At 47.1% G+C, this 57,671-nt stretch carries 54 protein-coding genes (1 of these 54 cut by a window edge); 37 read left to right on the forward strand and 17 right to left on the reverse strand.

Annotated elements, in window-relative coordinates:
* Positions 1-375 precede the first annotated feature (375 nt).
* The 13 genes from BUC30_RS08365 to BUC30_RS08425 all read left to right on the forward strand — a co-directional run bounded on the left by BUC30_RS08365 (position 376) and on the right by BUC30_RS08425 (position 14,964).
* On the forward strand, positions 376-1,821 hold the full coding sequence (locus BUC30_RS08365) for an anthranilate synthase component I family protein (protein ID WP_073424412.1): 1,446 nt from the start codon (positions 376-378) through the stop codon (positions 1,819-1,821).
* Positions 1,822-1,886: 65 nt separating this feature from the next.
* On the forward strand, positions 1,887-3,482 hold the full coding sequence (locus tag BUC30_RS08370; protein ID WP_073424413.1) for a bifunctional anthranilate synthase component II/anthranilate phosphoribosyltransferase: 1,596 nt from the start codon (positions 1,887-1,889) through the stop codon (positions 3,480-3,482).
* Between the two features lie 241 nt (positions 3,483-3,723).
* The gene (locus BUC30_RS08375) at positions 3,724-4,584 is read left to right on the forward strand and encodes a 4Fe-4S binding protein (RefSeq protein WP_012819987.1); all 861 of its coding nucleotides are present in this window, start codon (positions 3,724-3,726) and stop codon (positions 4,582-4,584) included.
* A gap of 42 nt (positions 4,585-4,626) precedes the next feature.
* Positions 4,627-6,390: an adenylyl-sulfate reductase subunit alpha gene (locus BUC30_RS08380; RefSeq protein WP_073424414.1), complete on the forward strand. Its 1,764-nt coding sequence runs from the start codon at positions 4,627-4,629 to the stop codon at positions 6,388-6,390.
* A complete protein-coding gene (locus BUC30_RS08385) occupies positions 6,374-6,688 on the forward strand; it encodes a 4Fe-4S dicluster domain-containing protein (RefSeq protein ID WP_073424415.1) in 315 nt (104 codons plus the stop codon). The genes BUC30_RS08380 and BUC30_RS08385 overlap by 17 nt, the downstream gene beginning before the upstream one ends.
* Positions 6,689-6,698: 10 nt before the next feature.
* Positions 6,699-7,598: a sulfate adenylyltransferase subunit CysD gene (cysD, locus tag BUC30_RS08390; protein ID WP_073424416.1), complete on the forward strand. Its 900-nt coding sequence runs from the start codon at positions 6,699-6,701 to the stop codon at positions 7,596-7,598.
* Complete coding sequence (locus tag BUC30_RS08395; protein WP_073424417.1) at positions 7,598-9,283, forward strand: sulfate adenylyltransferase subunit 1; 1,686 nt, start codon at positions 7,598-7,600, stop codon at positions 9,281-9,283. The genes cysD and BUC30_RS08395 overlap by 1 nt, the downstream gene beginning before the upstream one ends.
* A gap of 224 nt (positions 9,284-9,507) precedes the next feature.
* Positions 9,508-10,527, forward strand: coding sequence for a hypothetical protein (locus BUC30_RS08400; RefSeq protein ID WP_073424418.1), 1,020 nt, complete (start codon positions 9,508-9,510; stop codon positions 10,525-10,527).
* 115 nt (positions 10,528-10,642) lie between these two features.
* A complete protein-coding gene (locus tag BUC30_RS08405; RefSeq protein ID WP_073424419.1) occupies positions 10,643-11,662 on the forward strand; it encodes a sulfate ABC transporter substrate-binding protein in 1,020 nt (339 codons plus the stop codon).
* A 155-nt stretch (positions 11,663-11,817) separates the two neighbouring features.
* On the forward strand, positions 11,818-12,651 hold the full coding sequence (gene cysT / locus BUC30_RS08410) for a sulfate ABC transporter permease subunit CysT (RefSeq protein ID WP_073424420.1): 834 nt from the start codon (positions 11,818-11,820) through the stop codon (positions 12,649-12,651).
* Entirely contained in the window at positions 12,651-13,472 is an 822-nt protein-coding gene (cysW, locus tag BUC30_RS08415) for a sulfate ABC transporter permease subunit CysW (protein ID WP_073424421.1), read from the forward strand. The genes cysT and cysW overlap by 1 nt, the downstream gene beginning before the upstream one ends.
* A gap of 11 nt (positions 13,473-13,483) precedes the next feature.
* Positions 13,484-14,542 carry an ABC transporter ATP-binding protein gene (locus BUC30_RS08420; protein WP_073424422.1) on the forward strand — a complete coding sequence of 353 codons (1,059 nt, stop codon included), beginning with the start codon at positions 13,484-13,486 and terminating at the stop codon, positions 14,540-14,542.
* Positions 14,543-14,688: 146 nt separating this feature from the next.
* Positions 14,689-14,964 (forward strand): hypothetical protein, encoded by a 276-nt coding sequence (locus BUC30_RS08425; RefSeq protein ID WP_073424423.1) that lies wholly within the window; start codon positions 14,689-14,691, stop codon positions 14,962-14,964.
* 15 nt (positions 14,965-14,979) lie between these two features.
* On the opposite strand, the gene BUC30_RS08430 is transcribed toward BUC30_RS08425, so the two are convergent.
* Positions 14,980-15,543: a hydrolase gene (locus BUC30_RS08430; RefSeq protein ID WP_073424424.1), complete on the reverse strand. Its 564-nt coding sequence runs from the start codon at positions 15,541-15,543 to the stop codon at positions 14,980-14,982.
* Between the two features lie 277 nt (positions 15,544-15,820).
* On the opposite strand from BUC30_RS08430, the gene BUC30_RS08435 reads away from it, so the two are divergent.
* The 6 genes from BUC30_RS08435 (at position 15,821) to BUC30_RS08460 (ending at position 21,145) form a co-directional block, all read left to right on the forward strand.
* Entirely contained in the window at positions 15,821-17,176 is a 1,356-nt protein-coding gene (locus BUC30_RS08435; RefSeq protein WP_073424425.1) for an O-acetylhomoserine aminocarboxypropyltransferase/cysteine synthase family protein, read from the forward strand.
* Positions 17,176-18,135: a 50S ribosomal protein L11 methyltransferase gene (locus BUC30_RS08440; RefSeq protein ID WP_073424426.1), complete on the forward strand. Its 960-nt coding sequence runs from the start codon at positions 17,176-17,178 to the stop codon at positions 18,133-18,135. The genes BUC30_RS08435 and BUC30_RS08440 overlap by 1 nt, the downstream gene beginning before the upstream one ends.
* 7 nt (positions 18,136-18,142) lie before the next feature.
* Entirely contained in the window at positions 18,143-18,745 is a 603-nt protein-coding gene (locus tag BUC30_RS08445) for a dimethylsulfonioproprionate lyase family protein (protein WP_012820001.1), read from the forward strand.
* 123 nt (positions 18,746-18,868) lie between these two features.
* Positions 18,869-19,420 (forward strand): DUF6803 family protein, encoded by a 552-nt coding sequence (locus BUC30_RS08450; protein WP_012820002.1) that lies wholly within the window; start codon positions 18,869-18,871, stop codon positions 19,418-19,420.
* 119 nt (positions 19,421-19,539) lie between these two features.
* Complete coding sequence (gene bioB, locus BUC30_RS08455; protein ID WP_073424427.1) at positions 19,540-20,529, forward strand: biotin synthase BioB; 990 nt, start codon at positions 19,540-19,542, stop codon at positions 20,527-20,529.
* Between the two features lie 19 nt (positions 20,530-20,548).
* Positions 20,549-21,145 carry a LysE family translocator gene (locus BUC30_RS08460; RefSeq protein ID WP_073424428.1) on the forward strand — a complete coding sequence of 199 codons (597 nt, stop codon included), beginning with the start codon at positions 20,549-20,551 and terminating at the stop codon, positions 21,143-21,145.
* Between the two features lie 190 nt (positions 21,146-21,335).
* Here the strand turns inward: BUC30_RS08460 and BUC30_RS08465 are convergent, their stop codons facing one another.
* The 12 genes from BUC30_RS08465 to BUC30_RS08520 form a co-directional block, all read right to left on the reverse strand.
* On the reverse strand, positions 21,336-22,535 hold the full coding sequence (locus BUC30_RS08465) for an NAD-dependent epimerase/dehydratase family protein (RefSeq protein WP_073424429.1): 1,200 nt from the start codon (positions 22,533-22,535) through the stop codon (positions 21,336-21,338).
* An 8-nt stretch (positions 22,536-22,543) separates the two neighbouring features.
* The gene (locus BUC30_RS08470) at positions 22,544-23,260 is read right to left on the reverse strand and encodes an IspD/TarI family cytidylyltransferase (RefSeq protein WP_073424430.1); all 717 of its coding nucleotides are present in this window, start codon (positions 23,258-23,260) and stop codon (positions 22,544-22,546) included.
* 5 nt (positions 23,261-23,265) lie between these two features.
* A complete protein-coding gene (locus BUC30_RS08475) occupies positions 23,266-24,474 on the reverse strand; it encodes a CDP-glycerol glycerophosphotransferase family protein (protein WP_170861521.1) in 1,209 nt (402 codons plus the stop codon).
* 112 nt (positions 24,475-24,586) lie between these two features.
* Positions 24,587-25,624, reverse strand: coding sequence for a glycosyltransferase family 2 protein (locus BUC30_RS08480; protein WP_073424432.1), 1,038 nt, complete (start codon positions 25,622-25,624; stop codon positions 24,587-24,589).
* On the reverse strand, positions 25,609-26,541 hold the full coding sequence (locus tag BUC30_RS08485) for a glycosyltransferase family 2 protein (protein WP_073424433.1): 933 nt from the start codon (positions 26,539-26,541) through the stop codon (positions 25,609-25,611). Before BUC30_RS08485 ends, BUC30_RS08480 begins: the two co-directional genes overlap by 16 nt.
* Positions 26,514-27,497 (reverse strand): glycosyltransferase family 2 protein, encoded by a 984-nt coding sequence (locus BUC30_RS08490; protein WP_073424434.1) that lies wholly within the window; start codon positions 27,495-27,497, stop codon positions 26,514-26,516. The genes BUC30_RS08485 and BUC30_RS08490 overlap by 28 nt, the downstream gene beginning before the upstream one ends.
* Positions 27,479-28,420, reverse strand: coding sequence for a glycosyltransferase family 2 protein (locus BUC30_RS08495; protein WP_073424435.1), 942 nt, complete (start codon positions 28,418-28,420; stop codon positions 27,479-27,481). Before BUC30_RS08495 ends, BUC30_RS08490 begins: the two co-directional genes overlap by 19 nt.
* Positions 28,421-28,433: 13 nt before the next feature.
* Positions 28,434-29,408, reverse strand: a complete 975-nt coding sequence (locus BUC30_RS08500; RefSeq protein WP_073424436.1) for a glycosyltransferase family 2 protein — start codon at positions 29,406-29,408, stop codon at positions 28,434-28,436.
* Positions 29,390-30,325, reverse strand: a complete 936-nt coding sequence (locus BUC30_RS08505; RefSeq protein ID WP_083555674.1) for a glycosyltransferase family 2 protein — start codon at positions 30,323-30,325, stop codon at positions 29,390-29,392. The genes BUC30_RS08500 and BUC30_RS08505 overlap by 19 nt, the downstream gene beginning before the upstream one ends.
* A gap of 25 nt (positions 30,326-30,350) precedes the next feature.
* Entirely contained in the window at positions 30,351-31,163 is an 813-nt protein-coding gene (locus tag BUC30_RS08510) for a polysaccharide pyruvyl transferase family protein (RefSeq protein ID WP_073424438.1), read from the reverse strand.
* A 60-nt stretch (positions 31,164-31,223) separates the two neighbouring features.
* A complete protein-coding gene (locus tag BUC30_RS08515) occupies positions 31,224-32,492 on the reverse strand; it encodes an ABC transporter ATP-binding protein (RefSeq protein WP_073424439.1) in 1,269 nt (422 codons plus the stop codon).
* Positions 32,489-33,349, reverse strand: a complete 861-nt coding sequence (locus BUC30_RS08520; RefSeq protein WP_073424706.1) for an ABC transporter permease — start codon at positions 33,347-33,349, stop codon at positions 32,489-32,491. Before BUC30_RS08520 ends, BUC30_RS08515 begins: the two co-directional genes overlap by 4 nt.
* A gap of 115 nt (positions 33,350-33,464) precedes the next feature.
* Between BUC30_RS08520 and BUC30_RS08525 the strand changes: the two genes are divergently transcribed.
* The 9 genes from BUC30_RS08525 (at position 33,465) to BUC30_RS08565 (ending at position 38,997) form a co-directional block, all read left to right on the forward strand.
* Positions 33,465-34,490: a sulfate ABC transporter substrate-binding protein gene (locus BUC30_RS08525; RefSeq protein ID WP_073424440.1), complete on the forward strand. Its 1,026-nt coding sequence runs from the start codon at positions 33,465-33,467 to the stop codon at positions 34,488-34,490.
* Between the two features lie 208 nt (positions 34,491-34,698).
* Positions 34,699-35,928: an O-acetylhomoserine aminocarboxypropyltransferase/cysteine synthase family protein gene (locus BUC30_RS08530; protein ID WP_073424441.1), complete on the forward strand. Its 1,230-nt coding sequence runs from the start codon at positions 34,699-34,701 to the stop codon at positions 35,926-35,928.
* Between the two features lie 137 nt (positions 35,929-36,065).
* Positions 36,066-36,314: a sulfurtransferase TusA family protein gene (locus tag BUC30_RS08535; protein WP_012820007.1), complete on the forward strand. Its 249-nt coding sequence runs from the start codon at positions 36,066-36,068 to the stop codon at positions 36,312-36,314.
* A gap of 71 nt (positions 36,315-36,385) precedes the next feature.
* Positions 36,386-36,592, forward strand: coding sequence for a sulfur carrier protein ThiS (gene thiS, locus BUC30_RS08540; protein WP_073424442.1), 207 nt, complete (start codon positions 36,386-36,388; stop codon positions 36,590-36,592).
* Entirely contained in the window at positions 36,592-37,401 is an 810-nt protein-coding gene (gene thiF / locus BUC30_RS08545) for a thiazole biosynthesis adenylyltransferase ThiF (protein ID WP_073424443.1), read from the forward strand. The genes thiS and thiF (BUC30_RS08545) overlap by 1 nt, the downstream gene beginning before the upstream one ends.
* 9 nt (positions 37,402-37,410) lie before the next feature.
* On the forward strand, positions 37,411-37,821 hold the full coding sequence (locus BUC30_RS08550) for a M67 family metallopeptidase (protein ID WP_073424444.1): 411 nt from the start codon (positions 37,411-37,413) through the stop codon (positions 37,819-37,821).
* 80 nt (positions 37,822-37,901) lie between these two features.
* Positions 37,902-38,282, forward strand: a complete 381-nt coding sequence (locus tag BUC30_RS08555) for a M67 family metallopeptidase (RefSeq protein ID WP_073424445.1) — start codon at positions 37,902-37,904, stop codon at positions 38,280-38,282.
* A gap of 136 nt (positions 38,283-38,418) precedes the next feature.
* Positions 38,419-38,721, forward strand: a complete 303-nt coding sequence (locus BUC30_RS08560) for a hypothetical protein (RefSeq protein WP_170861522.1) — start codon at positions 38,419-38,421, stop codon at positions 38,719-38,721.
* Positions 38,722-38,997, forward strand: coding sequence for a type II toxin-antitoxin system YafQ family toxin (locus tag BUC30_RS08565; protein WP_073424447.1), 276 nt, complete (start codon positions 38,722-38,724; stop codon positions 38,995-38,997).
* 63 nt (positions 38,998-39,060) lie between these two features.
* Here the strand turns inward: BUC30_RS08565 and BUC30_RS08570 are convergent, their stop codons facing one another.
* A complete protein-coding gene (locus tag BUC30_RS08570; protein WP_073424448.1) occupies positions 39,061-39,861 on the reverse strand; it encodes a fibrobacter succinogenes major paralogous domain-containing protein in 801 nt (266 codons plus the stop codon).
* 259 nt (positions 39,862-40,120) lie between these two features.
* Between BUC30_RS08570 and thiF (BUC30_RS08575) the strand changes: the two genes are divergently transcribed.
* The 4 genes from thiF (BUC30_RS08575) to epsC all read left to right on the forward strand — a co-directional run bounded on the left by thiF (BUC30_RS08575) (position 40,121) and on the right by epsC (position 45,508).
* Positions 40,121-41,599 carry a thiazole biosynthesis adenylyltransferase ThiF gene (gene thiF, locus BUC30_RS08575; RefSeq protein ID WP_073424449.1) on the forward strand — a complete coding sequence of 493 codons (1,479 nt, stop codon included), beginning with the start codon at positions 40,121-40,123 and terminating at the stop codon, positions 41,597-41,599.
* Between the two features lie 155 nt (positions 41,600-41,754).
* Complete coding sequence (locus BUC30_RS08580) at positions 41,755-42,717, forward strand: family 2A encapsulin nanocompartment shell protein (RefSeq protein WP_012820015.1); 963 nt, start codon at positions 41,755-41,757, stop codon at positions 42,715-42,717.
* Positions 42,704-44,446: a cysteine desulfurase gene (locus BUC30_RS08585; RefSeq protein WP_012820016.1), complete on the forward strand. Its 1,743-nt coding sequence runs from the start codon at positions 42,704-42,706 to the stop codon at positions 44,444-44,446. Before BUC30_RS08580 ends, BUC30_RS08585 begins: the two co-directional genes overlap by 14 nt.
* A gap of 99 nt (positions 44,447-44,545) precedes the next feature.
* On the forward strand, positions 44,546-45,508 hold the full coding sequence (gene epsC / locus BUC30_RS08590) for a serine O-acetyltransferase EpsC (RefSeq protein WP_073424450.1): 963 nt from the start codon (positions 44,546-44,548) through the stop codon (positions 45,506-45,508).
* A gap of 81 nt (positions 45,509-45,589) precedes the next feature.
* Here the strand turns inward: epsC and BUC30_RS08595 are convergent, their stop codons facing one another.
* A complete protein-coding gene (locus BUC30_RS08595; protein ID WP_073424451.1) occupies positions 45,590-47,359 on the reverse strand; it encodes a pectate lyase family protein in 1,770 nt (589 codons plus the stop codon).
* Between the two features lie 195 nt (positions 47,360-47,554).
* On the reverse strand, positions 47,555-49,420 hold the full coding sequence (locus BUC30_RS08600; RefSeq protein WP_073424452.1) for a carbohydrate-binding domain-containing protein: 1,866 nt from the start codon (positions 49,418-49,420) through the stop codon (positions 47,555-47,557).
* A 203-nt stretch (positions 49,421-49,623) separates the two neighbouring features.
* Between BUC30_RS08600 and BUC30_RS08605 the strand changes: the two genes are divergently transcribed.
* Together BUC30_RS08605 and BUC30_RS08610 are read left to right on the forward strand one after the other, a co-directional pair.
* Positions 49,624-51,195 carry a bifunctional indole-3-glycerol phosphate synthase/phosphoribosylanthranilate isomerase gene (locus BUC30_RS08605; RefSeq protein ID WP_073424453.1) on the forward strand — a complete coding sequence of 524 codons (1,572 nt, stop codon included), beginning with the start codon at positions 49,624-49,626 and terminating at the stop codon, positions 51,193-51,195.
* A gap of 362 nt (positions 51,196-51,557) precedes the next feature.
* Positions 51,558-52,712, forward strand: a complete 1,155-nt coding sequence (locus BUC30_RS08610) for a DHH family phosphoesterase (protein ID WP_244536560.1) — start codon at positions 51,558-51,560, stop codon at positions 52,710-52,712.
* An 89-nt stretch (positions 52,713-52,801) separates the two neighbouring features.
* Here the strand turns inward: BUC30_RS08610 and BUC30_RS16330 are convergent, their stop codons facing one another.
* Positions 52,802-54,169, reverse strand: coding sequence for a hypothetical protein (locus BUC30_RS16330; protein WP_073424454.1), 1,368 nt, complete (start codon positions 54,167-54,169; stop codon positions 52,802-52,804).
* Between the two features lie 594 nt (positions 54,170-54,763).
* Between BUC30_RS16330 and trpB the strand changes: the two genes are divergently transcribed.
* From trpB to BUC30_RS08630, 3 genes are all read left to right on the forward strand, one after another.
* Positions 54,764-56,041, forward strand: a complete 1,278-nt coding sequence (gene trpB, locus BUC30_RS08620) for a tryptophan synthase subunit beta (protein ID WP_073424455.1) — start codon at positions 54,764-54,766, stop codon at positions 56,039-56,041.
* A 5-nt stretch (positions 56,042-56,046) separates the two neighbouring features.
* Positions 56,047-56,799: a tryptophan synthase subunit alpha gene (gene trpA, locus BUC30_RS08625; RefSeq protein WP_073424456.1), complete on the forward strand. Its 753-nt coding sequence runs from the start codon at positions 56,047-56,049 to the stop codon at positions 56,797-56,799.
* Between the two features lie 113 nt (positions 56,800-56,912).
* Positions 56,913-57,671, forward strand: the 5' portion of a protein-coding gene (locus BUC30_RS08630) for a hypothetical protein (RefSeq protein ID WP_073424457.1). 117 nt of this gene lie beyond the right edge of the window; only the first 759 of its 876 coding nucleotides appear in the window; its start codon is at positions 56,913-56,915; the stop codon falls past the right edge of the window.

Below are 57,671 nucleotides of genomic sequence, written 5' to 3' on the forward strand. Positions count from 1 at the left end.
GCGTCAGGATGACAAGAGGCGGAGCCTCTGGATGACGAGATGCGGGTGTCAGGATGACGAGAAGCGGAGCCTCTGGATGACGAGAATCGCGAGTTTTTAAAATTTTTCAATAAATTTTAGACTGACCCCTTGCCATGCGCCATTTGGATTGATATTTTTGTGGCATGATGAATTTTGTTACAAATGCAACTCTCAACCGTCGTTGGTGGCGCGGACTCTAACATAGAGCCCGGTATTTGTTACAAATCACCCAAGATTTTTAGGCAAAGGCTTCCGGACTCACGGAGGCCTTCCTTTTTACCGAAAATTGACGAAATCCTCCGGGAAATAAAGCCTTTGCAAAACGCAAACGAGTTTTAAAACTAGAGGATTAAAATGACTAAGATTACTCACATCACCGAACGCCCGGGTTACGCTCCGCGTACTGACAGCATTTACGTCGCACTCCCCGGTGAACGTTACACCCCGTTTTCACTCGCCAAGAAGCTCGGCGCAAAGGCCATCTTCGAATCGGCAAGCTTTGACCACGGTCGCAGCCGCTATTCGACCTTGATGGTGGACGAAGGATTCCGCCTGCGCCAGAACGACAAGAACGTGAGCATTGTCGTGGACGGCAAGGAAAGCGAATTCTTGGCTGAAGGTGATGGCGATATTCTCGACGCCTTGCTCAAGATTTCCGCAGAAAACACGGTGCCGCCTAACCAGATTCCTATCCCGTCTTCGGGCGTGGGCTACCTGGGCTACGAATTCTGCGCCCGCTGCGATACGATTCGCCTCGCCCCGCAGGTGGATGAGCTCAACATTCCCGAAGCTGAATTTTTGGTCGGCCACATTTACATCGTGTTTGACCACTTCACCGAAAAGCTTCACTTATTCGCCCTGAACTACGAAGAACACCAGATTGACCTGAAGGCCGCAATTGAAAAGGTGAAGGCACGCCTTGCTGACCTCGACTTTAGCTACCTCGCTCCGGAAAAGCAGTACAGCAAGGGCATCACGATGACCGACCTCGAACAGTCCCGCAAGGAATACGTGGAAAAGGTCGCCGCTTTGCAGAAGCACATCGTGGCAGGCAACATTGTTCAGGCTGTGCCATCCCGCCGAATCCAGTTCGCAAGCGATATCGAAGCCCTCGACATTTACCGCCGCCTCCGTACGGTGAACCCGTCTCCGTACATGTTCTTCTTGGATTATGGCACGCACCAGTTCATCGGCGCATCTCCGGAAAGCTTGATCCGCGTGCGTGAAGGCATCGCCACCATCCACCCGATTGCAGGTACCCGCCGCCGCGGTAAGGACGACGCAGAAGACGAAGCATTGATGAAGAATTTGAAGGGCGATCCGAAGGAACGCGCAGAACACTTGATGCTCGTAGACCTCGCCCGCAATGACCTCGGCCGCGTTTGCGATGCCGGTACGGTCGAAACGACCAAGTACATGGAATGCGAAAAGTTCAGCCACGTGATCCACTTGGTCTCTGACGTGCAAGGTAAAGTTTCCAAGAACAAGAAGGCCATTGAAGTGCTGCGTTCCAGCTTCCCGGCAGGTACGGTGAGCGGTGCTCCGAAAATCAGCGCCATTGAAATTCTTTCTGGTCTCGAAAAAATCAAGCGTCGCTTCTACGCTGGCGCCGTGGGTTACATTGAATCGGACGGTGACTTGGATTTCTGCATCGCCATCCGTTGCTGCTTAAAGCAGGGCAAGACCATCAGCCTCCAGGCAGGCGGTGGCATTGTGGCAGCATCGAACGCTGACCGCGAATTTGAAGAAACGAACGAAAAGCTCGGAGCGATCAGGGCTGTACTGGAGGGTGACAACTAGATTGCTTCGGCTTTCAGCCTCGCAATGACGAAACACCCCAAAACTTTAAAAAAGAGATTACAACCATGATTATCATTATCGACAACTACGATTCTTTTACTTACAACGTTTATCAGGCTTTGGCCAAGATTACTACTGAAGAAATCCGCGTGCTCCGTAGCCGCGAATGCACCATTGCAGACATTGAAAAGTTGAACCCGAGCCGCCTCATTGTGAGCCCGGGCCCGGGCCGCCCCGAAGATGCCGGCATTTCCGTAGAAGCCATTAAGCACTTTGCAGGCAAGCTCCCGATTTTGGGCGTATGCCTCGGCCACCAGGCTATCGGCTACGCCTTTGGCGCAAAGATTGTGCAAGCCAAGTTCATCAAGCACGGCATCGCCGAAGAAATCGACCTCGACGGCAAGGGACTTTTCCGCACCATCGGCAAGAAGAACATCTTCACGCGTTACCACAGCTTGGTCATCGACGAATCTACGCTCCCGGGCGATTTCGAAGTGAGCGCACGCGCTACCGACGGCGACATCATGGGCATTCGCCACAAGACGCTCCCGATTGAAGGCGTACAGTTCCACCCGGAATCCATCGCTAGCGGCCGCGCCGACGAATTCTTCAAGGCTTTCCTCAACTACCGTCGCGAACCGCTCGATATCCGCGGAATCCTGAACACGCTTACTGCAGGCAAGGATTTGACTCGCGAGACCGCCGAAATGTTCATGGAAGACTTGACAGACGGTATCATGGACGAACGCCAGATGGCAGCAATCCTTACAGCACTTTCCAGCAAGGGCCCCGTGACCGAAGAAATTGCAGGCTGCGCCAAGGTGCTGAGCAGCAAGAAGCGCAAGTTCCCCTACAGCGGCGACGAACTCACCGATATCGTGGGTACCGGTGGCGACGGCAAGGGTAGCTTCAACGTGAGCTCTCTCTCCGGCCTTATCGCAGCAAGCTGTGGCGCCAAGATTGCCAAGCACGGCAACCGCGCTGTTTCGAGCAAGTCCGGCGCTGCCGACTTCTACACGGCTGCAGGTTTCAAGCTCGACATGACTCCGGAAAAAGCAGCAAGCGTCATCGACAAGACAAACTTCGTGTTCCTCATGGCTCCGGTTTACCACAGCGCTATGCGTTTTGCTGGCCCGGTTCGTGGCGCACTCGGCGTGAAGACCATCATGAATTTGCTCGGCCCCCTCACGAACCCGGCTGAAGCTAAGTACCTCATGCTCGGCGTTTACAGCAAGTCGATTCTCGAACCGTTCACGAAGGCTGCAAAGTCCCTCGGCGCAAAGCGCGTGATGGTCGCAATCTCTGATGACGGCTACGACGAAATCTCTCCGTGCGTCCCGACAACGATTGCAGAAATCTTGGAAGACGGCGAGTATCGCGAATACCGCATTGACCCGAAGGAATTCGGCGTCCCGGCTGTGGACCCGGAAGACCTCGCAGGCGGTACGGGCGTGGACAACTTCAACCTCGCTCTCGACGTGCTGAACGGCAAGGGCCGCCCGGGCATCAAGTACGCTTGCGCCCTGAACGCCGGCGCCGCTCTCTACATCAGCAACAAGGCTGCAAGCATCAAGGAAGGCTTCGACAAGGCGATTAAGGCTATGGAAGACGGCTCTGTTCTCAAGAAGATCGAGGAAGTCAAAGTCGCTACAAACGCGTAATTAGGTCCGCCGCGCTTGCTACCTTTGGGAGCGAGCGCAGGCAACGTCCTTTGTGATAAGTGCTCCGAGAAATCGGGGCATTTTTTTTATCAATAACACATTTTGACATTCATTTTTGTACCTTAAAATGCGTCGGACGAAACTACTAATAAAGTAATTCTATAAGTAGCGATATTTTTTTAGTATTGGACAAAGGGTTTTGCGTTCTCTATATTTGTTTCTCAAAAATGGGAGACATTCTATGGCAGTTGATTATTCTACTCTTAAAAAGGGCGGCTGGATGCGCCAGAAGCAGAAGAACAATTTCTCGTTGCGCGTTCGCGTTGTTGGTGGGAACCTCACGGCAACACAGCTTGCCAAAATCGCCGAAGTCGCTGAAAAATATGGCGAAGGTTACGCTCACTTGACTTCGAGGCAGAGCGTCGAGATTCCTTTCATCAAGCTTGAAAATATTGACGATGTGAAAAACGCACTTGCCGAGGGTGGCGTTGAACCAGGCGTTTGCGGAGCCCGCGTGCGTACCATTACGGCATGCCAGGGTGAAGCCGTTTGCCCGAGCGGTTGCATTGACACATACGCTATCGCCAAGGAACTTGATGACCGTTACTTTGCACGAGAACTTCCGCACAAGTTCAAATTCGGTGTGACGGGTTGCCAAAACAACTGTCTCAAGGCCGAAGAAAACGACGTGGGCATCAAGGGCGCCATCAAGGTGGATTGGCTCGAAGACAAGTGCATCGGTTGCGGGCTATGTGCAAAGGTTTGCCGCAAAGAGGCCATCAAGATCGAAAACAAGAAGGTCATTTTCGACAAGGAAAAATGCAATTACTGCGGCCGTTGTTACAAGTCCTGCCCCACTGACGCCTGGAGCCACATTCACGGCTACATCGTATCGTTTGGCGGGCTTTTCGGCAACAACATCAACAAGGGCGAAACGATTATTCCGTTTGTAGAAGACAAGCAGAAGCTCTTGGACATTTGCGATGCTGCGATTCAATTCTTTGCAGACAACGGAAAGAGCGGTGAACGTTTCAAGTACACGATTGACCGCGTAGGCCGCGATGTATTCGCAAAGAAAATCCAGGACGTATACAACGGTTAAGCGTTGACATAACAAGCCAGTATTCTAGCCACTTATTAACAAATGAAGATTGAAAAAATTAAGACAGACCTGCTGATAATTGGCGGCGGGACCGCTGGCTGTTATGCAGCCATTACCGCAAGTACTTTAGGTGCAGCGAAAGATGTCGCAGACATCAAGATATTGGTTGTCGAAAAGGCGAACATCAAGCGCAGCGGTTGCCTTGCAGCCGGTGTAAACGCGCTGAACGCCTACATTACCGAAGGCCGCACGCCCAGGGATTATGTGGAGTACGCCAAGAAAGACGCCGACGGAATCGTCCGCGAGGATTTGCTGTACAGTATTTCCGAGAAGTTCAACGAGGTCACGGCGCACTTGGAAAAGTTGGGCCTTGTCATCTTGAAGGACAAGGACGGCAAGTACGTCACTCGCGGGAATCGCAACATCAAAATCAACGGCGAAAACATCAAGCCGATTTTGGCAGCTGCGGTCGCGAAAGCTCCGAACGTTCAGGTGCTAAACCACGTGAACATTTTCGATTACTCTGTTCACAACAACAAAATTGATGGCGCTTTCGGTTTCGGAATCGAGAACGATACTTTTTACGCCATCGAGGCGCATGCGGTGATTATCGCCACAGGTGGTGCGGCCGGGCTTTACCGCCCGAACAATCCGGGATTTTCGCGGCATAAGATGTGGTATCCGCCGTTCAACACGGGCGCTGGCTATGCGATGGGAATCCGTCACGGAGCCGAGATGACGACGTTCGAGATGCGCTTTATTGCGCTGCGTTGCAAGGATACGATTGCCCCGACGGGCACGCTTGCGCAGGGCGTGGGGGCAAAGCAGATAAATTCGCTTGGTGAAGTTTACGAGACAAAGTACGGCATTTCAACTTCGGAACGCGTGTACGGAACAGTGGCAGAAAACCTGGAAGGCCGCGGGCCGTGCTATTTGCGCACCGTCGGGATTACGCCCGCACAGGAAGACTCGCTTTTAAAGGCATACCTGAACATGGCTCCGTCGCAGACGATCCGCTGGATTGAAAACGGTACGCCGTCAAAAGCAAATGTGGAAATTGAAGGCACGGAGCCTTACATTGTAGGCGGCCACACCGCAAGCGGCTACTGGGTCAATACCAAGCGTGCAACGACAATTGACGGGCTTTACGCTGCAGGCGATGTTGCCGGTGGAGCCCCGCAAAAATACGTGACGGGCGCGCTTGCCGAAGGCGAGATTGCGGCGAAGAGTGCAGTGGAATATATCAATGCGGTAGATTGCCGCACCCCCTTACAGGGGGTTCGCAATGACGTAGATGCTGATCCTCGCGAAGACGTAGACGCCAAAGCAACCATCAAGGAAGCAGAAATCGCCCGACATGTCGCAGAAATCGAAACATATTTATCGCAGAAAAACTCGCTGTACACTACAGAACAACTTGAAGAAGCCATGCAAATAGCCATGGACGAATATGCAGGCGGAATCAAGACGGGCTATGGCTACAGCGAAAAGCATCTCAATATTGCCAAAGAAAAAATTGACGAAATTGAAAGCCTTACAGACAAGCTTAGCGCAGCCGATTTGCAAGAAGTGATGTACATCTACGAACTCAAGGAACGTCTAACAGTTTGCAAGAGCGTGATAGCCCACCTCAAGGCACGTCACGAAACACGTTGGCATAGTTTTGCAGAAAACCTGGACTACCCCGAAAAGGACAACGCAAACTTCCGCAAGTACGTCAATTCAAGACTCGAAAACGGCGAAATCAAAATCATCTTGCGCGACCTCACCGCAGAAGGGCAAAAGAACTATGAGCATCAGCATTGATCAAAGCAAATGTATCGGCTGCAGGAGATGCCACGACGTATGCCCCGGCACGCTAATCAAGATAAATGAAGACAAAAAAGCATTTATCAAATACCCCAAAGATTGCTGGGGTTGCACATCGTGCATCAAGGAATGCCCTGTTCACGCCATCCAATTTTTCCTCGGTGAAGACATTGGCGGCAAGGGAAGCAAGGTACATACCGAAAAAGTAAACGGTCTAATTCGCTGGATTGTGGAATTCCCAGACGGGAGCGTCAAATCCATTGACATTGACCCTAAAGAATCAAATAAATACTAGGAGTTTCACAGTGAGCGAATTTTCACACCTCGACGAGCTGGAAGCCGAAGCCATTTACATCATCCGCGAAGTCGCCGCTGAATGCGAAAAGCCGGTGATGCTTTATTCCATTGGCAAGGACAGTTCTGTCATGCTGCATTTAGCCATCAAGGCATTCTACCCCGAAAAGCCTCCTTTCCCGTTTTTGCACGTCAATACGACCTGGAAATTTCGCGAAATGATTGAATTTCGCGATAGGATTGCAAAAAAGTACGGCATTGAAATGCTGGAGCATATCAACCAGGATGGCGTCAAACAAGGCATTAACCCATTTGACCATGGTGCCGCCTATACCGACATCATGAAGACGCAGGCTTTAAAGCAAGCCCTCAACAAATACGGTTTTACAGCCGCATTTGGCGGAGGCCGCCGCGACGAAGAAAAGTCTCGCGCCAAGGAACGCATTTTTTCGTTCCGCAATTCAGCACACGCTTGGGACCCGAAAAACCAGCGTCCGGAAATGTGGAAGCTTTACAACACCAAGATTAACAAGGGCGAAAGCATCCGCGTTTTTCCGATTTCGAACTGGACCGAAAAGGACATCTGGCAGTACATCAAACGCGAAAAGATTGATATCGTGCCGCTTTACTTTGCGGCACCGCGCCCGGTTGTGGTGCGCGATGGCAACATCATCATGGTGGACGACGAACGTTTCCCGCTGCGCGAAGGCGAAACGCCCGAAATCAAGTCGGTGCGCTTCCGTACGCTCGGTTGCTACCCGCTTACAGGCGGCATAGAATCAACAGCTACAACACTTGACGAAATCATTGACGAAACTTTGAGCGCCGTATCTTCGGAAAGAACATCGCGCGTGATTGACAACGAAGCCGCCGGCAGCATGGAACGCCGCAAGAGGGAGGGCTATTTCTAATGAAAGGTTTATTGAAGTTTATTACTTGCGGTAGCGTTGACGACGGAAAATCAACCCTTATCGGTCATATTCTTTACGATTCCAAATTGCTTTACACCGACCAAGAAAAGGCTCTGGAATTAGACAGTAAAGTTGGTAGCCGCAGCGGTAAAATCGACTATTCACTTTTGCTCGACGGTCTCATGGCTGAACGCGAACAAGGCATTACCATAGATGTCGCGTACCGCTATTTTACAACGGACCATCGCAGTTTTATTGTTGCCGATACACCGGGGCATGAAGAATACACACGCAACATGGCAGTAGGTGCATCATTTGCCGACCTCGCCGTGATTCTCGTAGATGCATCGCAGGGTGTTCTCGTGCAGACGCGCAGACACGCTCGTATTTGCAGACTGATGGGCATCCGCCACTTCGTCTTTGCCGTGAACAAGATGGATCTTGTGGGTTACAGCGAAGAGGTATTCAACAAAATCAAGGTACAAATTGCAGAACTTGCACAGACTCATTCCTTGAGCAACATCCAAGTTATTCCGCTCTCGGCAACGGAAGGCGACAACGTTACCATCAAATCGAAAAACATTGCATGGTATCAAGGCCCAGCTTTACTCGAATACCTTGAAAATGTCGATACATCAAGCACTGCTCAAGAAAAGGGATTTTACATGCCCGTGCAGCGCGTGAGCCGCCCTGACCGCACATTCCGCGGATTCCAGGGGCAGATTGAATCAGGAACAGTTCGAGTCGGAGACGTCATCAAATCCCTCCCGAGTTACGAGAAAGCATCCGTCAAAAGCATTCTCTACACAAACAGGAATGTCGAAGAAGCCCACGCTGGCGAACCGGTCACGATTACGCTTGACCGTGAAGTTGACGTATCGAGAGGTTGCGTGCTCGCTAGAGATGCAAGCATCGGTAGCTACAAGAAAATCAAGGCGTCACTTTTGTGGATGGATGACGAGCCGCTTTCGCTAGGCAAAGACTACCTCGTCAAAATCGGGACAAAGATTATTCCTGGAACACTCACGAAAATCGACTATGCCATTGACGTGAACACAGGCGCACACTTAGAAACCGAAAGCATTTCCAAAAACGGGATTGCCGTCTGCGAACTTGTTTTCGCCGAAGCCATTGTCGTTGATCTTTTTGAAAAGCACAAAACGCTTGGCGAGCTCATTCTCATTGACATCGTAACGCATGCAACAGCCGCTTGCGGCGTTGTTGAAGGGCTCTACGAAAAGCAACTTCAATCCAACGAAAAGGCAGCCTTTGTGCAAGGCGAGCGCCATGGTCGAGGAGAAATTTTTGAAGAATTTTTCTACGATACAGCAACGCTCTCTGTCGTAAAACAGCAACCCGTAAAGCAACACTACACGGTTGGCGACGAAATTCCCACCACAGGCGAAAGCTACCACTACCCCGATGATTTTGATATCATCATTTTGCGAGACAGTATCGCCGTCAAGGTTCGTGGCAAGCGCATCGAGGAAATCACCACGGCAGAGGAATACCACTACGGAAACGTTCCCGTCATCAATGGACGCGGCTTTGAAATCAAGGCCCATTCCGATGAAGACGTGAAGCAGTTGCTCAACGAATACGAAAAAGCAGGTATCGCAGGTCGTGAAGAATTCTTCCGCAAGTGGGCTTCATTTAATACATATCGCAAAGTCGTATTACACTAAATCACTTTTGCTTCTTCACCACCATAATGCTCGGCACACCACCGAGCATTTCTTATTTTAAATAAAATAATCAAAAATTACAAATAAATTTCACAATAGCAAAAATCAATATCTCAGCATAAAAATTTAGTATTAGACAAAGTGAAAAACGCGTTCTATATTTTGCCGCACAAAAAACAAAACACACAACAACAACAATAAAAAACAATAACAAGGAGTTACGAATGAACCAGACAATATCCAAGATTTTGATTACAACAGCACTGGTATCATCCATTTGCTCTGCTGCAGAATCTGCTAACGAAAGCACATTTAAGCTGACAGGAAATGTTCAAGCACAGGCAATCAAATCACTTTACGACAACGATGCCGACAACACGCTCGACAATTCCTTCTTGCGTGCAAATATCGGTGCAAAGTACAACTCTGAAAATCTCAGCGCCGTAATTAACTTGCGCATTTTCAGCCCGGCTTTCGGCAATACGATTGAAGGCAAGAACTACGACAAGATTTCTGCAGATACATACTATGCCAACTACAAGTGGGATACCGAATACGGCAAGTTCAATGTTCAATTCGGTCGTTTTCGTACTGACTGGAGTGTTGGCGGTAACTTCGGTACTTATGTTGATGTCGCCCTCAACAAGCGTGGATTCCTCGCCCGCGATTACCAGCATGATGCAATCGCTTTTGGTCACGAAAACGGCATTTCCACATTCAACGCCTTGCTCGGTACTTATGATGCCAAGTTCAACACGGGTTACATCCGCCTTGAAGAAACGCTTAAGTTTGGCGACGCCAAGGTGAGTGCAGCCTATCGCGTGAACGCACTTGATCCGATTCAGCATACGGCTCAGGTGACGCACCGCGTTGCAGGTCGCGCAAGCTACTACTTCCAAAAGAATTTTGGCCTTTACGGTGAAGTCGCTTTGATCGCTACCGGTGATGAAGAAAATCTTAAGGCAGCAAACGCCATCAAGCCTGAATACGCTCAGGATTCGCGATACATTCCGTTCTTCGTCGGTTTGGAAATTCCGACCGCAGGTTTCTTGAGCAATCTGTACGCAGAATTGGAATACCTCTCTAACCGAGACGAATTGCAGGCCGGTGCCGATGGAATCGCATGGACCGTAAGCTTCATCAAGAAAATCAACGATTATTCTAAAATCCAGGTGAACGTCTATAGTGAAAAGAAGGCTTCTGACGTTGCTCTTGCCGCACGATTCACTGCATCGCTCAAATAAAACTTAGCACATCCCCGAGCGCCCTCAGCACAGCTCACGCTTCTTTGATCCATTCCGCTGAGGGCGTTTCTAAAAAAAAACAACCAAAACATTTAAACAAAAAGAGGTTTAAAACATGAATTTCAAAAAAATTACTATAGCATCCATCGCTCTTCTCTCCATCGTTTTCACCGCCTGCTCTTCTTCGGACAGCAAGACCGAAAGTACAAAGCAAACACTTACTAACGTGTCTTACGACCCGACGCGTGAGCTCTACGCCAACTACAACCAGGTCTTTGCTAAGCACTGGAAGGAAAAGACCGGCAAGGATGTGGAAATCACGCAGTCCCACGGCGGTTCTGGCAAGCAGGCTTTGGAAGTCGCCAACGGCCTCGAAGCTGACGTTGTAACGCTCGCCCTTGAATACGACGTGAACGCTGTGCGCGATGCAGGCCTTATCGAAGATGGCTGGGTCAAGGAATTTCCGCTGAACAGCGCTCCTTACACCTCCACCATCGTCTTCCTCGTTCGCAAGGGTAACCCGAAGAATCTCAAGGACTGGGGCGACCTCGTCAAAGACGGCATCGGAGTCATCACGCCGAACCCGAAAACTTCTGGCGGCGCACGCTGGAACTATCTCGCCGCTTGGGCATGGGCCGAAAAACAGTACAACGGCGACGAAGCCAAGGTCAAGGAATTCGTGAAGAAGCTCTACAAGAACGTGCTCGTACTCGCTTCTGGCGCTCGCGGCTCTACGACGACATTCATCGAAAACGGCCAGGGCGATGTTTTGCTCGCTTGGGAAAACGAAGCATTCCTCTCGCTCAAGGACTACCCCAAGGACTACGAAATCGTCATCCCTAGCGTAAGCATCTTGGCAGAACCGTCTGTCGCAATTGTAGACAAGGTTGTTGACAAGCGCGGCACCCGCGAACTTGCCACCGAATACCTGAACTTCCTCTACAGCGACGAAGGCCAGCACATTGCAGCCAAGAACCACTACCGTCCTTCCAACAAGGCCATTCTTGACCAGTACAAGGAATTTGACCAAAACGTGAACCTGATTGACATCAGCTACTTCGGCGGTTGGGACAAGGCTCAAAAAACGCACTTCTCCAACGGTGGCATTTTCGACCAGATTTACGAAAAGAAGTAATCTATCTCCATAGAAACAGTCCTCGCTCACAAACAGGCGAGGATTTTTCATACAATCAGGCAATTACTTTATCTATTATAAAAAAATTTAATAACAGACGCTAGAAATAAAATATTGGACAAGCTGAAAAGTGCGTTCTATATTTGAGCCCAATTATGAAAAGAACAAATAGAAGTGTTATACCAGGTTTCGGCCTTACTACAGGCATCACGCTCGCCATTTTGAGCGTTGTCGTGCTCATTCCGCTCGCATCGCTTGTGGTGTTTACGGCGCAAATGAGTTTTGACGAAATTATAGAGACCATTACGCGCGACCGAGTGCTCTCTAGCTTTCGTGTGAGTTTTACAACTGCATTTATCGCATCGCTCATCAATGCAGTAATGGGCATCATTCTTGCGTGGGTTCTTGTAAAATACACATTTCCACTCAAACGATTGATTGACGGAATGATCGAACTTCCATTTGCCTTGCCGACAGCCGTGGCGGGCATCGCTCTCACGGCACTCACAGCAGATACAGGCCTTGTGGGCGGATTCTTTGCAAAATTCGGCATCAAAATTGCCTTTACGCAAATCGGCATTACGGTTGCGCTCGTGTTTATCGGCATTCCATTTGTAGTACGTGCAGTGCAGCCCGTACTCGAGAAACTGGACCCTGCATACGAAGAAGCCGCAGGCGTGCTAGGCGCATCACGGGGCCGCATTTTCTGGAAAGTGATTTTCCCAGAGATCGTACCAGCCGCATTGACGGGATTCGGGCTTGCGTTCGGGCGTTGCCTCGGTGAATATGGCAGCGTCGTTTTCATCGCAGGCAACAAGCCATTCGAAACAGAAATTGCACCGCTAATTATCATGTCAGAACTGCAGGAATACGATTACGCGAGTGCGACGACAATTGCGCTTGTCATGCTCGTAGCCTCGTTTGTAACGCTTTTCCTCGTGAACTTAATACAAACAAGAAATACCAAAATTCTGAAAGGAGGCGCTTAATGTACAAAGAAACGACTTCTTCAAAGATTGTCAAATGGTCCTTGATTGGCATAAGCATCGCCTTTGTGGTGCTCATGCTTTTACTCCCCTTGATTACAGTTATCGCCGAAGCATTCAAGCAAGGATTTGACATTTATGCAAAGGCTGTTAGCGACAACTACACCATCAAAGCCATTTGGCTCACCCTCGAAGCGACTTTACTTGCGGTCATCATCAACACCGTTTTCGGCTTGAGCGCAGCATGGTCACTCACCAAGTTCCATTTCAAAGGCAAAAAAGTCCTTACGACATTGATAGACTTGCCGGTAACGGTTTCACCGATTATCGCAGGTCTTATCTTCTTGCTCACGTTCGGACGCCAAAGCCCCATTTACCCGCTATTGCAAAGTTGGGACATCAAGATAGTCTTTGCCGTACCTAGCATTGTTCTTGCAACGATTTTCGTCACGTTCCCGTTCATTTCGCGCGAATTGATTCCCGTTCTGGAAGCTCGCGGAAACGACGAAGAAGAGGCCGCCGCGCTGATGGGCGCTAAAGGCTGGACCATTTTCCGCAAGATTACATTTCCGCACATCAAGTGGGCATTTCTGTACGGCGTGGTGCTCTGCGCCGCCCGTGCCATGGGTGAATTCGGCGCCGTCTCGGTCATCTCCGGGCACTTGCGCGGAAAGACGAACACCCTACCCTTGCACGTAGAAATTCTCTTCAACGAATTCCAATACGTGCCCGCTTTTGCAGTTTCGTCAATTCTTGTGATGCTAGCCATCGCCATTTTGATTGCACGAAGCGCGATTGAATACAGAGGTCGAAAGAAAATATAATAGGAGTTTTTATGTACGTAGAATTAAAAAACATCAACAAGCATTTTGGCAATTTCAAGGCATCAGACAACGTTTCTTTCGGCATCGAAAAAGGCAAACTCATCGGCCTCCTGGGCCCGAGTGGTTCCGGAAAGACGACCATACTCCGCATGATCGCAGGACTTGAAAATCCCGATAGCGGAGAAATAATCATCGACGGGAAAGTCATCAACAACGTCCCAGCAAGCAAGCGCGGCATCGGCTTTGTGTTCCAAAGCTATGCGCTATTCCGCTACATGACCGTTTTCGAAAACATTGCATTTGGCCTTCGCGTGCTCAAGAAATCCGAAAACGAAATCAAGGAACGCGTCGCCGAACTGGTAAAGCTCATCGGCCTTGAAGGTCTCGAAAACCGCTACCCGAGCCAACTTTCGGGCGGCCAGCGCCAACGTGTCGCATTTGCACGCGCACTCGCGCCAAATCCACAGTTACTTTTGCTCGACGAGCCATTCGCCGCCATTGACGCGAAAGTCCGCCAAGAACTGCGCCACTGGCTCAAGGAGATGATTGCAAAGCTCGGTGTCACAAGTATTTTCGTGACCCATGACCAGGACGAAGCCATCGAAGTCGCCGACGAAATCATCATCACAAACAAAGGACGCATCGATCAAATTGGCAAGCCACTAGAAGTTTACAGCAAGCCCAAAACCGCTTTTGTAGCCTCGTTCTTTGGACAACCAAGCATTTTTAAAGATTACAACAAGTTCCAAAGCTTTGACTCAATCCCGAATGTTGACCAAGCGATAGTCCGCCCTGAATTTGTCAAGGTCACCAAGAAAAACGAAGTTCAAAAATTCAAGAATTCTGCCGAAGAAGGTGTCGTGACAGACGTCGCATTCCGCGGGAGTGGCATCGAAATCACAGTACTCGTCAACGGAGAAACTCTTACCGCGCGCCGCTCTTTCGACGAGCCTAGTATTTCCGTCGGCGAAAAAGTCGATGTATTCATTTACCGTCTCTTTGTGACCGTAGGCAATTACGCGTTCTTACTCGAAAACAAATCTATTCGCGAACCAATCGTCGTCATTTAGCAATCCAAAACAACCAAAAACACAAGACGCTCCGATATTTTTCGGAGCGTTTTCTGTCATTTTTAATCATACTTTTTTCTGTTTTTTTTTAATTCCCTTGATTATGTAGAAAAAAGAAATATCTTTTGGCATCAGGAATATCAGCTATGAAGAATTTTTTGGTGTCAACAAAAGACAAAATTGTAAAAAAATTACAAAGTTTCTCGTTCAGAACAGGTATAATCGTTTTACTGCTCTGCATTCCCTTTTACATATTGTCATTTGCGCAAATGGCGCTCCCCATTTCAGCAGAAGCCAAGGGCGTGTTATGGGTTGTACTTTTTGGACTAGCCAAGACTTTTCAGTACAGCGGGCTTTCCATTTTGGGCGTTGAAGGCGTAAAAAGACTCAAGAATTTTTTCAAGAAAAAATCCGCCGCCTAAATCACGGCGTAAAAATCACGGTCTGAAAGTCTTCAGCGCAGCAATCGTGCGGGAGATGAGGTCATTCAGTTCCCAGCCAAGCAGATTTGCGCCGCGTTCAATCACTTCGCGAGAGCAGCCTGCCGCAAATTTCGGGGACTTGTACTTTTTCAAGACCGATTTCAGTTCCAAATCCTGCACACTCTTGGACGGACGCATCAAAACGACCGCACCAATCAAGCCCGTGAGTTCGTCAACGGCATAAAGCACTTTTTCCATTTCGTGTTCCGGCTTGACATCCACCGTGATAGACCAGCCGTGGCTCGTCGTCGCGTGAATCAGCTCTTCCGAAAGGCACGCCTCTTGCATCAATTCGCGTTCCTTGATGCAATGCTGTTCCGGCCACAATTCAAAATCAAGGTCGTGCAAGAGACCGACAATTCCCCAGAATTCTTCGTCTTCGCCATAACCCAGTTCACGAGCAAAATAACGCATCGTATTTTCTACGATTTCGCCATGTTCAAGGTGGAACGGATCCTTATTGTATTTCTTAAGGAGTTCAAGCGCTCCTTCGCGTGTAATATTTGCTGATAATGCCATGGCTCGAAATATAAGAATTTTATGGGGATGATTGACAGCATTCTCCCACGAATTTTTGCGCGTCATAAAGCAAAATGCGGCGTGCTATAAGTTTTTCTAATTACTGATAATTGCTTATTTCGATAGACACCCCACGCACACTAAATTACTAATAAATTAATCTTATAACCTACAATATTAATTAAGTATTGGACAAGGCAATAGTTGCGTTCTATATTTTCGCCGTACAAATAGAATTATTCAAGAGCAAATATTTTGCTAAAGAGGAGTTTTTAAAATGACAAAGAATACATCAAAAAAGAAAATTGAATCTGCAAAGATTACCGCTAACGTTACCGATCCGAGCACATGGAATTTTGCAACAAAGTGTTTACAGGCAGGATGGAAACCCAAGATTGGCGAGCCGCGCGTACTCCCGATTTTCCAGTCCACGACTTACAAGTACGAAGACGTCGATGAAGTGGAACGCCTCTTTGCACTCAAGCAATCAGGCAACAAATACACCCGCACAGGGAACCCGACCGTAGCAGCATTTGAAAGCAAGATTACGGAACTCGAAGGCGGCGTGGGGGCAGTCGCAACAGCATCGGGGCAAGCCGCAGTCCTCCTTGCGATTTCGAACCTCGTGAAAGCAGGCGACCACATCGTTGCAAGCAAAACCATTTACGGCGGCAGCTACACATTGCTCAGCGTAAGACTTTCCAAGCTCGGCATTGAAACGACATTCATCGACCCGGAAGATTCCATTGCAGAACTCCGCAAAGCATTCCGCCCGAACACCAAGCTCATTTTCGGCGAAACGATTGGCAACCCCGCCTTGGGCATTTTGGACTTTGAAAAGTTTTCCAAGCTCGCCAAGGAATTTGACGTTCCCTTCCTCGTTGATAACACGCTCGCAACGCCATTTCTCGTGAAGCCTTTGAAACTCGGCGCAAACGTTGTCATTCATTCGGCCACAAAGTACATCGACGGTCACGCCGTTGCGCTCGGCGGTGTCGTCATTGACGGTGGCAATTACAACTGGGAAAACGGTAAGTTCCCAGACCTCGTGGAACCGGACGCACAATATGCGAACACTTCCTATACTCAAAAATTTGGACGTGCAGCATTTATCGCAAAGGCTCGCGCTCAATTCTTGCGCGATTATGGCGCCGCATTAAGCCCGTTCAACGCATTCCTTTTGAATTTGGGCCTTGAAACGCTCCATTTGCGAATGCCGCAACACAGCAACAACGCACTCGCATTGGCAGAATTTTTGTCCAAGCACCCCGCCGTGAATTGGGTCAGCTATCCGGGACTCAAATCTAGCCCATATTTCAAGCGCATCCGCAAATACTTTGATTTCCAAGGCGGCAGCGGCGTACTCACATTCGGCCTCAAGGGTGGCAGAGCTGCCATCCGCTCGTTTGTCAAAGCTTTGAAAGTTGCCGCCCTCGTCGTTCACGTTGGTGACGCACGCACAAGCGTTTTGCACCCGGCAACAAGCACACATTCGCAGCTTTCGCCTAAAGACAGACTCGCCGCAGGCATCCCCGAAGATATGATTCGCGTATCCGTTGGCATCGAAGACCCGCGCGACATCATCGCTGACTTTGAACAAGCTATTGCAGCAAGCACCAAAGGCGGTAAGTAATGAGTATCGTTGTAGATGTCAATAAATACCTTGCATTAAATGGTGCGACAAAGCGCATCAAAGATTACCTCTCTATTGAAGTTGCCGATCACGCCTACCTGCCGAAAACAGAAGACATTAAAAGCGACTGGGTCGCCTACATTGCAGCCCCCGCATTCAAGCTGATTCGCGAAAAATTGGGTCACGACATTGATTCATTCGTTTCCATCGGCACAGGCTCCGGCATTGACGTGTTGGCCGGCATTGAACTTTTGGGAGCAAAGCGCGTAGGCTTCACGGATTTGCAAAGAAGCGTTGTTGCAGCCGCGGCACAGAACGTTCGAAGCAATATCAAAGAGACCTCCAAAATCGAATTTGAATTCGGCAACGGCGACCTTTTGCAACCGCTCCAAAACGGCAAGCGAAATTACGATGTGATTTACGAAAACCTCCCCAACGTGCCGCTCGCAAACAACACAAAGATTGAAGACAAACGCAATAGCGGCCATTACTTGGAAAAGCGCGAAGAAACAATCCCCGAATTTGTACATGAGCAAATGCTCGACTTGCATTATCTTGCACTCAAGCAAGCTCGCGATTACTTGGCAAAAAACGGCGCCGTCTATTCCACGCTCGGCGGGCGCGTTCCACTCAGCGCATTCATCAAACTCGGAGAATTGGCAGGACTCCATTCTGAAATTTTCACGTATTCCTGGAAAGTCCAAGCCGAGCCGGAAGATGTGATTTCGGGATACGCCGCGCAAGAAAAAGCTGGCCTCGGCCCGTTCAGATTCTACCGCGCTGAAGACTTGCAAAAAGCATTCGCAAACATTTCTGTCAAGGATTCCGGCAAACGGGCTTTTGAAATTGAAAAAACTCTCGATTCCGTAAAGCTTACCGCAACCGCCGCATACGAAGCGTTCAAAAAAGGCGAAGTCATCGGCCATACCGTCGCCGTGTTAAAATCAAGTTTAAAATAGAGGTTCCATGAAAAATGTTATTCAAAATTTAATTGAAGAATCCCAAAAGTTCCTTTTCAAGAGAGCCAAAATAGACGACAAAATCGGGCTCGAAGCCGCCAATTTTGCAGTCCGAGACATTCCAAAGCCAATTGGAAAATTTGAAAAAAGCGACTCGCCGCTAATCCGCTACATTGGAGAAGCCATCAAGCACGGGAACCCTGAAACAGCGGATTTGTTAAAAGCTTTGGAGCCCGCCCTCCCCTATTTGCCGTGGAAATACAATTACGAGCCGCGCCCCGACATGCCTGATTTGGCCGATCAAATGGGATGGGGAGAAATTCTCGGTCCAGAAGCGCCCTATCACGACGAGCATTTTTGTTTCGGTTTTACGCTCCTAGGCAAAAACACCTTTTACCCCTCCCACTTGCACCCCGCCACAGAACTGTACGTCATTTTGTCCGGACACGCCATCTGGACATTAGACGGGATCTCAAAAGTACGCAGTCCTGGTGAATTTGTACTGCACCCGTCCAATCACATTCACTCCATGCAAACCGAACACGAACCCATGCTCGCGCTCTACACGTGGAGCGGTAAAGACGTCAAAACGCTTTCAAAATATGTGTAAAAAAATTACACTTTTTCTTAGCGCTAGATATCAAAATTTTCAATAACACTTTTGATAATTTCTTTTTGTACATTGCTTTACGAGATGGAGAATAAGTCAAACCCATAACAAAAAGGATACAACATGTACTCTACTCACTATATGGATCTGCTGATGCAGAATTCTCCCTGGAACCTGATTCTCTTCATGGCAATCCCCGTCATTCTCGCAGAGACCATCGCCATCACGGAATTGTTCCTGCTCAAATCGCCAAATGCGCACCCGACACTCTCCAAAGTGAATCGCACCGCGGGGATTCTTGCAGGGTTCGCATTCTTTGGAATCATAATCTATTTCATTCCGAACGTCATTATACCGCTAGCATCTGCTGGTGAATTCAGAACATGGATTGACGTCGTAGCCATATTCTCTTATATCCTTGCGGGCATTCCGATGATATTGCTTGCACTTTTGAACTTGAAACTTTTATTCCGCAAAGTTGTTGAGCAGAAAAAAACGACATACGCTATTCTTCTACTCGCCGCATTTCTCGTGCTTTCTCACATTGCCATGATCTTCGGGATGGTTGACCCGGGAATTGCAGGCTACAAGCCCAAGGCGAAGGCAGTTTCCGAGGTTCAACCCCCTGCACACCACATGGATTCAATGCACGAAGGTCACCACTATCACCATTGAGCATTCAATTTCTTGAATAACGCCCCTACAAGCCATAGCTTTTTTGTATTAGCCAAGCATTAACTTGGCTTTTATATTTGTCACCAAAATTCAACAAGCTCAATGACGGTAGTTTAGGAATGACAATTACAGATTATTTGACAAAAGACTGGGACGAAAGCAAAACCCTTACTCGCGAAGAATGTTTGCAAATTTTAAATTTTCCGGATAATCAACTTGACTTGCTAATTGAAGCAGCATTCAAATTACGCACGAAATACAAAGGCAACCGTGTCAACATCCAGCTTTTGACGAATGTCCGTAGCGGCAACTGCACTCAAAATTGCGCCTATTGCGCCCAATCTCGCGATTCCCAAGCGCCCATTGAAAAATACAAAAGCGTTTCGGACGACAAGCTCTACGGCGATAATAATCTTGTTGATGAATTTCACCTGTCTCGGCATTGCATCGGGCTTTCGGGCATGGGTTTCACAGACAAAGAAATTGAAGAACTCGCCGAACGCATTGCGCACATGAAGAAATCGGGGACGCACATTTGTTGTTCCATCGGATTCTTGACCGAGCACCAAGCCCGCATTTTAAAGGCGGCAGGCCTTGACCGCATCAACCACAACCTGAATACGAGCCGCCGTTTTTACCCCGAAATTTGCAGCACCCACACATACGAGCGACGCATCCAAAACATTCGCATGTTGCAGAGCATCGGCTTTGAAATATGCTGCGGCGGAATCATAGGCATGGGCGAATCAAAAGAAGACGTGGTCGATATGCTTTTCGATTTGGTCGCCATCAATCCAGAATCCGTCCCCATAAACTTTTTGTTGCCGGTCAAAGGCACACGCCTCGCCAACCGCGACATTTCCGGGCTCACATTCGAATACGGCATCAAAATCCTTTGTCTGGCCCGTCTATTGCTCCCGAAGTCGGACATCCGCTGCGCCGCCGGTCGCGAAGTCTATTTCAAAGGACACGAAAAGGAACTCTTCAAAGTCGCCGATTCCATTTTCGCTTCGGGTTACCTCACCGAAGGCGGTCAAAGTTTGGAAGCTACATTCCGCCAAATTGAAAACGCAGGCTTCACGTGGGCTATAGAAAGCAAAGACGAATAATCATCGAACAGGTCGCTTAGTGTCATTAGAAGTAGCACTTTCTTTTTTACTATACGCATTCGTCTCGGGAATTACCCCGGGACCCGCGAACCTCTGTTCACTCTCAGTAGCGATGGGAAGCGGGAAAAGCGTCGCCATAAAGCAATGGTACGGACTTTTCACCGGATACACAATCGTCTCGCTAGCATCTGTTTTTATAGTTTATTTTATCAGTAGTGCTTTTGAAAATTTCATCCGGGTATTTGCTTTCGTTGGAGCAATTTACATTGCATATTTGGCAATCAGCCTTTTAATTCAAGCGTTCAAGCCACTCGAAGAAATCCGCAACAGCCGCACAACCGGCAGCTTCCGCACAGGTCTTTTCGTGCAACTCACGAACGTCAAAATCATGGTGTTCTGCCTCACGGCAATCACAACCTACATTCTCCCCTACCACCAAGATTTTCCGCACCTGCTGCTGTTCGGCATACTATTGCCGCTTACAGGCCCCATCTGCAATTTGGCGTGGCTTTTCACAGGCGTTCTACTGCAAGGGCTTTTCAAAAAGCACCACAGAATATTCTACACGCTTATGGGACTCTCGCTACTGTATTGCGCCATCGGGATTGTGAAGTGAGGAAAATTCTATACCGACACAACAATTCAAATTTGCTTTTTCCGAAAGAGCATTCAGTTCTCTGCCTGAAAATGGAAAATCTTCAGAATGCAAATTATACTTCATTTCGGATTCCCAAATGCTAACAGCACTATAATAAATCGAATGTATGCATCCAAACAAGAATATGAGTATCAACCAATATTCTCATTTATACCCCAAAAGCATCTGCAATTTCATCATCATGCAAATTGATATCATCAGGGTATTTCCACTTTCCCTTCGCAAGTCCTAGAATTGGGCGTCCCTTATTTTCCTTTTTTGCCGTAGAATCCTTGGATAAAGTCAAAATAATTTGTCTTTTAACAAAAAATAAAACAGACGCTAACACGCGACTGATTCCTTCACTAAGAGAAACCTGAGGTTTCCATCCAAGATGTTCTATGGCAGTCGTATCTAAAGCCGTGCGGCGATAGGCGCAGTAGCCTTTCTGTTCGCCTTTATTCATCACCACGCGAATAGCCTTATCACTTCTTGAACTGGCCAACATTTGAGCTAAATCCTTAACACTGATTGGCTCGGATTCATTCGCCAAATTATAGGCAGCACAAGCATTCCCCTTAAAAAGTACCGTAAACATACCCAAGACGGCATCAGTAACATAAAGGAATGCGCGAACAGCATCACCACTGCTTTTCAAAACAATATCCCTACCCGCCACAACATCGCCCAACAGGTCAGCCATCACTCTTCCATCATTTTCCAACTTCATCGTTGGACCATACGAGTGAGCTATACGAACGACGTTATAAGGGACACCATATTGCAGAAAATAGCTTCTCAGCAAAGTTTCTGCAGCACGTTTGCACTCAGGATAGCAAGACCTATCATCTAGAGGATCGAGCGATCCATAAGCATGCTCATCCAGCTGTTCGGAATCTTCGTTCTTTCCATAGACCTCACGTGTGGAGGCAAAGATGACTTTTGCGACTTTCGATTCACGAGCCCAATCAAGCACATTCATCGTCCCTAGCAAATTACACTTCATGATTCCAACAGGATCAGAATTGATGAAATGCGGGCTTGCATTCCCCGCCAAATGGAATACGTAGTCTACCCTTTCCTTATAAACTATAGGCTCACAAACATCCTGAATCAACAAATTGAAATAAGGCTTATCAAAATACGAGCCAAAATATTGCTCTGCACTCTGGCGATTCCGGCAAAGAGCTACTACAGAAACATTGATGCCCACATGCTCATGCAAATAAAGCAGCAGCCAAGTCACATACGAGGCCAACATACCTGTCGCCCCAGTAACAAGAACCGTTTTTCCGTCAAGTTCACACCAAGGCAACCTAGCCTCACACATCCCCTGCAAATCATTTATGACAATTTCGTCTTTCACCATACGCCTTTTTAAAGACCAAATACAGCTCCCTCTTCCCTCGCCTCTATAATAGATTTAAACATAAAAAAGTCAGCAGGCGTCGTAATCTTGATATTCTCGGCCGTTCCAAGAATCGTATGCAACTCATAACCATAATGTTTCATCATCGAAAAAGTATCTACGAAATCATGCAAGCCATCAGCCAAAGCCTTTTGGTGAGCCTCCAGCACATCTTTCAGTACAAAACATTGTGGAGCCCGAACCATCAGAACAGAGTCTCGCTCAGGTTCCTCCAGCGAGCCATCATTCTTCTTAATTACGATAGTCTCTGTCGTTGGCACACAAACAATGCTGTTACCTTTCTCCTTGGCAACTTCTATACATTCAAGAATCGTTTTCTCCATCGCTAAAGGACGCACACCGTCATGTATCAGCACCAATGAATCCTCAGGGAAATGCTGTTTGACGCACTGCAGTCCATTATAAATGGAATTCTGTCCTTTCTGGCCTCCAGGTACGACATCTATAACTTTAGTCAATCCATATTTTTCCACCTGACTACGCAGATAAGGGATCCAGTCTTCCAGACAGACCACCACAATGGCATCAACTTCCTGAATATGCTGAAACACCTCGATGGTATAAACCACGATAGATTTTCCACGATACTCAAAAAACTGCTTGGGGCGACTATGATTATAAAGTCTGTGTCCTTGCCCACCTGCAAATATTACTGCTATGTTCATATCGATTACGTTATTTGTATTGAATAATCATTTTGCCATTCTACGGTCTTGCCATCCAGAAAATCTGCCATTTTCTCTGCGATGTCCTTAGCCGAATGGCCAGTCTCGTTAAGTCCCATTCTCACAGCAAAGGCGTCCCACTTTTTCAGATAGCCATCCATGTCGAAAGCCTTCACATTTTGTACCATCTCGTCATTATTCTTGGCGTATGGAAACGGAAGTTCATCCATTTCGTAATACACGCCGCGTTCTTCATTCTTATACTGTTCGAAGTCTGTTGCGTATGCAAAGCAGGGAATCCGCCTCAAGGCAGCATCAAAAATACAGCTCGAATAGTCACTTACCATCACGTCCGTTGCCATCAGCAGACGTTGCATATCTTGATAGTCCGTTACATCGATCACATCAGGATACTTTTCCATACAGCCCTTGGCACACAGTCTCAAATCGGCATGGAACCGGACAAGCATCGTCCATTCTCCCCCGAACTTTTCTGTCAGCACTCGTTTCAACCGCGGCATATCCAAGTCATAGACTTTCATATCGATATACTGCCCCTCTTTGAATCGAAGTCGCCATGTCGGCGCATAGAGCAGCACCTTGTGGTTCATCGGAATACCAAGCTCCCTACGAGCCCGCGCACCATCCTCCGGATTATTCTGCACAAGAATATCGTTCTTCGGATAGCCGCATTTCCAGATAGGCCCATGAAACTTGAATGCCCTGCGATAGATAATCGAGATATGGTCAGAATTCGAGATATACACGTCAGCCAAAGATGTCCCTTTTAGGTATCTGCGGTCGTTCCTGATCTTAGCCAACGCACCAACACCATCCATCGCCACTTTCTTGATTCCTAGCCCACCATGCCAGGTTTCTATATACATCTGTCCCTTACGCTTAACAAAATAGTCAGGCAATGTACAATTATCAATCCAAATCTTTGCGGTCACATATTCATACAGCCATTTCCAACTGCGCCAATTTACGGACCTCATCCACGAAGGCAACTCGTAATTATAACGAGGCCTTCTCACCCAAACAACATCCATATCAGGCCGAAGCTTATGCAACTCCTCCATAATGAATTTTTGGTTGTCGTCATAGCGTTTACCCTCATAAACACTTACCAACACCTTGTTATTCTTTATAGGGAACATGCGTAGCAAATAGAAGAGAATCTGCACGCCCTTCGCCAACACAGGCCTGACCACAGGCTTTGCTATTTTCCACAACTTTGAATTCATTTGAAATGTTTACGTTATGTATTTGTAATACAATTATAACAAATAACTAAAATGCAATGCTCCAAAAATGGAAATAATGTTATTTTTTGAAAAAATCTTTACCCGCTGTTCCTTGTCGAGTCCATAATATAAGGTATATGCACCATCCCAGCCATTTTTTTAAGTCACGCAAAAACATAGATGGATGTTCCAGCCTCATCCAAACCTTCCGTAGATTCCACACAGTTTTAACAGCCCAAGGAGATGACACACTTAACAACCATCTGTCCATGGGCCTCCATACACCTGACTCATCCATATAGCGCTTTATATCTTTGACAAACGGATGGTGGGAGTCGCTGTGATATCGAACATCTTTCAGAGTCAGATTAAAGAACACCATTCGTTGTTTCATTTGCAACAATGGAAACCTATTTCCCCAAACTCCCATTACCATATTATCAGCTAAACCACATATCTTTTGACAATAGTCAAAGGTTAGAGAATTTATGTGCATAGTTGATAGGGGGTTGTATCTTCTATAATACATTGACTGTTTATATACTCTTATATCTTCCTTATTATCTATTGCGATTTGTAAATTCATTAAATAATCCTCTCCAAGGACATAGTAACGGGGAAACGCTAAAGTTCTTTCATTAAATAATGATTTGTGAAACAGGCGACCAAATGGTGCCACATAAATGTCCCTTGTATAAATCATTTTTAAATACTCATCTTTACTTATTATATCTGGAAGCTTTTGGATTAAATTGATGTTATGTGTATGTCCACTAAGAACAATGTTCGTTTTTTCAGATAGTTCAACCATATACTCTAATCCGTTATCCAAAAGTATATCATCAGAATCCACGAACATAATCCACTCACCATGAGATTCTTCTACACCCCGTCTTCTTGCTGCTGTAGTTCCAAGGTTATCTTGCTCAATGTATATCACATTGGGACGATTCTCATACTTCTTGCAAATATCACCAGAGCCATCTGTACTTCCATCATTCACAAGAATCAGCTCAATATTCTTGTATGATTGCGACAGAACAGACTGAACACATTCTTCAACGTATTCTGCCGTGTTATATACAGGGACTATTATACTGACTAACGAATTATCCATAACCAGAAAAAGTATATGTATAATAGCACTTGATATATGATAGAATGCCCTTTACGCAGGTCATTTAGTGCTTTCAATTTTGAAGGATATATTTCGTCAAGCTTATAAAAATAATATTTGAACAACCTTCGATCCTGTTTTAACATCCTCCATAGATAAGGCTTTAACCTACGTTCTCTATCATATTTATTTCGTATCAAAAATCTGTCAGCCATAAAAGCCACCTCCGCCCTTATCTCTAACTCTCTAGGCTTAGAACAAAAATCATCTGCTAATGAATTAGGGCGGGAAGTACTAACATAAAGGATTTCATTGATAACTTTAATGCTTTTAGCATAATAACCAGATTGCATAGAAAATATTATATCATTACCATACATTACTTCGTCAAATCGAATATTGTATTTGTTTATCAAATCCCTTTTCATCATTTTGCCCCATGGAACATCCAGCCTAACTCTTATATACCATTCATCACCATCCGAAAGATATTGATCAATTCTCCTATTTATATGAGGATCCCTAACTGTTTCTATATTAACATTATCAGAAAGAACCGACTTCTTTTTGAAGAAAATGATATCTGCTTCTGAATCAATATCGGATAATATCAAATCATACATATCTTCAACAAAAAAGTCATCTGCATCTGCAAACAGGAGCCATTTTCCTTTTGCATGATCTAAACCGATATTCCTGGCATAACCAGCCCCTCCATTTTTAGGTGCACGAATAAATTCGAGGAAAGGACGGGAAAGTTCTGGATATCTTTCCAAATATGTGTCTGCATCTAGGCTATCATCATCCACTACGATCACCTGAATGTCTTCAGACACAGGGATGGATTTCAGACAGCGCATCAGCAAGTCTGGAATATCGTAATGAGGAATTATGATACTAAACAGCGGCTTATCCATATTTTAAACGAATAAAAATACAATTTGATTTTGAATCTACAAGAACAACCTTTAGTGATGTCTTTGAGCGCGGCTATCTTTGATGTATAGATTTCGTCCAATCTTATGAAGTAGTACTTAAATAAATTCCTGTCCTGGCTTAACATCCTTTTTATGTAAGATACAATTTCTCTTCCTTGGCTCATATTGTGTTGAAATAAAAAAGAATCATATCTGAATGCAGCTCCTGCTCTAATTCTTAATTCATCAGGTTTTTTACAAAATTCATAAGTCGCTGAACCTTCATGATATGTCACGACATATAGAACAGTATCAATGGCTTCGATCTTCTTTGCTAAACAACCTACATGTACGGAAAAAAGAATGTCATTAGAATACTTGATTTCTTCAAAACAAATGTGATGATTCTCTACCAGACTTTTCTTAATCATTTTACCCCATGGTACATTATATCTGGTTCTTACTGGCACCTCATCACCCGTTTTGAGATAAATATCCATTATTTTATCAATATAGCCACTTCTGGATGATTTGCAGTTCAGATTATCAGAATAAACTGCCCGTTTCTGGAAATAGATAACATCGGCGTCAGATTCTACATGCGTATTAATAATATCATACATATTGCCCACAAAGAAGTCATCTGCATCTGCAAACAACAGCCATTTCCCTTTTGCATGATCTAATCCGATATTTCGGGCATATCCAGCCCCTCCATTCTTAGAAGCACGAATAAACTCTAAGTATGGACGAGACAGCTCTGGATATCTTTCCAAATAGGTATCTGCATCAGGGCTGTTATCATCCACTACAATCACCTGAATATCTTCAGATACAGGTATTGACTTCAGACAGCGCATCAGCAAGTCCGGAATATCGTAGTGAGGTATGATGATACTAAACGTAGGACACATAGATTTTATATTTGCCATAATACTTACAGGAGTCTTGTCCATACCAATAATGAATATAAATAGAATTTAATCTTGAATCTTCGGGGACTATTCTTGCAAATATCCCGTAATGCCGATAACTTTGACGGATAGATTTCTTCCAACTTGAAGAAGTAGTACTTGAACAACCTCCTGTCATGCGTTAACATCTTAACTAAAAAAAATTTCAATCGATGCTCTCTACAAAAATCATTTTGCAGCATAAATTTGTCCATCCGAAAGGCTGCCTCTGCTCTAAGTTTCAACTCATTGGGCTTTAAACAAAAATCTGACATCTGGGAATCAGGACGAGAAGTGACAACGTAAAGGACCCTATTAACAACCTGAATTGTCCTTGCGTAATAGCCTATCTGTAAAGAACAGTAAGCATCATCAGCATACATTACTTCGTCAAAACGGATGTCGTGTTTGACCATCACATCTCTTTTAACCATTTTACCCCATGGTACATACATTTGTGCTCTAATAGGCCACTCGTCACCGTCTATCAGGTATTGATTAATTATTTTGTTTACATGAGCATTCCGTTTTGCTTCTCTATTTATATCTGCTGAAAGAACCGAATTAGATTTAAAGTATATAACATCTGTTTCTGAATCAACGTATGAGCAGATGATATCATACATGTCTTCAACAAAGAAGTCATCCGAATCAGCAAACAATATCCATTTCCCTTTAGCATGGTCTAATCCTACATTCCTGGCATAGCCTGCACCTCCACCTTTTGTCGTTCTGATAAACTCCAGATAGGGGCGTGACAGTTCCGGATACCTCTCCAAGTAGGTGTCAGCATCTGCACTATTGTCGTCTACCACAATCACTTGAATGTCCTCAGATACAGGGATTGACTGTAAGCACCGCATTAGAAGATCCGGTATCTCTTTATGAGGAATGATAATACTAAATGTAGGATGCATTGTTTTCATGTTTGTTGAATATTCACAGAATCCTTGCCCATATCAGCAATGAATATATATACAACTTGATTTTAATAAACAGAGATGTACCTTTGCTAATATCAAGCAATGCCAATAGTTTTGATGGATATAATTCGTCTAATTTATAAAAGTAATATTTGAATAAAGAATGGTCTTTCTTCAACATTATCAATAAATATTTTCTCATAGACCTAACTCTACAGATATTATGCCTAATCAAGAATTTTTCTTCTCGGAAAAACACTTCTGCCCTTGTTTTCAATTCACCTGGCTTGGTGCAAAATTCTGCACTTAATGATTTGGGACGAAAAGTCACGACATATAGGGTTATATTTGCAACCTTGATGATTCCTGCATGATAACCAACAAGCATGGAAAAATATACATCAGCCGAATACACTACTTCGTCAAATCGGATATTGTATTTAACAACTAAATCCCTTTTTACCATCTTGGCCCATGGAACAAACAACTTAAATCTTACAGGCCATTCATCACCATCTTTCAAACACTGATCAATCTTTCTATTCATCCAAGAACATCGATTTGATTCTATGTTTATATTCTCCGAAAGAACCGCCTTGTTTTTGAAGTATATGACATCTGCTTCCGAATCAACGTATGAGCTGATGATGTCATGCATATCTTCAACAAAGAAGTCATCCGCATCGGCAAACAGCAGCCATTTGCCTTTAGCATGCTCCAGTCCTACATTCCTGGCATAGCCAGCTCCTCCGCCCTTAGTCGTTCTGACAAACTCCAGATAAGGGCGTGACAGCTCTGAGTATCTTTCCAAATAGGTGTCAGCACCCACACTGTTGTCATCCACCACAATCACCTGGATATCCTCAGATACAGGTATTGACCTCAAGCATCGCATCAGCAAATCCGGAATGCCTTTATGGGGTATGATGATACTATACGTTGGAGTCATCGTTTTAATATTTGCGACAATACTTACAGAATCCTTGTCCATACTAAAAATGAATATAAATAGAATTTAATCTTGAATCTTAGGGGTTTGTTCTTGCAAAAATCCCGCAGTGCCGATAACTTTGACGGATAAATCTCATCAAGTTTAAAGAAGTAGTATTTGAACAGTTTCCGGTCATTATTGAACATGAGTAACAAATATTTTTTCATGGACCTTTCCTTACACATTTGATGCTGATGCAAAAACAGATCAGAACGATAATGCACTTCTGACCTTATTCTTAACTCATTTGGTTTTGAACAATAATTAGCCACTAACGAATCGGGGCGGGAAGTCAAGACATAAAGGACTTTATTAACTACCTCAATAGTTTCAGCATGATATCCTACAAACAAAGAGAAAAACACATCATTTGAGTATCTTATTTCTTCAAAGCGGATGTTATATTTATTAATCAAATCTCTTTTGATCATCTTGCCCCATGTAGGACAATACATAAATTTTAAAGGCCATTCGTCACCATTCGCATAATAATTATCAACTATCCTATCAATATTAATATCCCTATCTGTTTTTTGGATAATATTTTCTGAAAGTACAGATTCTTTCTTGAAATAAATGACATCTGCTTCTGAGTCTGAATTTGAAGTAATGATATCATACATGTCTTCCACAAAGAAGTCATCGGCGTCAGCAAATAGCAACCATTCACCCTTTGCATGATCCAATCCTATATTGCGAGCATAGCCAGCGCCTCCGCCTTTTGTCGTTCTGATAAACTCCAAATAAGGACGCGACAGTTCTGGATATCTTTCCAAATACGTATCGGCATCTGGACTGTTGTCATCCACCACGATCACCTGTATATCTTCAGATACAGGTATTGATTTCAGACAGCGCATCAGCAAGTCTGGAATATCGTAATGAGGAATTATGATACTAAATAACATCTTACTCATTTATAGGTAGACTTATTTATATAGTTTATCTAGGGAAGACCGAAAAGATTTCATCTTTCTTCTTTTCAACAACAGAAGGCTCTATGCAATAATCATCTATAATAGACTGAATAGTTGGCCAAGTGGTTGTCGTCACATCTATAGGGTTGTCTTTCAATCCATATGATGAATAATAGTCGGCAAACTTAAATCCGTCACCCAACATTCTCTCTCCATAAGGATACAAGAGTATATGCTTATTGGGGATATGAAAACTATCTGCTACTATCAATCCATGCAAACTACTTGACAATATGGTTTCACATGATGCTATTTCCTTGACCACATCTATTGGCTTCTTTCCCAAATCAATGATTACTGAATCAGAATATTTTTTCTTCATTTCACCAACAAATGGCGAATCCTTTTCTTTGTAATGAGGAATAATTCCTAAACGATATTTCTTTGGCGGTTTTTCACCAATCCATCTGTCAACAAGCAATCCTCCATCACCTGTAGGTATATTAAGATCTTCTCCTAAAACTCTCTCAACTCTATTTTTAGAAAGATTTCCTCTCAATGATAAAAACTTAAGATTTCTAAATTGAACTATATTCTCTTCTTTAGTATTATAATCCATGAAACCAGTTCCCCAAATATAAAAAGGATCAATATTGAATAATTTTATTATTACTTGTTTTATTTGTCTTTTAAAATTGACTGAATACAGCGCACGAAGTCGAAGTGCAGATGATAAAGAACTGCCAATGGCAAATATATTACTTTCTTTTTTACTTACTCTTTGAACTTTAATTTGAAATAAAGACTCAAGCATGTCTTTATTAAGCAAATCACCCATGTTTGGTATTTGAGGATAGTAAATTCTATATTCCATCACTAATGTCTATCAAATTATTAATTATACTGATTCCAGGCCCCAAAAACCATCCCTTGAAAGGTTGATTGGGTGCGCAAATTGGTCATAAAAACCTTCAACACGGATGGTCTGGCAATTGGGCGCTTTAAAAAACACCTGACAATTGGGTTCGTATAAAGCCATGTCTATGGTATAAGCGCCATCAGCCATGTATTTGGGAAGACGAATGTGGCGCTCAATGGCAAATTCACTAGGTGGAATATCGTTAAGATGCCCTTTATAACGACCTTCCATATAACATGCCATTGGAGTTCCATCCAACTTTTTTATGACCAACTTGATGTCACACCTCATGGGTTCACTGGTATTACCCTTGACAAGCACATCAAATACTTCCTGACCATGGTTGAGGGATGTGAAGTTATATGGCGTGTTGTTTATCTGGATTTCGCTAATTTTCAAGAAACTCTTGCATTCTTGGATGCAATCGGTCATCAGTTTCTGTTCCTCCGCTTGAGAGGTAGATGATTCCATATAATGATTGACGGCTTCATCGACTGTGCCGATGAAAGCCGTCATGCCATCGCGAAGGACGACACCCTTCTGACAGAGACTACGGACTGCAGCCATATTATGACTTACAAAAAGAACAGTCCTTCCTTGCCCTTTCGACACATCCTGCATCTTGCCGATAGCTTTCTTCTGAAATTCGGCATCGCCTACGGCCAGTACCTCATCAACTACCAGAATCTCTGGCTCCAAATGAGCGGCAACAGCAAACCCTAAGCGCACCTTCATACCCGACGAATAGCGCTTGACGGGGGTGTCGATATAACGCTCGCAACCAGAGAAATCAACGATTTCGTCGAGTTTGCGGGTAATCTCTGCCTTGGTCATGCCCATGATGGCACCATTCATATAGATGTTCTCACGACCTGTCATCTCTGGGTGGAAGCCTGTACCTACTTCAAGCAGTGAGGCAATACGACCGCAGACGTTAATCTCGCCAACGGTTGGAGCAGTCACACGAGAGAGTAATTTCAGCAAGGTACTCTTACCTGCGCCATTCTTGCCAATGATGCCTACTACATCGCCTTGCTCCACACTGAAATTGATATCCTTCAGCGCCCATACAAAATCGCTGTCGCCCTTCGTGGAACGTATGTTGGTATCGCCAATCTTCAGGAAGGGATCTTCCTTGCCCAAGACATTCATGGCCCACCAACGACTCAAGTCATTTTTGAAGGTACCTGTGGATACCAGCCCCAAGCGATATTGCTTGCCTACATGATTAAACTCAATAGCCTTCATACAGTATCCATAAAATTACGTTGTACCTTATTAAATATAACGACGCTGAATAGCAGCAGTACACTCATAAACAAGAAACTATAGCCTAAGGCGAACCATGAGAAATAGCCCTGTCCCAACGTGGCATACTTGAAAGCCTCGATAATGGAGGTCATCGGGTTGGCCATAATCAGTGTGCGTAGGGGCCCTTCTTCCACCATGCTGAGTGGATAGACAATAGGCGTAGCATACATCCAGAGTTGGACGATAAAGGTGAAGAGAATCGTGAAGTCGCGATACTTCGTGGTAAGCGAGGAGATCAGAATTCCAAAGCCAAGACCAAGGCCAGCCAGCATCATGACCAAGAGGGGAGTAAGCAGAATAGTCCAATTAGGGGCAATCGGAGCACCCTTCACAAAGAAATAGAGATAGAGCACCACAAAGAGTCCTACCTGAATGACAAATCGCAACAGATTGGATATCACCACAGCGATGGGCACCACCAAACGGGGAAAATAGACCTTGCCGAACATATTCTGGTTGGCTACGAAAGTGTTTGACGACTGGTTCAGACAGTTAGAGAAATAGAACCAGCAGATGTTGCCAGCCATATAAAACAAGGCCTGGGGCATCCCGTCGGTACTCATCTTAGCAATATTTCCAAACACCACCATATTCATGATAACGGTCAAAATGGGTTGTATCAGATACCAAAGCGGCCCCAGTATGGTCTGCTTATACTGCACCACGATATTGCGCCTGACGAACAGTTCTATCAGGTCGCGGTAATGCCAGATTTCCTTGAAATCAATATGCCACAGTTTTTCATGTGGCTTAATTTTCATTGTCCAGTATTGTTTTTGCTCTGTTTCAGACATAATTGGATTACAATAAAAATAAGAAAATAATACACATTTTGTTACCATGCGCAAGAAAAACAAACATATTGGGAATAAAATATTACTATCATTCTCAATAAGAAGGAATTTCACTATGAATCTGCATTTTTTCAAGACGGTTTTTGCGGTGGCGCTGGTGGTGGGCGCGGGTTGTTTTTTCGGTTGCAGTTCGGAAAAGGCTCCCGAGATTGAGAACAACACGCTTGTCAACGTGTCTTACGACCCGACGCGTGAATTCTATTCCAATTACAATCATATTTTTATGAAGCATTGGAAAGAGGCGACCGGCAAGGATGTGAAGATCACGCAGTTTCATGGCGGTTCGGGCAAGCAGGCGCTTGAGGTGGTGAACGGGCTTGAAGCGGATGTGGTCACGCTCGCGCTGGAATACGACGTGGACATTGTCCGTGACGCAGGGCTTATTGAAAACGGCTGGGTCAAGGAATTCCCGCGCAACAGCGCTCCTTACACTTCGACGATTGTGTTTCTCGTGCGCAAGGGGAATCCCAAGAAAATCAAGGACTGGAACGATCTCGTCAAGGACGGCATCGGCATCATCACGCCAGATCCCAAAACTTCGGGCGGTGCGCGCTGGAATTATCTCGCGGCTTGGGCTTATGCAGAAAAGCAGTTCAACGGCGACGAAGCGCAAATCAAGGGATTCATGAAGAAGCTATACCAGAATGTTCTTGACCTCGCTTCGGGGGCGCGCGGTTCTACAAATACGTTCATTGAAGAGCGCAAGGGCGATGTGTTGCTATCTTGGGAAAACGAGGCGTTCCTTTCGCTCAAGGACTATCCTAAGGATTACGAAATCGTGATGCCGAGTGTGAGCATTTTAGCAGAGCCATCTGTCGCGATTGTAGACAAGATTGTAGACAAGCGCAACACACGTAAACTTGCGACGGAATACCTGAATTATCTATACTCTGACGAAGCGCAGCATGTTGCGGCAAAGCATCATTACCGTCCGACAAACAAGGCGATTCTTGACGAGTACAAAGAATTCGATCAGAATGTCAATCTGATTACGATTGAGCATTTTGGCGGTTGGGAAAATGCACAGAAGACGCACTTTTCCGAGTATGGGATTTTCGACCAGATTTACGAGAAAAATTAAGCATTTCAAAGCGCAAATAAAGTAACAAAATCCTAGTTATAGAAGCACCTCGTTCAATAGCTGAGCGAGTTTTTTTTATAGCAACCAAAAACCTCTTTCCTATAGAAAATACCTATTAAAAGCCATATAAAATTAGTATTGGACAATTACGCTTTTGCGTTCTATATTTACCCACAAAATTTATAGGATTATGTACGGAGAATGTTGAATGGATTTTAATACGACTTTATTGCATCATAATTTTGAAAGTGAACGAAGTACCGGCTCTACGCTTACCCCTATTTATCAAGTCAGTGCATTTTCGCAAGAATCCGCAGAGAAACTCGAAGCTGTTTTTAACAATAGGGCTCCGGGTTTTGCATATACGCGCATTGGAAACCCCACGACAGATTCTTTCGAAAGGCGCATTGCATCTCTTGAAAAGGGCATTGGCGCCATAGCCTGCTCGTCGGGCATGGCTGCCGTGACAATGTCGCTCTTGAACATTTTGCAGTCCGGCGACGAAGTTATTGCAAGTACAGCGCTGTTTGGCGGCACGATCGACTTGTTCCACGATTTGGAAGCATTCGGCATTAAAACCCGTTACGTCACAGAAGTTACCGCTGAGAGCGTTCGTTCGCAATTGAGCGATAAGACCAAGGCAGTTTTTACAGAACTTATCGGCAACCCGAAACTCAATGTCGTTGATATTCAAAGCGTTGCAGATGTCGCACACGAAGCAGGCGTCCCGCTGATTGTCGACAGCACGACGGCAACTCCTTACCTTGTTCATCCTTTTGACTTTGGCGCAGATATCGTTGTCCACTCCTCTTCCAAGTACATCAACGGAAACGGCAGTGCCATCAGCGGCATCATCGTCGATAGCGGAAAATTCAAGTGGGATTACACCAAATACAAGGGCTTGGAAGAATACAAGCGCTTTAGCAAGTTTGCGTACCTCGCGAAGCTCCGCAACGGCGTCTGGCGCAATATTGGTTGTTGTCTCGCACCCGCTACCGCATTCCTGAACTCGCTCGGGCTTGAAACTCTCGGACTCCGCATGGAACGCCTTTGCGATAACGCACTGCAGCTCGCTGAATTTTTGCAGGGTTTCGAAATCATCAAGGTCAACTACCCCGCATTGAAGGGCAATCCCTATTACGATCTCGTTCAAAAGCAGTTTAACGGCAAGGGCGGCGCCATCATTTCCATTGATACAGGCACAAAAGAAAAAGCATTCAAGCTCATCAACAGCTTGAAATACGCTACAATCGCCACGAACATTGGAGACTTGCGCACACTCGTCATCCACCCGGATAGCACGATTTTCACGCACAGTACCAAACTGCAAAAAGAAAACGCAGGCGTATTCGAAGGTTCCATCCGCATCAGCGTAGGCATCGAAGATATTGCCGACCTCAAGGAAGATTTCGAACAAGCTATAAAGCAAATTTCGTAGCTATTAACCAATGACCATTGACTAATAACTAACGACCATATAGAAAATTTCAATAACTCAGCATAAAAATTAAGTATTGGACAAGTTAAAAAACGCGTTCTATATTTAGCATCAAAATTAAAGTACGGAGATAAAAAATGTCAGAAGAAATTAAAGTAGACGATACCGTCGACGTCACCGACGTCAAATGCCCCACTACATTTGTCAAGGCTAAAGTCGCTATCGAAGAACTTGACGAAGGTCAGATTCTCGCGATCCGCCTGAACGACGGCGAACCGGTGCAGAATGTGCCGCGCAGCCTCAAGGAAGAAGGTCACGAAATCCTCAAGCTCAACGACAACCAGGACGGAACCTTTACGCTCTTTGTGAAAAAAGTCGGGGACTAACCCCAAAAGGCGATCCCGGAATAAATCCGGGATGACAGCGAAAACAATTTAACCAAAAAGGAATTTCAAACATGATTATTACTGTTGCAGGAAACAAGAAAGAAGTTAAAGACGGCCTCACCGTCGCAGAACTCATTGAACAAGAAAAGGTAGAAACGCCGCAGTATGTGACCGTTTCCCTGAACGATGAATTTGTCGAAAACACTAATTTCGCAACGACCGCTCTCAAGGACGGCGACAACGTCGAATTCCTCTACTTCATGGGAGGTGGTCAGTAATGGCTTTTACTAACGAACAACTCGAACGCTATTCCCGCCACATCATCCTCAAGGAAGTGGGCGCAAAGGGCCAGAAGAAGCTTTTGAACGCCAAGGTGCTTGTCATTGGCGCAGGTGGCCTCGGTGCTCCTGTCGCTATGTACCTCGCCGCCGCAGGCGTTGGCACCATCGGCATTGCCGATGCAGACGTCGTTGACCTTTCCAATTTGCAGCGCCAGATAATACACGCAACAAAGGATGTGGGTAAGCCCAAGGTACAGTCCGCCAAGGAAACGATGGAAGCGATGAACCCGGATGTTAAGGTGATTACGTACCACACGTTCGTCACTAGCGAAAACATCATGGACCTCATCAAGGATTACGATTTTATCATTGATGGAACCGACAACTTCCCGGCAAAGTTCCTCATCAACGACGCTTGCGTCATGGCCAAGAAGCCGTTCTCTCACGCGGGCATTATCCGCTTCCAGGGGCAGCTCATGACGTACGTTCCGGGTCAAGGTCCGTGCTACCGCTGCGTCTTCAAGGAACCCCCTCCGAAAGATGCCGTGCCGACTTGCAAGCAGGCAGGCGTGATCGGCGCTATGGGCGGCGTTATCGGTAGCCTCCAGGCAATGGAAGCTGTCAAGTACATTCTCGGTGTCGGCAATTTGCTCACGGGCTACTTGCTCACCTACAATGCGCTCACGATGGAATTCCGCAAGATCAAGCTCCCGACGAACACGAAGGATTGCGCAGTCTGCGGTGACCACCCGACGATAGACCATCTGATCGACTACGAACAAGCGGTCTGCGAGATGAAGCACTAAGGAATTTCAATGATTACAATTTCAAAAGACAATTATCAAAAAATCCTGGAGCATGCCGAAAAGAACCTCCCCGAAGAGGCTTGCGGGCTGATAGCCGGGAAAATTGAGGGGAGCGACAAGCATATCGAAAAGGTCTATTTGCTCACGAACATAGACCATTCCAATGAGCACTTTTCGCTTGACCCCAAGGAACACTTAGCCGCCATCAAGGATATGCGCCAAAACGGCCTATCCCCGCTTGGTAACTGGCATTCCCACCCCGAGTCCCCGTCGCGCCCGTCGCAAGAAGACAAGCGCCTCGCTTTCGACAGCAAGGCTAGCTACTTGATTCTTTCGCTGATGGATCGTGAAAATCCGGTGCTCAATTCGTTCCATATCGAAGGCGACAACGCCACGAACGAAGGCTTGGTGATCGGGTAAAAGGTCTCCGTACAAGTGGCGCCCCTGGGATCCTTCTGAAATTCCGATTCCGGGGGCGCTTTTTTATAGGGGAAATTTTAATGATGGCGAAATATAGTAAAAACATTTATGAACAAATGGCTCTAGCCGCAAAAAAAGCATATCCGAACGAATGCTGCGGCATTTTGGTGGGTAAAAAGTCCGAACAGAGCGAAATCGAAGTGACCGAAATTCGCGAAGCCGAGAACCAGTTTCAAGGGCAAAAAGCAGTCCACTTCAAAATAGATCCGCTATATCTTTACCACTTGGAACAAGAACTTGATCCGCGCGGTCTTGAAATTGTCGGCATTTACCATTCGCACCCCGACTGCCCCGCCATTCTCTCCAAAGAAGACGAAAAATACATGCTCCCCGGCCTCGAATACGTCATCATGTCCGTACAAAACGGCGAAGTCGTGGATGTGAAAAGCTATAGGAAATGAGTTAAGAGATTCTGTTGTAAAAATATTTTTCCATCATTCTTGCTAACGGTAGATTGCAAAATTTAAGCAGTTTCTGTTTTTCGTGATTATCGTTTGTAGATTTACCTCAAACATAAAAATGAGGTCTAAAAGGATAATGTCTAGCAACACCAAAGTTCACACTCAAGGGAAAAAATATATTTTAATGGAGTCTGTTTTTCCGGAGGCTTTTATGACATATTCTGAAATTGAAAAAAAAATCAGAAATGTGCCAGAGGAATATCTTGCCATCATCGACGCCTTTATCGACGGATTGATGATTCAGCATCAAATGAAAAAGAAACCATCCGATGAATTAACCGCCGCCATCAAAGAAAGCGAAGCAATGCTCAACGATCCGAACACCAAAAAGTTCGATTCCGTAGATGCACTATTTGCCGATCTTGATGCGGAGGAATAGATGGCATATCAAATTGAATACACCTCTCGTTTCAAGAAAGAATACAAATTGGCAAAAAAGAGAGGACGTGACATAAATTTGTTGCAAGCAGTCATTGAGATTCTTGCAAAAGGCGAGCCTCTCCCAGAAAAATACAAGGACCACCCACTGGTATCTAATTGGAGCGGATACCGAAAATGTCACATTCAAAACGATTGGTTACTGATATACAAATACAAGGACAATGAACTCATTTTGAGTTTAACAGCAACAGGCTCACATAGCGATTTATTCTAAAACAATTTAGGACAGTCCAAAGCTGTCCGTTTTCCTAGTGGACTCCTGCGGAGTCCCTCGCTGTTAATCCTTCAAGCAACGAACACTAAACCCGAGGAACTTGTAGTTGCCGTTCAGGAATGCATTGTCATCGTTGCCATTCAAGGACATGCTGATTGCGCGGTTGTTATCTTTCTCAGTAGAACTCCAGAAGTACGTTTTGGAACCCTCGAGGTCGTAATCTCCACGGACGAACCTGTAGCCAGCTGACAACGCCGAGAACCCGAAATCATCCGTGCCATTACCATTCCAACCAGATGTGGACTTGAGCACCTTGCCCGCGGTCGATACTCCACCGACTGCAATAAGCATTGTTTCCCATTCGGTATTACTAGGCAGGTGCCAGCCCTCGGGGCATACACCGCGAACAGGGTCCGTTGGCGAGCACCTCGTAAGATCACCACAGTCTTTGCCGTTTGTGTTCCATGCGCCCACGCTGTCCATGGCAGCACTCCACAGATAAAGCCGTCCATATTTTTCGCAATTCTCAGCAGAACTCTCATAGCAGAAACTGTTTGCCGTTTTGTAGTTCAGGTTCTGAGCCATCCAAGTCTGAGTGCCGATGGTCACCGTCTTATATGTTTGGCCATCGCGAGAATCCATCATGGAACCAACAATCTCATCAACAGCCTTGCCTGACGATGACGAAACCGTTTTTCGGCTGCTACTAGACTTTGCAACCGAGCTTGACGACGACTTTGCAGAACTGCTACTGGATTTAGACGAAATTTCCCCATCATTCGAATTATTCGCCGAAGTTGACGAATCGTCACCGCAAGCAACAAAAAGCAGAGCGGATAAAATAAGAAACAAAGTATTTTTCATAATCGTAAATATAACACTTTTTCAAAAAAACACAAGAAGGCGATGCCGCCCCTCAATAGCAATAACTAATGACTAATAACCATAAACTATTGACCACAGACCAACGGTCATCTGCTATAGAAAAAATCAATAAGTTCGCATAAAAATTAAGTATTGGACAAACGCGTTTTTACGTTCTATATTTCAGCACAAAAAAATCCTACAACTATTGTGGGAAAATTTGTACGGAACAACCACTTTTTAATGTACGGAGAAAAAAGTGAGAATTTATATATCAGCAACCCTTAGGAATTTCTTCGGGAAAAACGCGCAAGTCAGCGTCCCCGAAAACACGGTTAGAAAGGCTCTCGCCAATTTAATAAGTACTTATCCAGAAGGAGAAAAAGTCCTTTTTGATGAAAACAACAAGCTCAGAAGTTTCATCAAAATATACCTCAACGGCAAGAATTTGAACGTCGATACACTCTGGGACGCCACACTTGAAGACGATTCTGAAATTTTGCTTTTGCCCGCCATCGCAGGCGGCGCACCCGTCGAAGAATCGCAAAGCAAACACGTCGAAAGCTTGATTTCTGACGAAAGACGCAAGGAAGTCGCTTTTGACGATAGCGAAATTGAACGCTTCGGCAAGCATCTGATGCTCAAAGACATCGGCGTCAAGGGCCAAAAGCGCATCAAGGCCGCAAAAGTCGTCGTCATTGGCGTTGGTGCACTCGGCTCTCCGGTGATTCAGTATCTCGCCGCCGCAGGGGTTGGCACCATCAAGGCCATCGACTTCGACGAAGTCTCGCTCGAAAACTTGCAAAGCCAGGTATTGCACGGCACACGCGACGTCAAGCGTCCGAAGGTCGCCTCAGCAAAGGACAAAGTCAAAAACATCAACAAGAATATCGTCTTTGAAGCCGTCAAGGAACAGCTCGACGCATCGAACATCGAAGCCGAAATTGAAGGCTACGATCTCGTTATTGACTGCACGGACAACTACAAGACTCGCTACCTGATCAACGACGCTTGCGCTCTGCACGGCATTCCGCTTGTGTTCGGCGCGATTTACCAGTTCGAAGGCCAAGTCGGCATTTTCAACTTGGATGGCGGTCCATGCTTGCGTTGCCAATACCCATCCCCTCCGCCGGCAGGGCTCATCCCCTCCTGCGCAGAAGGCGGTGCCATCAGCCCGCTCCCGGGAATCATCGGCAGCATCCAGGCAAACGAAGCGCTCAAGCTCATCTTGGGAATCGGAGAACACCTGAACGGCAAAATTCTCCACGTGGATAGTTTGTACTTATCTTCGAGAATTTTCAAGGTCGAACGCGATTGCCATTGCCCGATTTGCGGTAACAATCCGACAATCACAAACGTCGAAGATATCGACTACGAAGACCTTTGCGGATTGAAGACCACAAACGAAACGCCTGTGGAAGGATTCACGCCCGAAGAACTCGCCAAGCGCATCGACAACGGCGACGACATCACAATTGTTGACGTCCGCGAGCCGCACGAACGCGCGATTTTGCGATTCCCGAACGCCATCGTGATTCCGATTGGACAGCTCGTTCGCAGACAAAAGGAACTCGATCCAAATAAGGATACGATTTTCATTTGTAAACAAGGCAAGCGTAGCGAACTAGCCATCAACACCTTGCGCGAAGCGGGTTACACCGGTCCTCTGTACAACTTAAAGGGCGGTATCGACGCAATGAAGGACATCATGTTCTCGCACGAAGGCGCTTGGTTATAACGTAGGGCTTTGAATAGGGAAAAGCTATGTCAAAAAAATTTTTCGACAAGGACAGATTCTCGTAACAACAAAATAAGCTTATTATTTTCTAACATTCACACATGAATACTAGGAAAATAGTTTTAAACACAACTAACAATAAGAGGTAAACCATTATGGCAAATGAAGCAGAAAAGAACACGGGCATTAATGCCCTCGGCGCCAAGGCCGCTTACAACCTGGCGAACGTCACCAAGACCAAGCCGCAATTTGGCGCGCTCACGCCCAAGTGGCTCACCAAGTTCCTTGAATTCAAGGGTCTCGAAACAGGTCTTTTCCGCGTGAACAAGGTCGTCGAAGGCCAGACACCGCTCGACGTTCTTTGCAGCGCTACCAAGAAGTCTGACATTATCCCGGAAGGCTACGTCGAATACGAAACCGAACCGCGCGAATACAAGCTCAACTCCATCTCCACGATCATCAACGTCAACACCGCTATCGAAGACGTTTACAGTTCCCCGTATGATCAGGTTCAGGAACAGCTCGGTCTCGCTATCGAATCTCTCCGCGAACGTCAGGAAAGCCAGCTCATCAACAACGATGACTACGGTCTCTTGAAAAACATCGCTGACTCACAGCGCATCCAGCCGCTCCGTGCCGACGGCCGCCCGACTCCGGACGATCTCGACGAACTCATCTCCAAGGTTTGGAAGGAACCGTCCTTCTTCCTCGCCCACCCGCGTGCTATTGCCGCATTCGCCCGTGAATGCACCCGCCGTGGCGTGCCGCCTGTCGTTGTAGACCTCGCCGGTAGCAGATTCCTCACCTGGCGCGGCATTCCTCTCGTTCCGACCGACAAGCTCCTTGTCGATGGCGTGAAGAACCCGAAGTCTCAGGGTGGCAAGACCAACATTCTCCTCGTCCGTACTGGCGAAGCCAAGCGCGGCGTTATCGGTCTCTTCCAGGCCGGTCTCAAGAACGAACACTCCCGTGGCCTCTCTGTGCGTTTCCGCGGTATCGACAACAAGGGCGTTGCATCTTACCTCTTGTCTCTGTACTGCTCTGCCGCAATTCTCGCAGACGACGCTATCGCCGTGTTAGAAGATGTCGAGGTTGGCGAATACTATGACTACGAATAATCCAGAAACCAGATCGCTGGAAGAACTCGCCGGAGTTCCCAATGCGGCTGAACTGGAGCAATTGGCAAATGCGTATTTCCCGGATTTGACGGATAGCGCATACGCAGCAACCCCCGCCGCTCCCGAAGCGCAGAATGCATCTGCCGCTCAGGGCGTCAGTGCAGCTCAGGGTGCCGCAGCCATCAGCCAGACTCCAGCCTTCGACTGGGAACACCCCTTTGCGACCTATGGCGACCAGCCGACATCCTCGGCTCCGTTTGCCTACGGCGGAAGTTCTACAGACACCTGGCTCAACACGGTCGAAGCCCCTGCGGTTCCCGAATCGCAGTTTGCATCGCAGCTGAGCGATATTCCGACAGCCCCCGCACCGGCTCAGGGTTACTCCCCGAAGGTCGTGTCCAAGACGCAGGCTGCCGAAGCTAGCCGCCAGATCGATGCACCGACCTCTCTCGGTGGCGATTCCGTGAAGACGGGTTCTGCAAACAGCGGCGCAAATTCTCGCAACGATTCCATCCGCATCGGTTCCAAGACGCTTGCCCAGATCCGTTCTGACTTCCCGATTCTCTCGAAGCAGATCAACGGTCATCCGCTCGTCTGGCTCGATAACGGTGCAACAACGCAGCGCCCGCAGGTCGTCATTGACCGCCTCAAGTACTACTACGAAAACGAAAACTCCAACGTGCACCGTGGCGCTCACACGCTCGCGGCCGCATCGACAGACGCCTACGAAAATGCACGCAACATCGTTCGTGACTTTATCGGCGCTCCGTCTTCTCAGGAAGTCGTTTTCGTTCGCGGTACGACCGAAGCCATTAACTTGGTTGCAAACGCCTACGTGAAGCCGACGCTCCAGCCGGGTGACGAAATCATCGTCTCCATTTTGGAACACCACGCCAACATCGTGCCGTGGCAGCTCATTGCCGAAGAAACAGGCGCAATCATCAAGGTGATTCCGTGCGATTCTACCGGCCAGCTCAAGCTCCATGATTACGAAGCTTTGTTCACGAAGCGCACCAAGTTCGTTTCCGTGACGCATGTTTCAAACGTGCTCGGCACTGTGACCCCGATTGAAGAACTCATCGCCATTGCTCATAGACACGGCGTGAGAATCCTCATTGACGGCGCTCAGTCCATCGCTCACATCCCGGTAAACGTTGCAGCCCTCGACGCAGACTTCTTCGTGTTCTCTGGACACAAGGTGTTCGCTCCGACCGGTATCGGCGTTGTCTATGGCAAGAAGGAATTGCTTGAAGCAGCAAGACCTTACCATGGCGGCGGCAACATGATTGCGGACGTGACGTTCGAACGCACAATTTACAACGGAATTCCGAACAAGTTTGAAGCTGGTACCGGAAGCATCGCCGACGCTGTTGGCCTCGGAGCAGCCCTCCAGTACCTCACTGAAATCGGGATGCCCTGCGTATTCCGCTGGGAACATGAACTGTTGCAGTACGGCCTCAAGGAATTGAAGACTGTCAAGGGAATTCACCTTGTAGGAACCGCACTCAACAAGGCTTCTGCGCTTGCCTTCAAGCTCGACGGTTATTCCGACGAAGAAGTGGGCAAGAGACTCGACGCATACGGCGTTGCCGTGCGCACCGGGCATCACTGCGCTCAGCCGGTTCTCCGCCATTTCGGCTACGAAAGTACCGTGCGACCCACTCTCGCATTGTACAACTCACCGGATGACATCGACGCCCTCGTAAGAGCGTTGAAGACATTCGCGTAGGTTAGACAAAGACGGCCCTTCGGCAGGCTCAGGGACCTAAACAAGTTCACTGAGCTTGTCGAAGTGAACGCCGTAATACTCTTTCAACAAATTTGACTTATGCACGAACTTATCCAAGAATCTGAAGTTGAAAAAGCCGTACAAATTATTTTCGACGATTACAACCGCGGCAAGCATATCGACAATATCGATATTTACAATCGACCCGACCAGGCCGAGATCCAGACGATTTTGCAAAATCTGATTCGAGTCGTTTATCCCGGACACTTCAGAGATCGTTCGCATAAGATTTACAACCCTAAAAATAGCTTTGCAGTTCTTATCGAAGATACGTTCTACCACCTCCACAAACAGGTGGCAATTGCGCTAGATTACTGCAAATTGCGCGGTTCCATGACCTCGGACGAGCGCAAAATCGAAAGCTATAGAATTTGTAAGGAATTTTTCGCCAAGATTCCGCAAATCCGCGAATTCCTGGAAACCGATTTACACGCCGCTTATGACGGCGACCCTGCTGCCGGTTGCCTTGACGAGATTATCCTCGCTTACCCCGGCCTCATGGCGACAACCATTTACCGCATCGCCCACGAACTTTATCTTTTGCACGTTCCGGTTCTCCCGCGACTCATGACCGAATATGCACACTCCAAAACGGGCATTGACATCCATCCGGGTGCAACCATCGGCAAATACTTCTTTATCGATCACGGCACAGGCATCGTGATTGGCGAAACCGCAGTCATCGGCAAGAACGTCAAGATTTACCAAGGCGTCACGCTCGGCGCACTTTCAACTCGCGGCGGACAAAAGCTCTCCGGCAAAAAACGCCACCCCACCATTCAAGACAACGTCACTATTTACGCAGGAGCATCCATTCTCGGCGGAGATACCGTTGTTGGCGAAAACGCAATTATCGGCGGCAACGCCTTCATCACGCGATCCATCGAGGCCAACACTCGCGTCAGCCTCAAGAATCTTGAAATGGATTACGTTTCAACCACCAATAGCAAGCACAAGACAGAAGAGCTCCAGCAAAGCGACGAGTGGTACTATATTATTTAGTAGGAAGTAGGCGGTAGGAAGTAAAAAGGACAAAACCCGCACTCGGACGAGCACGGGTTTTCAATTTATTTTAAGATAAGATTATCGAACAGTTATGCGACGCGTTTCGTTACCGACACGCAAGAGGTACATGCCCGCACGAGGAACGGTTATCGAGCTTTCGCCACCCAAAGACTGAACTTTTGTAATCAGCCTTCCCTGAGCATCCAGGAGATACGCCGTTTGCGTAGCACCTTGCACGGTAAGCACACGACCGTCGACAGAGACATTGAAATGCGGAGCAATCGCAGCGACATCCAACGAAGTCGTGCCCTGCTCCGAGCTAGAGCTTGATTCGACTTTACTAGAACTTGATTCAACAGAACTAGAGCTAGACTCTGCAACCGCTCCATTTGCACCAACAACCGTAATAGTTCCGTTCTTGGTTGCATTTGTCGTAGCCCCAGTCGTTGTCACGGTAAAGTTGTACGCCCCCACAGCAGCATTTTGAGCGACCGTACCTGAGATGTAAAAATCACTACCCTTCATTGTCCCAACAACACCATCAGGCAGTCCCGTAACAGTCGCACCCGTGGCGCCAGCGACAGTAAAGTAAAATTCTTCGATAGATTCACCTTGCTTGACTTCTTGCTTAGCGCTACCCGAGCCGTGCTTAGTAAGCGTCGCCGTTCCAGAAACAACCTCCCCCTGCGAGGAGCTGGACTGCGCGACACTGCTGCTGGACTTTGCGACGCTGGAGCTAGACACCGCAACACTTGAACTAGACACAGCCACGCTGGAACTGGACTGCACCTCGCTCGAAGAAGATGCGGGCGTCACCGTTTGAGATTTTCCCGGATCCGGGAGTGTCGCACCTGCGTACAACTTAATGGAATCACGCAGGGCATACGCCTTCGCCTGCGTACTTACGTCGGTGAGGCTCATGGAATAGCTCGGCTTGAACGCCGTACCCGTACCGTCCTGCTTCTTCTTCACGTTCTCTTCGTAATTTTCAATCATTTGCGCCGCCGTAATGGCTCCATCGCTCGTGTACAAGTCAAGCGCCTTCTGCACGCCAATGAACACGTTCCTTTCGATGCGGATGTCCGCCTCGATAGCGGCTCGCACGCAATAGCTCGCATTCTTGCTGTCGAAGAGGTTGTTCGCCACATGTACCTTGCCAAAACGCACACGCGGCATGCGTTCGACCACGCCGTCAGCCCACCACGTATGGTGAATCGTCACATTCAGGTGCCCACGGTCGCTCGTCTTTGTCTTGCTGTTGCCAATCAAGTTGCTGAACTGGTGACCTGTCGATGCAGAGGTATAGCTGAACTTGGTCCAAGAAATCGTCACGTAGTCCGAAGCATTGGTAATGTCCAGGTTACCGTCGTGACCGTCATACACGTCGACATGGTCAATCCACACGTTCTTGGATTCGTGATTCACTTGGAGGCAATCTTCGTCATCGTCGTCGTGCGCACCCACACCCTTGAATTTCAGGTTGCGGATGATGACGTTCTTCGAGCCGCTCAGTTTCATGGCACTGCCCGAAGTAGGCTGCGCGATAATGGCGCCCTGGTAACCGTAAATCGTCACGTTGCTACCGACTTCCACCGGCCCCATGTACGTGCCCGGCTTCACGTAGATAATCTTGTTGCCCGCCTTGGCGTAGCTCTTGAGGTCATTCACGTTGTCGACCGTAACCTCGGAGTAGCCCTTGCCGCCCGTAGTGCCGCCATTCTGCGTGGCAAAGCCCGCCATCGGAAAGTCCGGCGAAGTCACCGCAAACGCAGGAACCGCAGCCGTTGTGACAGCCAAAGCCGCAAAAGTAGCGGCCACACGTATCGTTTTAGAAAGCAAATAATTCATAGCACATCCCTTTTTTCTTTAAATTTAAGCCGCCGAACTAGAAAACGCATCAAAAAAAAGCCCCACACAACTCAAAGTGTCCTCTATAGACAACTCCATTTTAACCGAAAAAAAAACGATCCACTCCTTGCAGTAAAAGGCTTGCCCCCTAAGGAGCAAGCCTTTAGTGTTTAGGAGGAAATTCAAGGGAAAAGGCTATTTTTCGTAGTAGGTCATGCCATTCGGGAGGGGAACTTCGGTCATGCCGCTCACATCTACCTGGGACACAGAGCTGACTTCGCCACCGTAAATAATCATGCTACCAGAAGAGCTAGGCTTGAAAGCGGCTTTGCTAGAACCATACGCCGTACCAGCCGTGTAGCTTGTAGCAGTGCAATAAGGATACTCTTCGGTTTGGCTTCCGAAACCAAGCAACACGCCACCATTGATGCTAAATCCATTGTCCGTGTCAATAAGCCCACCAGCCGTATTCGTGGAGCAAGAGCTAGAGCCGCCCCAGCTTCCGCCCTGATTACCGCCCTGATTTCCCGGAGCAAACATCGCGCTAGACCTTCCACTAGAACCGATTTCAAGGAGCAAAACGCCTCCGCTCATTGTTGCCGTTCCATTGGCATCAAGCACATCAATATCGTTACCCGCCGCACAGAGGTAATGGTAACCGCCACTGATAATGATATAACCCTTGGAGCCGCTCATCATGCCAGTCGGGCCGCCGCGGCCACCCCACTGAGAACCACTCGTTGAGTTGGCATCAGCCGAGCCTCCCGCCGCATTCCAAGCATCATCGCTTGCAACCGTCGCCGTCTTTCCGCCTTCTGCCCTGATGTAGAACGCTTCAATACCTTCGACAGCCTTGGTGATGTTGATGGAACCATCAGAGATGCGCAATGTTGAATCGGCATGGATGCCGTCATCGCCCGCAGAAATCGTCGTGCGTCCACCGTTAAAATAAATGTTCATGTTGGAATGGAGCCCATCATCGCCTGATGTCACGCTAGTTACACCGCCATTGATGTAAAGACGATTATCCGTAGCAATACCTTTTTCCTTGCTGTTTACGGTAATAAGCGGTGTCGAGGTAGAATCCGCAATCAAGATGTAGTTGTAAGCCTGGATGCCGTCATCGCCAGCATTGATGTTAAACTCACCGCCAGTGATGACCACAATTCCCTTTTCTTCCGTGACTACACCTTCATCGTCGCCCTCGTCGCTCTTGATTCCGTCGCCATTTGTTGCAGTCAGTTCAAAATAACCGCCCTCAATATTTACAGAGCCCTTGCCCTTGATAGCGTGATTTTTGGCCTTGACCGTAATTTCGGGCAAATCACGAATGCGCAAATCGTTGCTGCAATGAATTCCGTTGATGTAGTTTCCGGTTACGGTCAACGCGCCGCTACCCTTAATCGTCAAGTCATCCTTGGCATAGATTGTCGCATTTGTCGTGTCGCTGGAGCCGTTAGACTTTGTATAAGATTTCGTGCGGGTAGAAGCATCTTCAAGGGTATTCTTTGTCCCATCCACCAACAATAAAAATACCTTGTTCGCATTTTGAACATAAATTGGAGCGTCAGAGGCGCTTGCAAGTTGCAAACCATTCAAGTACAGATAAACATTGTCTGTACTCCCAGCGTTAACGATTATTTGGTTGTCGTTCGAACTGCCGGTAAGCTGGTAATTTCCTTGGCAGCTGATGGTAATGGTCTTTTCATTTTGAGCAATGCAACCATTGTCATTCGAGACCGAAACGGATGCGTTGGTAAAAGTAATAACCGGATCACCAGAAATTTCGGAAACCATTACAGGATCCGAAGCCACTTGTTCAATAATGACTTCTTCAGTCGAAGAACTTTGTTCAGTCGACACAGAACTCTGGTTTTCCGCCGTAGAGCCTTGATTGCCCGAAGATGCTTCCGGATTAGAGACCACCGTAGTTTCACCGGCAGAATCAGATTCAGCAGCATTCGGGGCAACAACACCCGTAGAATCAACGCTGCTATCACCACAAGCGCAAAGCGTAAGAGCTGCGCACCAAACGATGTTTGATAATTTCAATGTTTTCATATATCACCCCATTTTTTCTATAAAAGTAGCTCCGGCGAAATCGTAAAAAAAGAGATACAAACATATTTTTGAAATACGCGCAATTTTCTTTTGGGACAAAAAGTTCCATACGGAACAAAACACCCCAACAACAATTACTCCAACTAAGACCAACTTTCTTTTGAACGCGCCTTAAATTTTTCTACAATTGGCGTAGAGGAATTATGAGCGAAGATATTTTGCAAAAAATCGTGCGGATGCGCCGCGAAGACATCGATAGACTTGGGCTGAATTTTAACATTGATATTCCCGAGGCGCGTCGCGTTGGTCATACTGAATTTTTGGGTAACGCAGGAGCCATCCTTGAGGTCAAGAGGGCTTCGCCATCCAAGGGAGACATCGCGCCGAACTTGAATCCGGTGGAACTCGCCACGACTTATGCCGAAGCACACGCTCAAGCGGTCTCCGTGCTGACCGAAATGAACTTTTTCAAGGGCTCGCTCCGTGACTTGATTGCCGTAGCGGACTTGATGGAACGCCGCCGTCAGCAGGGCTTACACACTTGCGCTGTTCTCCGCAAAGATTTCCTTTTATTCGAAGACGAAATTGACATCGCTTATCGCTGTGGCGCCGATGCCGTACTTTTGATTGCAAGAATTTTAGACGACGCCCAACTCGTAAAGATGGCACAGCGCGCGCAGAAGTTCGGCATTCAGGCATTCGTTGAAGTCCGCGAAGCTGACGATTTCCGCAAGCTTGCCGTTGTGACAGCCGCTCTCGGTGATGCAGCCGCCAAGACGATCGTCGCAGGCGTCAATTCCCGCGACCTCGCCACATTCCACACGGACCCGCTGATTCCCGCAAGCGTTCGCAGCAAGCTCCCCGCCAAAGCCGTTTTTGAATCGGGCATTCTGAGTGCAGCCGATGCAACATACGCCCGCAATCTCGGATTCACAGGAATTCTCGTCGGTGAAGCTGTCGCCAAGAATCCACCGCTCGCCAAAGACGTGGTCAGCGCATTCGAAAGCGGATGCGAAAACGCCCGCGGGCAGTTCTGGAAGAAATTCGCCGAACGCAAATTTGCCAATAACGAGACTCGCGCCGCCTCATCACAAGATGCGCGCCCACAAGATGCGCGCCGCCCGCTCGTGAAAATCTGCGGCATCACACGTGAAGAAGACGGTCTCCTCGCCGCCGAACTCGGCGCCGACATGCTCGGTTTCGTGTTCAGCACCACCAAGAGACTCACCACCGAAGAATTCGTAACGTCATTCTCGACCAAGCTCCGCGCAGCTCGCAATGACGGATCTCCGCTTCTCGTTGGCGTGATTACCGACCCGAATTCCGTCGAAGGCAAAACAGCCATCAAGCTCGCCCAAGAAGGCGTGCTCGACGCCGTACAATTCCACGGCGTTGATCCGCACAATTCCGACGCACTCGCGGAATCTTGCAGCGCAGCCCTCCCCTACTACTGCGCAGCACGCGTAGGCGCCCCCGAAGACTTCGATTACATTGCAAGTCTCCGCAAAAACGGCGAACCTCGCATTTTGCTGGACGCCAAGGTCGAAGGCATTCCCGGCGGCACCGGCAAGACCATCCCCGAATCGCTCCTCCGCGAAAAAGCAAACGGAGCCCCGCTCTGGCTCGCCGGCGGCATCAATCCTGAAAATGTCGCCACAATCTGCGAAAAGTTCCACCCCGAACTCATCGACGTATCTAGCGGCATCGAAGACGCCCCCGGCATCAAGAATCACGACAAGATGAAAGCGCTGTTTGCGGCAATTTCCGCAAAATAGCATTCAAGAAACAGCAATTACAAGTAAAGCCTATCCTACAGGATAGGCTTTTTCTATACCGCACCAAAATCGTACCAAAAATTTACAAAAAAGTTATCGTAACCTATTGACAATCAACGACTTACATTATATATTGATATACGTAAAGGTGAAATCGGTAATCCACTCAGACCGCTTGCGGGAGGGGTTCCCGTAAAACGGAACGGATTCACCGGTTTCATCAAGTGTTTGATAAAATGGCTTCCGGAATGTGCCGGAAGCCTATTTTTTTTGCATCTTCAGTTTACAGCGCCTCTGCAACCGCAAATAAAATAAAAATTTACAAAATCCCGCAAAAAGCGAAAAAAGCTATTTTCTGCGACATGAACAAACAAACTCTTTTTAACAACATTTTTTCCATTTGCCTCTCAAGCACTCTTCTTTGCGCTTGCGGCGACAGCACTTCTTCCGACTCCAACAACGAAGGAGAAGAATTCAAAAACACCGTCAACGCCTTGGACTGGGGTTCCGACACCACATTCGTCATCGGGCACAAGACTCCTGATGTCGACGCCGTCACTTCGGCTATGAGTTACGCTGCACTCATGCGAGCTTTGGGGCACAACGCCGTAGCCAAAATCGTAAGTCCAATCAATCGCGAAACAGCTTACATCGCCGAGAAATTCGGATTCAAAATTCCTGAACAGATGTCGTCTGTAAAAGCCGGTACGCGTCTCATCCTCACCGACCACGCCGAATCCGCGCAGTCCGTCGAAGGAGTCAAAGAGGCTAAGATTCTCCAGATTATCGACCACCACATTCCTGGCGATCTTGATGAAAAAGTCACCTCCGACACTTACGTGAACCGTCAAATTATCGGTTCCGCCTGCACTATCATTTGGGACCTCTACAAAAAAGCCGACGTCAAAATCGATAACGACATGGCCAAGATTCTTTTGGCGGGCATCCTTTCTGACACGCGCAACTTGACCAAAGTCGCATCCTCGGCTTTAGATTCGTCTGCATGGAAAAGCCTTATCGAACAGCTCAAGATTTCCCCCGATAGCGTCGCCAAGCTCTCCCGCGAAATGGACGATGCGTCGCACGATTACTACGGCATGACGGACAAGGATATTTTCCTCTCCGACTACAAGGATTACGAAATCGAAGGCGTCAAAATCGGAATTGCAAGCAACGACTGGTATGTCGATTCGACCAAGAGCGACTTCTTTAAACGTCTCGCCGCCGTGATGCCCGAAATTGCCAAAGAAAAGAAGCGCGACATTCTCTTTGCCAAGGTTGACGGACACGACCCGAATCCAGATCCGGAAACCGCCGCCGAAACGCCGTTCATCGAATCGGGCTCCTACACCATCATCTACGCTACAGGCGATTACGAAGCCACGGCTAAAGAAATCGCCGAAAGTGCATTCGGAGAACTTTTCAGCGAAGGCGTTTACTTCTCCGCCGAAAAAATCAGCCGCAAGTCGCTGATGGTCCCAAAAATCACGGAATACCTCGAAGGCAAGAAAAAATAAAACCACCCCTTGCCTCAAAAATTCAACACTATAGCATAAGGGCTTCCGGGATTTGCCGGAAGCCTAATTTTTTACCGTTTGTATTTCAATTATCTGATAATAGGCTTTTCCCATTTAAACACTGGATAACCATCATTAATGTCGTCATCATCGGCAACATAAATATTGTCAAAAGCAAGGCCATTCATGGTACTAATAAATTCATCACTTTGCATAAAATATTGTTCTTTTTCCAAAGCTCCATTAGCAATCAGCTTACGGTCATCTTGGATTAGATAAAATGAATTCACAGAAGTATTATACGTATTGGAATTCGTAGTATTCGAAATTCCTGCAGCCCGTTGGTTATTCGGAGCGATCAGGAAACCCACATTATAACAAACCTTAATTGTTGAAGCCGAGTTATTGTTAAAGCCTGCGATTCCAGCTGTGCGATTAGATTGAGTTACAATCATTCCAGAATTATAGGCGTAATACAACCATCCATAGTTTTTGTAACCAACAATACCACCAGCAAAATCAGAGCCTTTGACATAAGACTTTCGATTGAATACCTGTTGAATCTCAGCATAGTTCATTCGGCCAACAATACCGCCAACATATTTGTCTCCAACAATGTAGGAATTTTCAATGCCAAGGAACATTACATGTCCACTATCGCTTTTAGTCGTAGCGCCAAGAGTTCCAATAAAACCAGCTCGTTCATAAGCAGGCTTATTTACATAAATGCCAGAAACAATATAACCATTTCCGTCAAAAGTTCCTTTATACATAATTTTATCCGTTCCGCCTCCAATGGGAGTCCATTCATTCAAAGAACTTTGAGGCAAAATCAAATTTCCTTTTTCATCCACCATATTATCAGGGTTAAGGCGGATATGCTGCATCAACTTGGCATTAAGTCTTTCTTCGCCCTTATTCGTCACCTGGTCAGCAAAATACGCCAATTCCTCAGCGGTATAGATAAGCATGAATGACTTTCCATCAATAAATTCTGTTGATGGCTTAGTCATCTTGCCTGTCCAAACATCAGAAACATTTGTATAAGCTTTAGTGCTGCTTGACGATTTTACCGAACTACTCGATAATTTTGCAGAACTACTGGATTTTGCCATGCTGCTGGACGATTTCACGCTGCTTGAGCTTTTTGCCTTTTTATCAGGAGCCCAGGTATATTTACCATCAACATAAGAGCACGTGTAATAGTCCACTTCTTCAGAAACAAAAATACGCTCGCCAATGTTTGAATTTTTACAAGCTCCAAGTTCAAACATTGATTCAACGCTCGTTCTTTTTACGCTAGAACTGCTTTTAATTTTGCTGGAGCTACTTTCCTTTTCACTCACCTGCGGAACAACCGGCGAAGCGCTGTCATCACCACACGCAGAAAGAAGGGACATTCCTACGAGGGCAAATACGCCAACAAGGCTAGTCCATTTAACTTGTTTACTTTTCATTTTTTCTCCATTGGTTAAAAATCCAACAATGGAGCCCACCTCATCCCGTAAAAACGTTTTCGATCCGCACAAAAAAAGCGTGGAATCGTCCGCGCCATCGTAGTTGAGGTAACGACCAAGTAAACCTTAAGCAAAATAAACGCAAACGACCCACACCATAGGGTGTGAGTGTCTGCCCTTTTTCTCTTGCTTAGAAAGTTTTGGTCGTTTTTCAACTACAAGAATAAGAGCGAACTCTAAATTATGTCAATGTAAATATAAGTAAATAGTGAAATTTTCCAAAGCCCTTTTTTTATATCGAGAAAAATCCGAAAAAATTTTCCCATTCCCTTGCCAAATTAAATTTCCATTCCTACATTTATAGTATGAAGATGAACGCAGTAATCCGTTTCAACCGTTGGTGGTGGGGCTCTACGAGATAGAGTCCGGTTTGCTGATTTCATCAAGTGTTTGTAAAAGGCTTTCGGGACTCTCCGGAAGCCGATTTTTTTTGGTTTCTGGACTCGCAGCGCCTCAGCAGGCATAGAGACTTTAACCCTTAACTAGATCCTTCGACTTCGGGCTTCGCCCATCTCTCAGGATGACAGAACAACAATGACCTCTACAACTTCTAACAACGGTTTCTTTGACAAGTTCGGCGGCAAGTACGTTGCCGAAATCATCCGCCGCCCGCTCGACGACCTCGAAGCGGCATTCAACAAGTACATCCACGATCCGGAATTCCTCGAAGAGCTCCGCATCATCCAGCGCGACTACATTGGCCGCGAAACGCCGCTGTACTTCGCCCCGACCGCAACGGAACTGTTGGGCGGTGCACAGATTTACATCAAGCTGGAAGGTCTCGCCAACACAGGCGCCCACAAAATCAACAACGCCATCGGTCAGTGCTTGCTCGCTAAGAAGATGGGCAAGACCCGCATCATCGCCGAAACAGGCGCCGGTCAGCACGGGCTCGCCACTGCCGCCGCTTGCGCAAAGCTCGGCCTCGAATGCGTGGTGTACATGGGTGAAGTGGATGTTCGCCGCCAGCAACCGAACGTGGCCACCATGGAAATGTACGGAGCAAAGGTTGTACCGGTCACGAGCGGTAGCCGCACACTCAAGGATGCCGTGAACGAAGCCATGCGCGACTGGGCCACGAATTTCAAGAACACTCATTACGTGCTTGGTTCCGCACTCGGCCCAGCCCCGTTCCCAGATATCGTTCGCACATTCCAGTCGATTATCGGCGAAGAAGTGAAGCGCCAGGCCGCCGAACGGAACATTGACATTGCCGCGGTTGTCGCTTGCGTGGGTGGTGGTAGCAACTCCATTGGCGTGTTCACGCCGTTCATCAACGACGCAAACGTGCGTTTGATTGGTGCAGAAGCCGGTGGCATAGGCCCGAACGTCGGCGAAAACGCAGCCCGCATGACGGGTAACGCCAGCCGCGAAGGCATCGTGCAGGGTTACAAGAGCCGTTTCCTCATTGACGAAGACGGTCAATCCATGCCGACGCGCTCGATTTCGGCTGGCCTCGACTACATGGGAATCGGCCCGCAGCTCGCCGCCCTCGGCGAATCTGGCCGCGTGGAATTCACGGCGATTCTCGACAAGGAAGCTTTGGAAGCGGTGAAGTTCTTCGCCCGTAACGAAGGGATTTTGTTCGCCCTCGAAAGCGCTCACGCCGGCGCTGCCGCGATGAAGATCGCGAAGGAATTGCCGAAGGACAAGGCTCTCGTCATCAACATGAGTGGCCGCGGCGACAAGGACATCTTCATCACAAGCCCGGTGTTCCGCCCCGAAAAGTGGAAGGAATTCCTGAAGGCCGAACTCAAGCGCCTCGAAAACAACGAAGACATCCACGACGCCGAAATTATGACAAGGAAGTAATCACCATGAATTTAATGTCTCATCTTATTGCGGGTTTTCCTGACGCTGAAACTTCTATCGCCATCGCCGACGCTCTTGTGAAAGGTGGCGCCAACATTCTTGAAATCCAGCTTGCCTTCAGCGACCCGAGTGCCGACGGTCCGGCCATCCAGACCGCTTCCACCATCGCTCTCGAAAAAGGCTATTCCACCAAGCAGGGCCTTGCCATCGTGAAGCAGATTCACGAACGTCACCCCGAGACGCCGATTTACATCATGACTTACGGCTCGCTCGCCTTTACGCCGGGCGTCGAAAACTTCGTCAAGATGTGCAAGGACGCAGGCGTTTCTGCTTGCATCATTCCGGACCTTCCGTTCGACCATGACGAAGGCCTCACCGAAGCTTGCAAGAAGCACGGTCTCGAAAACATCCCGGTCGCTGCTCCGAGCATGACCAAGGAACGTCTCGAAACGATGGCTTCCGCCGGTTTCAAGTACATCTACGCCGCACTCCGCGCTGGTACTACCGGAAGCGAAACGACGATTGACCAAGCAACGCTCGACTTTATCGACACAGTCGGTAAGCACGGCGCCAAGGTTCTCGGCGGCTTCGGCATCCGCAACGGCGAACAGTCCAAGGTGCTTTCGAAGCATGTGTACGCTGTGGTCGCAGGTTCCGTGTTCGTGAACATCGTGCTTGCAAACGCAGACACCACCGAAGGCCGCGCAAAGGCCATCGCCGAAATCGAAGCTAAAGCCAAAGAAATCGCCGGGAAGTAAAGTCCGCGCATTTCAGGAGCGCATCGCTCACGCATTACTTATAAAGCTCACCAAAATCCATTGGTGAGTTTTTTTATGTTATTTATTTTTCTAGACTTTAGCTGAAAAACATTATGCGTAAAATCATTCTTTTATTCATCATTTTTGCATGTGCGATCACATGGGCTGAAGACGATGTCGTTTTAGCCCCCAGCATAGTGCCCCCTGCTATGGCAGCTAAGCAAATCGCACCTGGAGTAAGATACCTGTTTACCATAGGTAACTCGCTTGGAGCATGTGACCCATCCACCCCAAAAGCGATGCATTCCGATTTTTGCCGAAGCGAACGCGAATACGGAGAAGATAAAATCAGCGGATTCAACGCCCGCCTTGACATCAACTTATACAACATCACTTGGCCCAAAACAGAAAACACCGAAGGTGCAGAAAACTGGTATGGTCACACCTTTGGCGGAGGGATGTTCCTGACCACGCATTACTCCATCCCGTTAGAAATCGGGATTTCCCCCATCATCGTGCAATGGCTCGGACCAATATACGTTGGTGCCGCATATGATCTGTCTTTCGGTCATTACTTCGGCTATAACAGAGAAAGAAAAGATTATAACGTCAACTACACTTACCATTTTGATGCAGGGGCCAGCACAAACAACTTCTCCGGTTCGCTCAATTTGGGTGGCGGAACCATGTTTTTCATGAATAACCATGGTCTAGCCTTTGGCGCTCACGCCGGATTACGTCAATTGCACATCATCAACGCAGGCGAAAATCTGAACGGAAATCCTGCCACCAGATTTTCATATGGCTATAAATTACACAAATGGATATTCTATTACGGTCTTGAATTCGCCAATTATTCAAATTTGCCTTTA

Source organism: Fibrobacter sp. UWB7 (genome assembly GCF_900142945.1).
In the GTDB taxonomy this organism is placed as follows: domain Bacteria; phylum Fibrobacterota; class Fibrobacteria; order Fibrobacterales; family Fibrobacteraceae; genus Fibrobacter.

What these genes read in the sequence shown, in the direction of transcription:
- BUC30_RS08370 (WP_073424413.1), top strand. Translation starts at nt 1,887, where the DNA reads ATGATTATCATTATCGACAACTACGATTCTTTTACTTACAACGTTTAT.
- BUC30_RS08395 (WP_073424417.1), top strand. Translation starts at nt 7,598, where the DNA reads ATGAAAGGTTTATTGAAGTTTATTACTTGCGGTAGCGTTGACGACGGA.
- BUC30_RS08570 (WP_073424448.1), bottom strand. Translation starts at nt 39,861, where the DNA reads ATGAAAAATACTTTGTTTCTTATTTTATCCGCTCTGCTTTTTGTTGCT.
- epsC (WP_073424450.1), top strand. Translation starts at nt 44,546, where the DNA reads ATGCACGAACTTATCCAAGAATCTGAAGTTGAAAAAGCCGTACAAATT.
- BUC30_RS08560 (WP_170861522.1), top strand. Translation starts at nt 38,419, where the DNA reads ATGTCTAGCAACACCAAAGTTCACACTCAAGGGAAAAAATATATTTTA.
- BUC30_RS08530 (WP_073424441.1), top strand. Translation starts at nt 34,699, where the DNA reads ATGGATTTTAATACGACTTTATTGCATCATAATTTTGAAAGTGAACGA.
- thiF (WP_073424443.1), top strand. Translation starts at nt 36,592, where the DNA reads ATGGCTTTTACTAACGAACAACTCGAACGCTATTCCCGCCACATCATC.
- BUC30_RS08495 (WP_073424435.1), bottom strand. Translation starts at nt 28,420, where the DNA reads ATGAAAACAATGCATCCTACATTTAGTATTATCATTCCTCATAAAGAG.
- BUC30_RS08600 (WP_073424452.1), bottom strand. Translation starts at nt 49,420, where the DNA reads ATGAAAACATTGAAATTATCAAACATCGTTTGGTGCGCAGCTCTTACG.
- thiS (WP_073424442.1), top strand. Translation starts at nt 36,386, where the DNA reads ATGATTATTACTGTTGCAGGAAACAAGAAAGAAGTTAAAGACGGCCTC.
- BUC30_RS08365 (WP_073424412.1), top strand. Translation starts at nt 376, where the DNA reads ATGACTAAGATTACTCACATCACCGAACGCCCGGGTTACGCTCCGCGT.
- BUC30_RS08470 (WP_073424430.1), bottom strand. Translation starts at nt 23,260, where the DNA reads ATGAACATAGCAGTAATATTTGCAGGTGGGCAAGGACACAGACTTTAT.
- BUC30_RS08605 (WP_073424453.1), top strand. Translation starts at nt 49,624, where the DNA reads ATGAGCGAAGATATTTTGCAAAAAATCGTGCGGATGCGCCGCGAAGAC.
- bioB (WP_073424427.1), top strand. Translation starts at nt 19,540, where the DNA reads ATGACAATTACAGATTATTTGACAAAAGACTGGGACGAAAGCAAAACC.
- BUC30_RS08440 (WP_073424426.1), top strand. Translation starts at nt 17,176, where the DNA reads ATGAGTATCGTTGTAGATGTCAATAAATACCTTGCATTAAATGGTGCG.
- BUC30_RS08515 (WP_073424439.1), bottom strand. Translation starts at nt 32,492, where the DNA reads ATGAAGGCTATTGAGTTTAATCATGTAGGCAAGCAATATCGCTTGGGG.
- BUC30_RS08465 (WP_073424429.1), bottom strand. Translation starts at nt 22,535, where the DNA reads ATGGTGAAAGACGAAATTGTCATAAATGATTTGCAGGGGATGTGTGAG.
- BUC30_RS08385 (WP_073424415.1), top strand. Translation starts at nt 6,374, where the DNA reads ATGAGCATCAGCATTGATCAAAGCAAATGTATCGGCTGCAGGAGATGC.
- BUC30_RS08380 (WP_073424414.1), top strand. Translation starts at nt 4,627, where the DNA reads ATGAAGATTGAAAAAATTAAGACAGACCTGCTGATAATTGGCGGCGGG.
- BUC30_RS08480 (WP_073424432.1), bottom strand. Translation starts at nt 25,624, where the DNA reads ATGGATAATTCGTTAGTCAGTATAATAGTCCCTGTATATAACACGGCA.
- BUC30_RS08490 (WP_073424434.1), bottom strand. Translation starts at nt 27,497, where the DNA reads ATGGACAAGACTCCTGTAAGTATTATGGCAAATATAAAATCTATGTGT.
- cysW (WP_073424421.1), top strand. Translation starts at nt 12,651, where the DNA reads ATGTACAAAGAAACGACTTCTTCAAAGATTGTCAAATGGTCCTTGATT.
- BUC30_RS08585 (WP_012820016.1), top strand. Translation starts at nt 42,704, where the DNA reads ATGACTACGAATAATCCAGAAACCAGATCGCTGGAAGAACTCGCCGGA.
- cysT (WP_073424420.1), top strand. Translation starts at nt 11,818, where the DNA reads ATGAAAAGAACAAATAGAAGTGTTATACCAGGTTTCGGCCTTACTACA.
- BUC30_RS08430 (WP_073424424.1), bottom strand. Translation starts at nt 15,543, where the DNA reads ATGGCATTATCAGCAAATATTACACGCGAAGGAGCGCTTGAACTCCTT.
- BUC30_RS08555 (WP_073424445.1), top strand. Translation starts at nt 37,902, where the DNA reads ATGATGGCGAAATATAGTAAAAACATTTATGAACAAATGGCTCTAGCC.
- BUC30_RS16330 (WP_073424454.1), bottom strand. Translation starts at nt 54,169, where the DNA reads ATGAAAAGTAAACAAGTTAAATGGACTAGCCTTGTTGGCGTATTTGCC.
- BUC30_RS08525 (WP_073424440.1), top strand. Translation starts at nt 33,465, where the DNA reads ATGAATCTGCATTTTTTCAAGACGGTTTTTGCGGTGGCGCTGGTGGTG.
- BUC30_RS08500 (WP_073424436.1), bottom strand. Translation starts at nt 29,408, where the DNA reads ATGGACAAGGATTCTGTAAGTATTGTCGCAAATATTAAAACGATGACT.
- BUC30_RS08595 (WP_073424451.1), bottom strand. Translation starts at nt 47,359, where the DNA reads ATGAATTATTTGCTTTCTAAAACGATACGTGTGGCCGCTACTTTTGCG.
- BUC30_RS08520 (WP_073424706.1), bottom strand. Translation starts at nt 33,349, where the DNA reads ATGTCTGAAACAGAGCAAAAACAATACTGGACAATGAAAATTAAGCCA.
- BUC30_RS08405 (WP_073424419.1), top strand. Translation starts at nt 10,643, where the DNA reads ATGAATTTCAAAAAAATTACTATAGCATCCATCGCTCTTCTCTCCATC.
- BUC30_RS08535 (WP_012820007.1), top strand. Translation starts at nt 36,066, where the DNA reads ATGTCAGAAGAAATTAAAGTAGACGATACCGTCGACGTCACCGACGTC.
- BUC30_RS08445 (WP_012820001.1), top strand. Translation starts at nt 18,143, where the DNA reads ATGAAAAATGTTATTCAAAATTTAATTGAAGAATCCCAAAAGTTCCTT.
- BUC30_RS08550 (WP_073424444.1), top strand. Translation starts at nt 37,411, where the DNA reads ATGATTACAATTTCAAAAGACAATTATCAAAAAATCCTGGAGCATGCC.
- BUC30_RS08485 (WP_073424433.1), bottom strand. Translation starts at nt 26,541, where the DNA reads ATGGATAAGCCGCTGTTTAGTATCATAATTCCTCATTACGATATTCCA.
- BUC30_RS08400 (WP_073424418.1), top strand. Translation starts at nt 9,508, where the DNA reads ATGAACCAGACAATATCCAAGATTTTGATTACAACAGCACTGGTATCA.
- BUC30_RS08565 (WP_073424447.1), top strand. Translation starts at nt 38,722, where the DNA reads ATGGCATATCAAATTGAATACACCTCTCGTTTCAAGAAAGAATACAAA.
- trpB (WP_073424455.1), top strand. Translation starts at nt 54,764, where the DNA reads ATGACCTCTACAACTTCTAACAACGGTTTCTTTGACAAGTTCGGCGGC.
- trpA (WP_073424456.1), top strand. Translation starts at nt 56,047, where the DNA reads ATGAATTTAATGTCTCATCTTATTGCGGGTTTTCCTGACGCTGAAACT.
- BUC30_RS08420 (WP_073424422.1), top strand. Translation starts at nt 13,484, where the DNA reads ATGTACGTAGAATTAAAAAACATCAACAAGCATTTTGGCAATTTCAAG.
- BUC30_RS08610 (WP_244536560.1), top strand. Translation starts at nt 51,558, where the DNA reads ATGAACAAACAAACTCTTTTTAACAACATTTTTTCCATTTGCCTCTCA.
- BUC30_RS08375 (WP_012819987.1), top strand. Translation starts at nt 3,724, where the DNA reads ATGGCAGTTGATTATTCTACTCTTAAAAAGGGCGGCTGGATGCGCCAG.
- BUC30_RS08450 (WP_012820002.1), top strand. Translation starts at nt 18,869, where the DNA reads ATGTACTCTACTCACTATATGGATCTGCTGATGCAGAATTCTCCCTGG.
- BUC30_RS08510 (WP_073424438.1), bottom strand. Translation starts at nt 31,163, where the DNA reads ATGGGTGATTTGCTTAATAAAGACATGCTTGAGTCTTTATTTCAAATT.
- BUC30_RS08425 (WP_073424423.1), top strand. Translation starts at nt 14,689, where the DNA reads ATGAAGAATTTTTTGGTGTCAACAAAAGACAAAATTGTAAAAAAATTA.
- BUC30_RS08580 (WP_012820015.1), top strand. Translation starts at nt 41,755, where the DNA reads ATGGCAAATGAAGCAGAAAAGAACACGGGCATTAATGCCCTCGGCGCC.
- BUC30_RS08505 (WP_083555674.1), bottom strand. Translation starts at nt 30,325, where the DNA reads ATGAGTAAGATGTTATTTAGTATCATAATTCCTCATTACGATATTCCA.
- BUC30_RS08435 (WP_073424425.1), top strand. Translation starts at nt 15,821, where the DNA reads ATGACAAAGAATACATCAAAAAAGAAAATTGAATCTGCAAAGATTACC.